General features: G+C 67.1%; 60 protein-coding genes and 1 pseudogene (1 of these 61 cut by a window edge). 32 read left to right on the top strand and 29 right to left on the bottom strand.

All coding sequences use genetic code 11. The features are described from left to right. Nucleotides 1–707, top strand: partial view of an SDR family oxidoreductase gene (locus A5709_RS05990; protein ID WP_068118762.1) — the 3' portion only. The gene continues 64 nt to the left of window position 1, outside the view; only the last 707 of its 771 coding nucleotides appear in the window; its start codon lies off the left edge, out of view; it ends in the stop codon at nucleotides 705–707. Between the two features lies 1 nt (nucleotide 708). Here the strand turns inward: A5709_RS05990 and A5709_RS05985 are convergent, their stop codons facing one another. From A5709_RS05985 to A5709_RS05960, 6 genes are all read right to left on the bottom strand, one after another. Further along, entirely contained in the window at nucleotides 709–1,482 is a 774-nt protein-coding gene (locus A5709_RS05985) for a YqjF family protein (RefSeq protein WP_082973796.1), read from the bottom strand. After that, a complete protein-coding gene (locus tag A5709_RS05980; protein ID WP_067944515.1) occupies nucleotides 1,479–2,135 on the bottom strand; it encodes a hypothetical protein in 657 nt (218 codons plus the stop codon). Before A5709_RS05980 ends, A5709_RS05985 begins: the two co-directional genes overlap by 4 nt. Nucleotides 2,136–2,162: 27 nt before the next feature. Then, the gene (locus A5709_RS05975) at nucleotides 2,163–2,834 is read right to left on the bottom strand and encodes a GAP family protein (RefSeq protein WP_067944529.1); all 672 of its coding nucleotides are present in this window, start codon (nucleotides 2,832–2,834) and stop codon (nucleotides 2,163–2,165) included. Between the two features lie 8 nt (nucleotides 2,835–2,842). Continuing rightward, nucleotides 2,843–5,170 carry an arylsulfatase gene (locus A5709_RS05970; RefSeq protein ID WP_068118759.1) on the bottom strand — a complete coding sequence of 776 codons (2,328 nt, stop codon included), beginning with the start codon at nucleotides 5,168–5,170 and terminating at the stop codon, nucleotides 2,843–2,845. 92 nt (nucleotides 5,171–5,262) lie between these two features. Next, complete coding sequence (locus A5709_RS05965; protein ID WP_068118795.1) at nucleotides 5,263–6,495, bottom strand: serine hydrolase domain-containing protein; 1,233 nt, start codon at nucleotides 6,493–6,495, stop codon at nucleotides 5,263–5,265. Nucleotides 6,496–6,570: 75 nt separating this feature from the next. Then, nucleotides 6,571–8,406 carry a fatty acyl-AMP ligase gene (locus A5709_RS05960; RefSeq protein ID WP_068118756.1) on the bottom strand — a complete coding sequence of 612 codons (1,836 nt, stop codon included), beginning with the start codon at nucleotides 8,404–8,406 and terminating at the stop codon, nucleotides 6,571–6,573. A gap of 182 nt (nucleotides 8,407–8,588) precedes the next feature. On the opposite strand from A5709_RS05960, the gene A5709_RS05955 reads away from it, so the two are divergent. Beyond that, complete coding sequence (locus tag A5709_RS05955) at nucleotides 8,589–9,056, top strand: SRPBCC family protein (RefSeq protein ID WP_068118755.1); 468 nt, start codon at nucleotides 8,589–8,591, stop codon at nucleotides 9,054–9,056. A 59-nt stretch (nucleotides 9,057–9,115) separates the two neighbouring features. On the opposite strand, the gene A5709_RS05950 is transcribed toward A5709_RS05955, so the two are convergent. The 6 genes from A5709_RS05950 to A5709_RS05930 all read right to left on the bottom strand — a co-directional run bounded on the left by A5709_RS05950 (nucleotide 9,116) and on the right by A5709_RS05930 (nucleotide 15,234). Continuing rightward, on the bottom strand, nucleotides 9,116–9,451 hold the full coding sequence (locus A5709_RS05950) for a hypothetical protein (protein ID WP_156673237.1): 336 nt from the start codon (nucleotides 9,449–9,451) through the stop codon (nucleotides 9,116–9,118). 71 nt (nucleotides 9,452–9,522) lie between these two features. Then, the gene (locus A5709_RS05945) at nucleotides 9,523–10,686 is read right to left on the bottom strand and encodes an LLM class flavin-dependent oxidoreductase (RefSeq protein WP_067944510.1); all 1,164 of its coding nucleotides are present in this window, start codon (nucleotides 10,684–10,686) and stop codon (nucleotides 9,523–9,525) included. A 186-nt stretch (nucleotides 10,687–10,872) separates the two neighbouring features. Continuing rightward, nucleotides 10,873–11,271: a hypothetical protein gene (locus A5709_RS28360; protein WP_068010242.1), complete on the bottom strand. Its 399-nt coding sequence runs from the start codon at nucleotides 11,269–11,271 to the stop codon at nucleotides 10,873–10,875. A 153-nt stretch (nucleotides 11,272–11,424) separates the two neighbouring features. Then, nucleotides 11,425–11,643, bottom strand: coding sequence for a hypothetical protein (locus A5709_RS27915; RefSeq protein ID WP_156767980.1), 219 nt, complete (start codon nucleotides 11,641–11,643; stop codon nucleotides 11,425–11,427). 374 nt (nucleotides 11,644–12,017) lie between these two features. After that, nucleotides 12,018–14,306 carry an isocitrate lyase ICL2 gene (gene aceA, locus A5709_RS05935; protein ID WP_068010241.1) on the bottom strand — a complete coding sequence of 763 codons (2,289 nt, stop codon included), beginning with the start codon at nucleotides 14,304–14,306 and terminating at the stop codon, nucleotides 12,018–12,020. A 211-nt stretch (nucleotides 14,307–14,517) separates the two neighbouring features. After that, nucleotides 14,518–15,234: an MBL fold metallo-hydrolase gene (locus A5709_RS05930; protein ID WP_068118753.1), complete on the bottom strand. Its 717-nt coding sequence runs from the start codon at nucleotides 15,232–15,234 to the stop codon at nucleotides 14,518–14,520. Between the two features lie 83 nt (nucleotides 15,235–15,317). Between A5709_RS05930 and A5709_RS05925 the strand changes: the two genes are divergently transcribed. The 3 genes from A5709_RS05925 (at nucleotide 15,318) to A5709_RS05915 (ending at nucleotide 17,471) form a co-directional block, all read left to right on the top strand. Continuing rightward, on the top strand, nucleotides 15,318–16,322 hold the full coding sequence (locus tag A5709_RS05925) for a zinc-binding dehydrogenase (protein ID WP_068118792.1): 1,005 nt from the start codon (nucleotides 15,318–15,320) through the stop codon (nucleotides 16,320–16,322). 35 nt (nucleotides 16,323–16,357) lie between these two features. Then, complete coding sequence (locus A5709_RS05920) at nucleotides 16,358–16,801, top strand: SRPBCC family protein (protein WP_067944506.1); 444 nt, start codon at nucleotides 16,358–16,360, stop codon at nucleotides 16,799–16,801. Between the two features lie 61 nt (nucleotides 16,802–16,862). Beyond that, nucleotides 16,863–17,471 carry a YbhB/YbcL family Raf kinase inhibitor-like protein gene (locus A5709_RS05915; protein WP_068118750.1) on the top strand — a complete coding sequence of 203 codons (609 nt, stop codon included), beginning with the start codon at nucleotides 16,863–16,865 and terminating at the stop codon, nucleotides 17,469–17,471. Nucleotides 17,472–17,474: 3 nt separating this feature from the next. Here the strand turns inward: A5709_RS05915 and A5709_RS05910 are convergent, their stop codons facing one another. Then, complete coding sequence (locus A5709_RS05910; protein WP_068118748.1) at nucleotides 17,475–19,037, bottom strand: NAD(P)/FAD-dependent oxidoreductase; 1,563 nt, start codon at nucleotides 19,035–19,037, stop codon at nucleotides 17,475–17,477. A gap of 106 nt (nucleotides 19,038–19,143) precedes the next feature. On the opposite strand from A5709_RS05910, the gene A5709_RS05905 reads away from it, so the two are divergent. Beyond that, the gene (locus A5709_RS05905; protein WP_068010232.1) at nucleotides 19,144–19,743 is read left to right on the top strand and encodes a TetR/AcrR family transcriptional regulator; all 600 of its coding nucleotides are present in this window, start codon (nucleotides 19,144–19,146) and stop codon (nucleotides 19,741–19,743) included. 79 nt (nucleotides 19,744–19,822) lie between these two features. Here A5709_RS05905 and A5709_RS05900 read toward each other — a convergent pair whose 3' ends face one another. Beyond that, complete coding sequence (locus A5709_RS05900; RefSeq protein ID WP_068118746.1) at nucleotides 19,823–20,692, bottom strand: LysR family transcriptional regulator; 870 nt, start codon at nucleotides 20,690–20,692, stop codon at nucleotides 19,823–19,825. A 94-nt stretch (nucleotides 20,693–20,786) separates the two neighbouring features. On the opposite strand from A5709_RS05900, the gene A5709_RS05895 reads away from it, so the two are divergent. Next, a complete protein-coding gene (locus A5709_RS05895) occupies nucleotides 20,787–21,179 on the top strand; it encodes a tautomerase family protein (RefSeq protein WP_068118742.1) in 393 nt (130 codons plus the stop codon). After that, the gene (locus A5709_RS05890) at nucleotides 21,176–22,162 is read left to right on the top strand and encodes a nitronate monooxygenase family protein (protein WP_068118739.1); all 987 of its coding nucleotides are present in this window, start codon (nucleotides 21,176–21,178) and stop codon (nucleotides 22,160–22,162) included. The genes A5709_RS05895 and A5709_RS05890 overlap by 4 nt, the downstream gene beginning before the upstream one ends. Here A5709_RS05890 and A5709_RS05885 read toward each other — a convergent pair. From A5709_RS05885 to A5709_RS05875, 3 genes are read right to left on the bottom strand one after another with little or no spacing between them, the layout of a single operon-like run. Beyond that, a complete protein-coding gene (locus A5709_RS05885) occupies nucleotides 22,148–22,861 on the bottom strand; it encodes a hypothetical protein (protein ID WP_068118736.1) in 714 nt (237 codons plus the stop codon). The two genes, A5709_RS05890 and A5709_RS05885, sit on opposite strands and share 15 nt — an antisense overlap. A 15-nt stretch (nucleotides 22,862–22,876) precedes the next feature. Next, nucleotides 22,877–24,313 carry a class I adenylate-forming enzyme family protein gene (locus tag A5709_RS05880; protein ID WP_068118734.1) on the bottom strand — a complete coding sequence of 479 codons (1,437 nt, stop codon included), beginning with the start codon at nucleotides 24,311–24,313 and terminating at the stop codon, nucleotides 22,877–22,879. 10 nt (nucleotides 24,314–24,323) lie between these two features. Beyond that, nucleotides 24,324–25,013, bottom strand: coding sequence for a hypothetical protein (locus A5709_RS05875; RefSeq protein ID WP_231986931.1), 690 nt, complete (start codon nucleotides 25,011–25,013; stop codon nucleotides 24,324–24,326). A 129-nt stretch (nucleotides 25,014–25,142) separates the two neighbouring features. Between A5709_RS05875 and A5709_RS05870 the strand changes: the two genes are divergently transcribed. The 6 genes from A5709_RS05870 to A5709_RS05845 all read left to right on the top strand — a co-directional run bounded on the left by A5709_RS05870 (nucleotide 25,143) and on the right by A5709_RS05845 (nucleotide 29,183). After that, nucleotides 25,143–25,625 (top strand): carboxymuconolactone decarboxylase family protein, encoded by a 483-nt coding sequence (locus A5709_RS05870; RefSeq protein ID WP_067944496.1) that lies wholly within the window; start codon nucleotides 25,143–25,145, stop codon nucleotides 25,623–25,625. Between the two features lie 11 nt (nucleotides 25,626–25,636). Beyond that, the gene (locus tag A5709_RS05865; RefSeq protein ID WP_068118729.1) at nucleotides 25,637–26,266 is read left to right on the top strand and encodes a nitroreductase family protein; all 630 of its coding nucleotides are present in this window, start codon (nucleotides 25,637–25,639) and stop codon (nucleotides 26,264–26,266) included. Then, nucleotides 26,266–26,760 (top strand): SRPBCC family protein, encoded by a 495-nt coding sequence (locus tag A5709_RS05860; RefSeq protein ID WP_068118727.1) that lies wholly within the window; start codon nucleotides 26,266–26,268, stop codon nucleotides 26,758–26,760. Before A5709_RS05865 ends, A5709_RS05860 begins: the two co-directional genes overlap by 1 nt. A 104-nt stretch (nucleotides 26,761–26,864) precedes the next feature. After that, nucleotides 26,865–27,416, top strand: a complete 552-nt coding sequence (locus tag A5709_RS05855; RefSeq protein WP_068118725.1) for a hypothetical protein — start codon at nucleotides 26,865–26,867, stop codon at nucleotides 27,414–27,416. 16 nt (nucleotides 27,417–27,432) lie between these two features. Beyond that, nucleotides 27,433–28,404 (top strand): FAD-dependent oxidoreductase, encoded by a 972-nt coding sequence (locus A5709_RS05850; RefSeq protein WP_068118723.1) that lies wholly within the window; start codon nucleotides 27,433–27,435, stop codon nucleotides 28,402–28,404. Next, on the top strand, nucleotides 28,401–29,183 hold the full coding sequence (locus A5709_RS05845) for an enoyl-CoA hydratase/isomerase family protein (protein ID WP_068118722.1): 783 nt from the start codon (nucleotides 28,401–28,403) through the stop codon (nucleotides 29,181–29,183). Before A5709_RS05850 ends, A5709_RS05845 begins: the two co-directional genes overlap by 4 nt. On the opposite strand, the gene A5709_RS05840 is transcribed toward A5709_RS05845, so the two are convergent. The 3 genes from A5709_RS05840 to A5709_RS05830 form a co-directional block, all read right to left on the bottom strand. After that, nucleotides 29,180–29,572 carry a phage holin family protein gene (locus tag A5709_RS05840; RefSeq protein ID WP_068118718.1) on the bottom strand — a complete coding sequence of 131 codons (393 nt, stop codon included), beginning with the start codon at nucleotides 29,570–29,572 and terminating at the stop codon, nucleotides 29,180–29,182. The two genes, A5709_RS05845 and A5709_RS05840, sit on opposite strands and share 4 nt — an antisense overlap. Nucleotides 29,573–29,638: 66 nt before the next feature. Beyond that, entirely contained in the window at nucleotides 29,639–29,875 is a 237-nt protein-coding gene (locus A5709_RS05835) for a hypothetical protein (protein ID WP_068118715.1), read from the bottom strand. A 78-nt stretch (nucleotides 29,876–29,953) separates the two neighbouring features. Then, on the bottom strand, nucleotides 29,954–31,018 hold the full coding sequence (locus A5709_RS05830; protein ID WP_068118712.1) for an amidohydrolase family protein: 1,065 nt from the start codon (nucleotides 31,016–31,018) through the stop codon (nucleotides 29,954–29,956). Between the two features lie 52 nt (nucleotides 31,019–31,070). On the opposite strand from A5709_RS05830, the gene A5709_RS05825 reads away from it, so the two are divergent. Beyond that, nucleotides 31,071–32,333, top strand: coding sequence for a sialate:H+ symport family MFS transporter (locus A5709_RS05825; protein ID WP_197520085.1), 1,263 nt, complete (start codon nucleotides 31,071–31,073; stop codon nucleotides 32,331–32,333). Nucleotides 32,334–32,406: 73 nt separating this feature from the next. On the opposite strand, the gene A5709_RS05820 is transcribed toward A5709_RS05825, so the two are convergent. Continuing rightward, entirely contained in the window at nucleotides 32,407–33,693 is a 1,287-nt protein-coding gene (locus A5709_RS05820; RefSeq protein ID WP_068118710.1) for a competence/damage-inducible protein A, read from the bottom strand. A gap of 85 nt (nucleotides 33,694–33,778) precedes the next feature. Further along, nucleotides 33,779–34,084, bottom strand: coding sequence for an MTH1187 family thiamine-binding protein (locus tag A5709_RS05815; RefSeq protein ID WP_068118707.1), 306 nt, complete (start codon nucleotides 34,082–34,084; stop codon nucleotides 33,779–33,781). Nucleotides 34,085–34,124: 40 nt separating this feature from the next. Here A5709_RS05815 and dtd point away from each other — a divergent pair, with 40 nt between their 5' ends. After that, nucleotides 34,125–34,556: a D-aminoacyl-tRNA deacylase gene (gene dtd, locus A5709_RS05810; RefSeq protein ID WP_068118704.1), complete on the top strand. Its 432-nt coding sequence runs from the start codon at nucleotides 34,125–34,127 to the stop codon at nucleotides 34,554–34,556. Nucleotides 34,557–34,611: 55 nt separating this feature from the next. Then, the gene (locus tag A5709_RS05805) at nucleotides 34,612–35,523 is read left to right on the top strand and encodes a class I SAM-dependent methyltransferase (RefSeq protein ID WP_068118701.1); all 912 of its coding nucleotides are present in this window, start codon (nucleotides 34,612–34,614) and stop codon (nucleotides 35,521–35,523) included. 6 nt (nucleotides 35,524–35,529) lie between these two features. On the opposite strand, the gene A5709_RS05800 is transcribed toward A5709_RS05805, so the two are convergent. Next, a complete protein-coding gene (locus A5709_RS05800) occupies nucleotides 35,530–36,555 on the bottom strand; it encodes an alcohol dehydrogenase catalytic domain-containing protein (RefSeq protein ID WP_068118700.1) in 1,026 nt (341 codons plus the stop codon). A 10-nt stretch (nucleotides 36,556–36,565) separates the two neighbouring features. After that, nucleotides 36,566–38,497, bottom strand: a complete 1,932-nt coding sequence (locus A5709_RS05795; RefSeq protein WP_068118698.1) for an NAD(P)/FAD-dependent oxidoreductase — start codon at nucleotides 38,495–38,497, stop codon at nucleotides 36,566–36,568. Between the two features lie 330 nt (nucleotides 38,498–38,827). Here A5709_RS05795 and A5709_RS05790 point away from each other — a divergent pair, with 330 nt between their 5' ends. Then, nucleotides 38,828–39,292, top strand: a complete 465-nt coding sequence (locus A5709_RS05790) for a hypothetical protein (protein ID WP_068118696.1) — start codon at nucleotides 38,828–38,830, stop codon at nucleotides 39,290–39,292. 124 nt (nucleotides 39,293–39,416) lie between these two features. Continuing rightward, entirely contained in the window at nucleotides 39,417–40,550 is a 1,134-nt protein-coding gene (locus A5709_RS05785) for a nitronate monooxygenase (protein ID WP_067944477.1), read from the top strand. Between the two features lie 8 nt (nucleotides 40,551–40,558). On the opposite strand, the gene A5709_RS05780 is transcribed toward A5709_RS05785, so the two are convergent. From A5709_RS05780 to A5709_RS05770, 3 genes are read right to left on the bottom strand one after another with little or no spacing between them, the layout of a single operon-like run. Continuing rightward, the gene (locus A5709_RS05780) at nucleotides 40,559–40,783 is read right to left on the bottom strand and encodes a hypothetical protein (RefSeq protein WP_067944478.1); all 225 of its coding nucleotides are present in this window, start codon (nucleotides 40,781–40,783) and stop codon (nucleotides 40,559–40,561) included. 57 nt (nucleotides 40,784–40,840) lie between these two features. Further along, complete coding sequence (locus A5709_RS05775; RefSeq protein WP_068118693.1) at nucleotides 40,841–41,131, bottom strand: hypothetical protein; 291 nt, start codon at nucleotides 41,129–41,131, stop codon at nucleotides 40,841–40,843. A gap of 11 nt (nucleotides 41,132–41,142) precedes the next feature. Further along, entirely contained in the window at nucleotides 41,143–41,541 is a 399-nt protein-coding gene (locus A5709_RS05770) for a hypothetical protein (protein ID WP_067944480.1), read from the bottom strand. 211 nt (nucleotides 41,542–41,752) lie between these two features. Here A5709_RS05770 and A5709_RS05765 point away from each other — a divergent pair, with 211 nt between their 5' ends. Genes A5709_RS05765 through A5709_RS05755 form a run of 3 tightly spaced genes read left to right on the top strand, consistent with a single transcriptional unit; the run spans nucleotide 41,753 to nucleotide 44,622 of the window. After that, entirely contained in the window at nucleotides 41,753–43,036 is a 1,284-nt protein-coding gene (locus tag A5709_RS05765) for a cytochrome P450 (protein ID WP_067944481.1), read from the top strand. Nucleotides 43,037–43,046: 10 nt separating this feature from the next. After that, on the top strand, nucleotides 43,047–44,060 hold the full coding sequence (locus A5709_RS05760; protein WP_068118687.1) for an alcohol dehydrogenase catalytic domain-containing protein: 1,014 nt from the start codon (nucleotides 43,047–43,049) through the stop codon (nucleotides 44,058–44,060). Nucleotides 44,061–44,073: 13 nt separating this feature from the next. Next, nucleotides 44,074–44,622 (top strand): YceI family protein, encoded by a 549-nt coding sequence (locus A5709_RS05755; RefSeq protein ID WP_068118685.1) that lies wholly within the window; start codon nucleotides 44,074–44,076, stop codon nucleotides 44,620–44,622. Between the two features lie 21 nt (nucleotides 44,623–44,643). Here A5709_RS05755 and A5709_RS05750 read toward each other — a convergent pair whose 3' ends face one another. Beyond that, entirely contained in the window at nucleotides 44,644–45,756 is a 1,113-nt protein-coding gene (locus tag A5709_RS05750) for a hypothetical protein (protein WP_068010287.1), read from the bottom strand. A gap of 613 nt (nucleotides 45,757–46,369) precedes the next feature. On the opposite strand from A5709_RS05750, the gene ag85B reads away from it, so the two are divergent. Further along, on the top strand, nucleotides 46,370–47,362 hold the full coding sequence (ag85B, locus tag A5709_RS05745) for a diacylglycerol acyltransferase/mycolyltransferase Ag85B (RefSeq protein ID WP_067944484.1): 993 nt from the start codon (nucleotides 46,370–46,372) through the stop codon (nucleotides 47,360–47,362). 87 nt (nucleotides 47,363–47,449) lie between these two features. On the opposite strand, the gene A5709_RS05740 is transcribed toward ag85B, so the two are convergent. Next, nucleotides 47,450–48,055, bottom strand: a complete 606-nt coding sequence (locus A5709_RS05740) for a hypothetical protein (RefSeq protein ID WP_082953325.1) — start codon at nucleotides 48,053–48,055, stop codon at nucleotides 47,450–47,452. 71 nt (nucleotides 48,056–48,126) lie between these two features. Between A5709_RS05740 and A5709_RS05735 the strand changes: the two genes are divergently transcribed. The 9 genes and pseudogenes from A5709_RS05735 to A5709_RS05695 form a co-directional block, all read left to right on the top strand. After that, nucleotides 48,127–48,702, top strand: a complete 576-nt coding sequence (locus A5709_RS05735) for a chorismate mutase (protein ID WP_082973797.1) — start codon at nucleotides 48,127–48,129, stop codon at nucleotides 48,700–48,702. 93 nt (nucleotides 48,703–48,795) lie between these two features. Next, entirely contained in the window at nucleotides 48,796–49,245 is a 450-nt protein-coding gene (gene rpfC / locus A5709_RS05730; RefSeq protein ID WP_231972034.1) for a resuscitation-promoting factor RpfC, read from the top strand. A 35-nt stretch (nucleotides 49,246–49,280) separates the two neighbouring features. Beyond that, on the top strand, nucleotides 49,281–49,754 hold the full coding sequence (locus tag A5709_RS05725) for an SRPBCC family protein (RefSeq protein ID WP_197520086.1): 474 nt from the start codon (nucleotides 49,281–49,283) through the stop codon (nucleotides 49,752–49,754). Between the two features lie 6 nt (nucleotides 49,755–49,760). After that, nucleotides 49,761–50,594 (top strand): SDR family oxidoreductase, encoded by an 834-nt coding sequence (locus A5709_RS05720; protein ID WP_067946464.1) that lies wholly within the window; start codon nucleotides 49,761–49,763, stop codon nucleotides 50,592–50,594. A 13-nt stretch (nucleotides 50,595–50,607) separates the two neighbouring features. Further along, nucleotides 50,608–51,027 carry a lipoprotein LpqH gene (locus A5709_RS05715; protein WP_068118682.1) on the top strand — a complete coding sequence of 140 codons (420 nt, stop codon included), beginning with the start codon at nucleotides 50,608–50,610 and terminating at the stop codon, nucleotides 51,025–51,027. Nucleotides 51,028–51,080: 53 nt separating this feature from the next. Next, on the top strand, nucleotides 51,081–52,412 hold the full coding sequence (locus A5709_RS05710; protein ID WP_068118785.1) for a cytochrome P450: 1,332 nt from the start codon (nucleotides 51,081–51,083) through the stop codon (nucleotides 52,410–52,412). Between the two features lie 77 nt (nucleotides 52,413–52,489). Beyond that, the gene (locus A5709_RS05705; RefSeq protein ID WP_068010195.1) at nucleotides 52,490–52,933 is read left to right on the top strand and encodes a limonene-1,2-epoxide hydrolase family protein; all 444 of its coding nucleotides are present in this window, start codon (nucleotides 52,490–52,492) and stop codon (nucleotides 52,931–52,933) included. A 269-nt stretch (nucleotides 52,934–53,202) separates the two neighbouring features. Next, a complete protein-coding gene (locus tag A5709_RS05700; RefSeq protein ID WP_068010194.1) occupies nucleotides 53,203–53,394 on the top strand; it encodes a hypothetical protein in 192 nt (63 codons plus the stop codon). A 32-nt stretch (nucleotides 53,395–53,426) separates the two neighbouring features. Further along, nucleotides 53,427–54,275 (top strand): annotated as a pseudogene (locus tag A5709_RS05695) (DMT family transporter); the annotation flags it as partial. Nucleotides 54,276–54,607 lie beyond the last annotated feature (332 nt).

The raw sequence follows: 54,607 nt of genomic DNA, 5'->3' as shown, positions 1-54,607 counted from the left end.
GCATCGGCCAAAAGGTGGCGCAGGCATATCTGCAAGCGGGCGCCGACGTCGCCATCGCGGCGCGGCGAGCCGAGGGTCTGGAACGGGTGGCCCGGGAGATCGCGGCTGACGGCGACGGCAAGGTTGTGCCCGTTCGCTGCGACGTGACCCAACCCGATCAGGTGACCGAGATGCTGGAGCTGGTGAACGCGGAGTTGGGTGGCGTCGACATCGCGGTCTGCAACGCCGGCATCATCACCGTGAACTCGATGCTGGACATGTCGCCCGAAGAATTCGAGCGGATCCAAAGCACCAATGTCACAGGCGTTTTCCTTACTGCGCAAGCGGCGGCCAGGGCGATGGTCCGGCAGGGCCATGGCGGCGCGATCATCACCACGGCCTCCATGTCGGGCCACATCATCAACGTGCCGCAACAAGTGGGCCACTACTGCACGTCCAAAGCGGCGGTAATTCACCTGACCAAGGCCATGGCCGTGGAGTTGGCTCCGCACAACATCCGGGTCAACAGCGTTAGCCCGGGCTACATCCTGACCGAACTCGTGGAGCCGTTGACGGAATATCACCGGCTGTGGGAGCCGAAGATCCCGCTCGGGCGGATCGGCCGCCCCGAAGAACTGATCGGCCTGTACCTCTACCTGGCGAGCGAGGCTTCCAGCTACATGACCGGTTCGGACGTCGTGATCGACGGCGGCTACACCTGTCCGTAGGTCATGCGACGACGACGCGGCGGCCGAAACGGGCTCGCACGCCGGGCGAGAACAGCGCCCGCAACGGTTCTCCCGCCGGGCGAACCATGCTGGCCGCCACCAGCTCGTCGTGCATGTCGACGACGTCGGCCGCGTGCAGTGGCCAGGTTTCGTGTTCGTTGGGTATCCACCAGGTGTGGCCGGCGGTGCGGGTGTGCGCGCCCCATCGGGCGGTGAGCCAGATTTCCAGCGGTGTCGGTTTCACCGGGGCGCCGATGGCGACCTCGATTCGGCTGCGCAGGCCGCGGCGGGGCCACCGGCGCACGCTGTCATAGGTGATGCGGTCGCCGTGCCGTTGCGTCCGCATCTTCGCCCAGGTGTAGGGGACGCCGAGGCCGACCCGGGTGACCGGCACGACCGCGAGACGCGCCGTCTCCAGCGACCGGAACAGCACGCCATGCCTGCCGGCGTCGTCGACCGAATACAGCCGGACATTCGTCTCCGGGAAGCTGCCGAAGTACGGAAGTCGCAGCACCGAGCCAACTTTGGTGCTGTCCATGACGAATGGGACCAACCCGACGTAGGTCATCCCGTCGGCGAAGACGTCGGGCCGGGTACCTGGCGGGTACATCGTCTCGACGGCGTCGGGCCGCACCGGCCAATGGATGAAAGTCAGGTCCCGCCAGCACTGGTCGAAGGCGATGGGACCGCGAAGCGGCGGCGGGATCACCGGGTATCCCTCGAGGCCCTGGCCGTCGCCGGGTTCGGGCGCCGGCGCCCCGGGAGCCGTCGTCATCCCTCCAACTCCCCAAATACCTTTCGTTCGATGCCGGCTTGCGTGGTGGCCGGCAAGACGACGAGGCCCTCGAGTTCCTGACGCGCCAACTCATAGGCCTGCCGTCGTTCCTGCGCTGTCGCGGCGGCATCCGACGCCACGCGTAACAGATTCTGAGCGCGCGCGATCCGCTGCTGGTCCGCCCTGGAGAAGTCGGTGCGGCGTCTGCGTATCGCTTCCGTCTCGGCGGCGTGGAAGGCGGTCACGTAATCCTCGACGGCGGCCCGGTACTGAGCGGCGGTGTCGCGGTCGTCGAGGAGGTCTTCGGCCTTGGTCGGGCGCAGGAAGTCGGCGCGGAGCTTGGCTTTGTGGAAGGCGACGGTGAGCGGATCGCGCATGTCCGTCATGAGCGGAAAGTCGAGCAGTTTGGCCACGTCGAGTTCATACTCGAGCCAGCGGGCGTCGGTACGGCTGTGCTCCTCGAGGACGCGGCGCAGCGACCGCCACTGCGCGACGTGATTGTCGCCGGTGTCCGGTGTTTCCGTCCGCTCGATCCGCGGCGGTTGTTCGGCCGGCCGACGGTTGGCGCTGAACGCTCGCACCGCGGCGATTGTCGCCCCGGCCAGGGGCAGGATCACGATCAACAGCTCCGCCAACCGGATGAGTAAACCCACACGGCCAGGATGCCACTCGCGCAGCGGCTACAGAATCCCGAAGCCGCGCAGGGCTTTTATCCCGAACCAGATCCCGAAAACCACCCCGGCGACGATCAGGATGGGCCGGTCGTGCGCCTGCAGCCAGCGCAACGCCCGGTCCAGGAGGGAGCGTGACCGCTGCGGAGAAAATGCCGCCGCACCCACGATGCTCAGATTCACGCTCGCCGCAAGCGCCACGAAGAGAACGTATGAACCGATATTGGCGGGCCTGCTGAGGTTCGCATCGCCGATGACGCTGATCGCCGCCAGCGTGAATACCCAGGCTTTCACCGACACGGTGATGACACCGGCGCCGATGAGGAAGGCCTTGCCGGGCGTGGCCGACGTCAGCGCGGTCATCCACTTCGGTGGCGGGGCGTTGGGATCATCGTCGCTGAACAGCTCTCGCGCCGCGGTAACCAGAAACAGCAGGGCCACCACCAACAGCACGGTCGACACGATCCAGTGGTGTGGGTGATTCGAGTCGGCTTCGCGCTTTCCCCAATGCAGAATCGTGCCGAAGATGAGTCCTTGCAGCAGGCGTGTGCTGACGTGCCCGGCCACCCAGGCGCCGGCCGCTCGCACACGCGACGGGGTGCCCAACAACATGATCGTGATGACGATCTCGATCGGTTCGAGTGCGCAGCCAAGGATCAATGGGACGAGGCTGCCCCACATGGCGAGCACTATTGCGCTCCCAGCGCCGCGCGCATCTCCGCCTCGGCGATCGCCGCGGCCAGATCAGCGGGCTGTGGGCGCACGGTGGCGTCGATTCGGTCGATACGCCCCGTGAAGCGGAAGTCGTGCCCGTACGGCGCAACCGGGGAGCTGGTGTCGGTGCCGACGTCCAAGGTCTCGCCGCTCATCGAGAACCGGAACGGCACCGTCCGCTCGACGCGGCTGCCGGCGACCACGGCGTCATCGACGCGCAGTGACACCGAGGCGCCCTTGCCCAGTCCACCGCCGTCGTAGTCGAACGAAAGCCCCAGTGCGACTGGGCCTTCCGGTAGTGGTTCGGGGGCTTTCACGGTGGTTAGCTCGTGACCGACGTAGTTGTAGGAAAAATGCGGAATCCCGTCCTGCAGGTACAAACTCCACCCGGCCATCGCCCCGCCCATGCTGATTACCACGCCCCGACCGCCGCCCTTAGGTATGGTCAGCTGCGCCCGCAGCTCGAACGAGGTGCTGGTGTAGCTCAGCGTCACGGGTTCGGGGATCCGCACTTGCCCGGCGTAGTAGGTGACCGAGGTGCGCTCGCCCAGCAGGCTTGGCCGGTTGGCGGGCAGCGCGCGGGCCAGTGTCGCGTCGCTGAGCGGGTAGACGTCGTATTTGCGCGCTTCGGTATCGAAGACGGCCTGCAGTTCCGCGAGCTTGTCGGGGCATTGTGCGGCAAGGTCGACGCCTTGGCTGAAGTCACCCGCCAGGTGGTAGAGCTCCCAGCGTTCAGCATCCCCGAATGGGGTTGCCCGTTGGGTGCGGACCCAGGGCAGTCGACCGTGAAAGCATGAGGCGATCCAGCCGTCGTGGTACACGGCGCGATTGCCGAAGATTTCGAAGTACTGCGTGGTTCGCCGACTGGCCGCGGTCGCGTCGTCGAACGAGTACCGCATGCTGACACCTTGGATCGGCTTCTGTTCGACGCCGTTGACGCGCGCCGGCATCTCGATGCCAGCGGCTTCGAGGATCGTGGGGACGATGTCGATGACGTGGTGGAACTGGCTGCGCTGCTCGCCAGCCGCCGTGATGCCCTGCGGCCAGGAGATCGCCAGCCCGTTACGGGTTCCGCCGAAATGCGACGCCACTTGTTTCATCCACTGAAACGGTGCGTCGAGCGCCCACGCCCAGCCGACGTTGTAATGGTTTTCGCACCGGGGGGTGCCGAAGTCGGCGATGTGAGTCAGCAGCCATTCGGGGTCTTCCGGCAGGCCATTTTGAAATGCCGGTGAGCTCCACGCACCGTGTATCGTTCCTTCGGCGGACGCGCCGTTGTCGCCGCACAGGTAAATGAATAGCGTGTTGTCCCATTGCCTCAACTCGTCTATGGCGTCGATGACCCGCCCGATCTGGGCGTCGGTGTGGGCCAAAAATCCTGCGTAGACCTCCATCAGGCGGCGGGCCACCGGCTTGTAGCGATCGTCGTAGTCCGCCCATGCGGGTATTTGCTCGGGTCGTGGCGTCAGGCGGGCACCGGATGGAATGATGCCCATTTCAAGCTGGCGGGCATATGTTCGCTCCCGCAAGGCATCCCAGCCGTCGTCGAACTGGCCGGCGAAGCTATCCGACCATTCCGGCCATACCTGGTGGGGACTGTGGGTCGCGCCGGGCGCGAGGTACAGAAAGAACGGCTTGTCCGGTGCCGAGGTCTTCTGCAGCCGGATCCAGTCGATCGCCTTGTCGGCGAGGTCTTCGGTCAAGTGGTAGCGGTCGCGGCCGAGGTACGGCTCCACCGGTGTGGTTTGGTCGTAAAGCGCGGGTTCGTACTGGGAGGTGTCCCCGCCCAGGAATCCGTAGAAGCGCTCGAAGCCGAGTCCAGTTGGCCAGCGGTCGAACGGTCCCGCGGGGCCGATCTCCCATGTCGGCGTGAAATGTGCCTTACCGAACAAAGCCGTGCTGTAGCCGCTCATCCGCAGCACCTCGGCGACGGTAGCTGTGCTCTGCGGTATCACGCTGTCGTAACCCGGTAATCCGTAGGCGATCTCGCAGATGGTGCCCATGTGCGCGCTGTGATGGTTGCGCCCGGTCAGCAGGGCGGCGCGCGTCGGAGAGCACAATGCGGTGGTGTGGAATTGGTTGTAGCGCAACCCGGCACCGGCGACACGGTCGAGGGCCGGTGTCGCAACGGGGCCGCCGAACGTCGTTGCGGCGCCGAATCCGACGTCGTCCAGCAATACGACCACGACGTTGGGCGCCCCGGCCGGCGGGTGGACGATCGAGGGTTTGATCGGTGTGGAATCGCCTGCAGAGGGGCGGATGACCCCGCTGAAACGTTCATTGCCGCGGGGTAGGTCGGCCATCGCGCCTCCTGATGCTGGTTAAGCTGGTTCCCGGCCGTCCCCCATGCAACTTCGGCGCTTTCACCGTAGCGGGCGGCGAATTCTCGTCGGCATCACGTCTGCGGTCGCACTCCGAGGACGTCGCGAAACAGCGCCTGCCGCAACGCGAGTTCGCGCGGGTCACTCCAGAGGTGAAAACCCAGCCGGTTCATGACGTACGCGAAGCCGATGCCGGTGTCAGGGTCGGCGCAGCCGAAAGAGCCGCCGAAGCCGGGAGTCCCGAAGGCGCGTCCCGAAGAACCGAATGCGAAGTGCGGCAACGGTTTACAGAAGCCCAGCGAATACGCCACGTCGACGTTCATCACCTTGTCGCGGATGCCCTGGCTCGGCGAGAGCGCCGGCGCCGTAAGGGCCGCGACGGTGTCGGCGCCGAGGCCGAGCTCGGCTCCCCCGGTTGCCGCGCTGCCGTACATGCGCGCCACCGACCGGGGGGTGCCGATGCCGTTGGCCGACGGAATCTCGACCGCCCGAACGTCCTCGCGGTTGTAGTCACCGTTGAACGGGTTGACGCCGCGCGGGACCGCGATCGCGCGGGCGGTCAGGCCGACCGGGTTGAGCGAGGCGCCCACGAATCCCGGTGGCATGACGTTCAGGTGTAGCAGCGTTTCGGCGCGCACCCAGTTGTGCACGTGCGCGACCCGCTCGCGGTTGACCGAATCCGGCAGGCCGATGTGCAGGTCGAGCCCCAGCGGCCGGACGATTTCGTCGGCCATGAAGCGGCCCAGCGTGCGGCCGGCCGGGTCCGTCCGGCGGATCAGCTCGGATTCGTACCAGCCCAGCGTGATCGCGTGGTAACCGTGCCGCGAACCCGGTCGCCACGCCGGCGCCTGCGCCGCCAGGATGGGTGAGAGCCTGGCCGGGTCGGCGACGTCGGCCAGCGCCGGCTTCGGTTTGAGCGCGCACAGGCCGGCCTGATGCCCCAGGAGTTGGCGGACCGTCACGTCGCCCTTGCCCGCCCGCGCGAATTCCGGCCAGTAATCGGCCACCTTGGCGTCATAGGAGATGAGTCCTCGGGACACCGCGACGGCCACGACCAGGGCGGCGACCCCTTTGGTCGTCGAGAACATGTTGACCATGGTGTCGGCCTGCCAGGGTTGTTTGGCCAACCCGTTCCGGTAGCCGCCCCACAGGTCCACGACCTTGACCCCATCGCGGTAGACGGCGACGGCCGCGCCGACTTCAGCACTGTCGCGGAAACTCGCGCGAAAGGCGTCGGCGACCTTTCCATAGCCGGCATCCACGTCGCCGCCGATCAGGTCCGCCGACACCGCAACCTTGAGCACCATCGTCACGCCTCCGAAAGGAGACTAAGCCAGCGGCGGACGCGAGCAGCGCTTTTCGGGCCGTCTCATCCCAGCGGGTCAGTGGGCGCCCAGACTGCCGCTCAGGTACTGGGCGCGGCAGGCCCGGCGCGCCAGCTTGCCGCTGGTGGTGCGGGGAATCGCGCCCGCCGGCAGGAAACACACCTCGGTGACCGGCAGCCCGTGGCGGCGCATGACCGCGGCCCCGATGGCCTCGATGGCCGGCCGCGGGTCGGCGCGGCTGGTGCCCGTCGCCCGCTCGGCGATGATCACGAGTCGCTGATCGGCCTCCTCGCCCGGCACGGCGAAGGCGGTCACGTATCCGCGCCGCACCAGCGGGGACGCTTCGGCGACGGTCGCCTCGATGTCCTGCGGGTAGTGGTTGCGGCCGCCGATGGTGACCATGTCGGCGGTCCGACCGGTGACGTAAAGCTCGCCGTCGACATAGGTGCCCAAGTCCCCGGTCCGCAACCACGGGCGATCGAGGAGCGAGCCTTCGGCGTGGCTGGCGTCGGCGAGCCGCGATCGCAACCGGGCGCCGAACGCTCGCCCGGTTTCGTCGGGCAGTCCCCAGTAGCCCCGGCCGACATTGTTGCCCTGCACCCAGATCTCGCCGACCCGGCCGTCGGGCAGTTCGGTCCCGGTGGCCGGGTCGACGATTACGGCCCATTCGCTGCGGCCCACCTGGCCGCAGGAGACCTGTGCCACGGCTTCGGGGTCGTCCGGCGCGACCCGCACCGCGCGACCGGCGCCCAGTTCCTCGCGGTGGAAGTAGGCGGGGGTCGCCTCGGCGGTGGGCGCGATGGTCGCGACGAACAGGGTGGCCTCGGCAATGCCGTATGAGGGCTTGAACGCCGTCGGTGGCAATCCGTACGGGGAGAACGCCTTGTTGAAGGCGGTGATCGCCTCGATGCGGACGGGCTCGGACCCGATGATCAGCACCACCTTGCTCAGGTCGACATCATCGCCCGGCGCGGGCACTCCCCGCTGGGCGGTCCATTCGTAGGCGAAGTTCGGCGCCGCGGTGACGGCCCGGCCTGTCTCGGCCGACAGGGCTTTGATCCAGCGTTGCGGCCTGCGGACGAACGCGGCCGGCGACATCAGCGTGGAGTGTCCGCCGTATACCGCCGGGAAGCCGATCATCGATAACCCCATGTCGTGGTAGAGCGGCAACCAGCTCACGCCGTGGGTGTTGCGGTCCAACAGGTCAATCGAAAGGATCATCTGCACGAGGTTGGTGCCGACCGCGCGGTGCGTGATCTCGACGCCGACCGGGGGCCGCGTCGAGCCCGATGTGTACTGCAGGTGAGAGACGTCGTCGTGGCGTAACTCGGTGCGGGCGAACGAATCCCGATCCGAGTCGGGGATCTCGTCGATGACGATGACCCGGGGCCGGTGCGGTTGCGGGAGGGTGCTCAAGAACTCCTCGACCGCGTTCCGCGCCGCCGATGTGGTCAACACGGCCGTCGGCCGCGAATCGCGCAGGGCGGTGTTCAGGCGTTGCGCGTGGCCGGGCAACTCGGGCGCGAACAATGGCACCGCAATGGTTCCCGCCTTGATCGCCGCATAGAACCCCATCACGTAGTCGAGGCTCTGCGGCGCCAAGACGGCGACCCGCTCACCATGGCCGGCGACCTGTTGGACGCGCGCGCCGATGGCTTCCAGCCGGACACCGAACTGGTTCCACGTCACCTCTTCGACGAGTCCGTCGGCCGAACGGTTGAAGTCCAAGAAGCGGTACGCCACGGTGTCACCGACGTTCGCGATGTTGCGGTCGATGAGCGAGATCAGCGTGACGTCCGGCGGCACCACGATGTTGCCCTGGGCATCCAGGCAGTCCTCGATTTCGAGCAGGCCGGGGACGGCTTTGGCGCGCTGCCGGGAACCGAACTCCATGGCCCCACTGTAGGCACCGCCGCCGTGCCGCGGACGTGTTCGTCGGCACGCCAATCGAATTCGCGAGTCGGCGCCAGCCCGTCGGCGACCTTCGTGCGCCCTCGTCGCGGCGCCCACGACGTGAGCGGTAGCCTACGCGCGGGCGGCATGTGGGTCGTTGATGATTGCACCGGGAGTTGGCCATGTCAGGCAGGACGTTTTCATTCGAGATCAACCGCACCAGCACCGCGCCCGCCGCGACGCTGTTCCGGCTCGTGACCGACGGCGCCAACTGGTCGAAGTGGGCGAAGCCCATCGTCGTCCACTCGAGCTGGGCCCGGCAGGGCGATCCCGCGCCCGGTGGGATCGGGGCCGTCCGCAAGGTGGGCATGTGGCCCGTGCTGGTACAGGAAGAGACCGTCGAGTACGAGCAGGACCGCCGGCACGCCTACAAGCTCGTCGGTCCCCCGACTCCGGCCAAGGATTACTCGGGCGAGGTGGTCTTCACGCCGAACCCGGCGGGCGGGACCGACATCCGCTGGACCGGCTCGTTCACCGAGGGGGTGCGCGGGACGGGTCCGGTGATGCGGGCCGCCATGGGCGGAGCGGTCCGGTACTTCGCCGGCCGGCTGGTGAAGGCCGCCGAGCGGGAATCGAGCGGCGGGCGCTAGCGCCAGGCGCATGGCGCGTGACGGCCGCGGGAAGCGGCCGCCACGCTTCGATTCACGAGCTACGGGTTGTTGAACTGGTTCTCGTACGTCTGCTGCTGCTGCATGTCCTGATTGAACTGCTGCTGGGCCTGCTCGTTCTGTTGTTCCGCCTGCTGCATGGACTGTTGCAGCTGCTGCTGGTCGAGCTGCTGCTGCAGTTGGGCCTGGTCGTCGTCGTCATCGGCGGCAAAGCCGCCGGAGAAGTTGGGCGGCGTCTGGGGCGATACGGCCACGTCGGTCAGGCGCATCGGTGCCTGCGCCGAGCCGAAGAGGGTGAGCAGGGCGGCGGACGCGGCTCCCGCGATAAGGAGGCGCCCCATTCGTCGCCGGCGGTGGTCAGCGGTGCGGGCGGTCATCCTTCGGTTATGCGTCGAGACTTTAGCTGCCGCCTGGGTGGCGGCTGTTCCCCGAATATGAAGTCCGCCCGCTACTTCGCGTCGACCTCGTCCTGATACTTCTTCGTCATGTGCGCGACCGCGTCCAACTGCGACTGCGCCAAGCCCTCCCTGGCCTGTCCGGCGCGCGCGGCGGCGTCCAGCGTCGGCTGCGCCTGGCCCTGGAAATGCGGCATGACTTCGGCGGCAAACAATTCGGCGGACCGTTTGGTGGCGGCCGGGTTGGCCCACTCGTGGCCCATCTGCAGCATGCAGCCGAACCCGCCGGACTGATCCCACAGCCGCTGAACCTGCTCGCGTGCCCGCTCGGGTGTGCCGATCACGCCCGCCCCGTTTTCGTTGATGACGTCGATCATCTCGTCCAGCTGGTCGCCGGGCATCGTCATCTGCGGGAAGGCGGCCACCTTCTGGAAGTACCGGAACCACGGCTCGATGCCGAACTTGACCTCTTCCCGGGCCTGCTTTTCCGTTTCGGCGAGGTGGAACAGGCCGACCAGGCTCCAGTTCCTGCGGTCGACCTGCGTGCCGAAGGCCGCCGCGCGCTCCTCGACGATGCCCCAGTGATACGAGAGCGCGTTGAAGCCCTCGACGGTCAACGTCGCCCCGATGGAGAGCAGGCCGATGCCATGCTTGCCGGCCAGCCGCGCACCCGTCGGCGACGCGACGGCGGCGACCGACAGCGGAATTCCGCCGTCCGAGTACGGGGCAAGCTGCAGCTTGGCGTCGAACAGCTGGTGTGTGGCCGTCTTGGCGCTCACGGTCTCCCCCGCCAGCAGCCGGACGACGATGTCGAGGTTCGTTTCGAGCAGCTCGCGGGTGTCCGTGGGGGTGAGCCCTATCATCGACGAGTCGCTGGGCAGTGAGCCCGGGCCCACGCCGCCGATGATCCGGCCGTGGGTCAGGTGATCCAGCAGCATCAGCCGGTCGGCGACCCAGAGCGGGTTGTGGTACGAGAGCGAAATGACCCCGGTGCCAAAGCGAATGCGTTTGGCGCGCTCGGCCGCGGCCGCGATGAAAACCTCGGGCGAGCTGATGATCTCGCTACCGGCCGAGTGGTGTTCGCCCATCCACACTTCGTCGAAGCCGAGGGCATCGAGGTGCTCGATGAATTGCAGGTCGCGTTGCAATGCGAGCGTGGGGTTCGTACCGGCCCGATGGAACGGGGCGATGAAATATCCAAACCTGAGCTTCGCCATTGAAGTCCCCTTGCAGCCGAGTTGCGCAGAACCATAACCCGAATGCGATGCCCGGCCTAGGGCGTTGGCGCCGCCGAGTTCGGCGAGACCGAGTTTTCAGCCGGCGGGGCCAGGTAATCCCGGCCCCGCCGACTACGGGAACAAGTCTCTGTCGCGGTGTGTTGCGGCGGGCTCAGCGTGCGGACGTCAGTAGCCGCCGCAGACGTTGCCGACGCACCCGCCGCCGCCACCCGGGCCGCCGCCGCCACCGCCGACACCGGGGATGCTGCCGCCTCCGCCGCCGGGGCCGCCGCCACCCGTGGGACCGCCGGGAACGCCGCCGCCACCGCCGCCCGGACCACCGCCACCGGTCGGTCCGCCGGGAACGCCGCCGCCACCGCCGCCGGGGCCGCCACCGCCCGTCGGGCCGCCCGGAGCGCCGCCGCCACCACCGGGCGTGGACGGAGCCACGCTGGACGACGGCGTGGTCGTCGGGGTGGTGCTGCTGCTACTCGGCCCCTTATTGCCGCCGCCGCACCCGACCGCAAGCACGAGCATCGCCGCACCACCGAAGAGCGCGACCGAAGTCCTGGCTGCTGATGTCATCGAAGTCCCCAATCCCCACTTGCGCCACGGCAACTGGTTCTTTCTCCTTACCCCGGCGCGCACCCGGGCAAACGGGATTCGATGCGGGACTTCTGCCCGGAAACGCCGATGGCCCATCCCGCCGGGGATGGGCCATCGATACACGCGGTTCGGCTAGCAGTCGAGACCGGACACGCAGCCGGCAAGCGTAGCCGAGTGGACGCCGGCTCCGGCTGCATCAGGCGGGGCCGGCGCGACGCGGGACGACGAGTGCGCGGCCGGCGCCCCCGCGCCGCCCGTCGGGCCGGCACTTACTCCGCCGAATACCACCGCCAACATCACCGCGGTCATCCCGCCGAACACGGCAGCCGCCCTGTGGTTTTGCACCTTCATCAGCCGCTCCTTCCGGTCCCAGCGCGTCTACGAGGATGGCGCGCAGCCATACCACAAATCTACACCTGTGCAATTATTGCAACAAGACAGATTGCGTCGGTTACGGCTTGGGTCACCCGCGGGCGCACCGCGGGGGCTGTGATCGTGCCGCCGGAAGAGGAAAGCGCGACAGAGTGGCCGCGTTAGGAGCCGATGGCCCATCTCGGGCTAATGGGCCATCGGCGAGCCAAATCGTATCCTCGGACAACAGTTGCAGTGCGGGAATTTGCTGCATCGGGAATAAGAAATTTTCTTATTCGTAAATTGGATACCGCGTTCGGCGCATCAGCAACTGCACTCAGCCCTGCGCCACGTGGGCGAACGGCATCCGCTCTCTAGGCTTCCTTGGTGATCAACTTGCGCAGCGCCACGCGGTCGGGTGTCAGCAGCTCGGCGATGCGCGGCTTGTTCACCTCGGCGACGATGATCTCGCCGACCTCCTGATAGACCTCGCTGAAGATCCCGTGGGACTTCATCTTCTCGGTCTGGTAGAGGTTGTCCTCGGTCGGCGTGACGTAGTAAACCGCGTCGGCCTTGAACCGGTGCACCAGCCAGAGGTGAATCAGCGTCATCAGGCGCTTCTGGCGCAGCTTCTCGGCGAAGGTGTTCTGGTCACGCACCTGCAGGATGCTGCGGCCGTGCCGGTCCTTGATGGGATCGACGACGACGTTGGCCAGCTGCTCGTCCCCGTTGCCGTAGATGCCGAGCTCGAGAACGTCCGAACCGGCGCGGCGGGGCCGCAGGGTCACCCGCAGCTTTTCGCCCAGCTGGTAGTTCTCGCTCCACAGCGCCAGCCACTCCTCCAGCAGCTTCTTGGGCACCTCAGTCTGGGCGAGGTGCTGATGCTGGGTAGAGCCCTTGCCCATCGCCTTGGTGGTCGCCGTACGCCCGGACGACGCCTGCAGCGCGGCGTCGCTGCGTGGCCCGCCGACCAGCGTCTGCGGGGTCCGGTAGGGCGACTCGACCAGGCGCATCTTGCGCTGCAGCCGAGCCAGCGCCAGCATGCCGTCCTGCTGCAGCGACGTGGCGAACTCCTCGGCGGCAACACCGTCGATCTGGTGGCCGCCGTAGGTGATGAAGTTGAAGACGAAGCCCATCTTGCCGAGCTCCTCGGGGAAGCGCTTCATCTCATCGTCGGTCATCCCGGTGGTGTCCCAGTTGAAGGACGGAGAGAGGTTGTAGGCCAGCATCTGCTCCGGGAATTCGGCGTGGATCGCGTCGGCGAACTGGCGTGCGTCGGCGAGATCGGCGGTCTTCGTCTCCATCCAGAGGATGTCGGCGAACGGTGCGGCCGCGAGCGACTTGGCGATGGCGTACGGAATGCCGCCGCGGATCTGGTAGTAGCCCTCCGGCGTCTTCGACAACTCCGGGTCCCACGGCGGGTCGACGCCCAGTTCCTTCGCCTTCTCCCGTGCGGTGTAAAGCGATGCGCGCGCCGCGAACTGGCGCCACTCGTCGGGGGTCATGCTCGGCGACTCGTCTTCGGTCTCGCCGAACGAGAGCACCTCCGCGACGGCCTCGCCGTAGGTCATCAACCCCGCGTCGTCCTCCCAGGCGGCCACAAAGCGCGACTCGACCTGGTCGAAGAGGTCGTCGATCGAACCTTGCCCGTCCTCGCGCCGGGCGTTCACCGCGTCGGAGATCAAACTCTGGATGCCCTGACGCTCCAGCCAGGCGGTGGCGGCGCCGTACTCGGAATCGGGCAGAGCGTAGAGCAGGTGGCCGTTGAGTTCCTTGACCCCCAGCTCGTAGAAGCGCCGGACCATCGCCAGGAAACACGCCTTGTACGACGGGATGTCGAGGTTGGTGGCGCCGAGCAGGAACGGCTGATCGCGCTCGTCGGCGCGGCTGTCGATCAGGTTGGCCGCCTCGGCATCGGTGCGGGCGACGATGATGCCGGGCACCTTCATGACGTCGAGCTGGAACCGGGCCGCGTTGAGCCGCTTGATCTGTTCGTCCGACGGCACCAGCACCTTGCCGCCCTGGTGGCCGCATTTCTTGGTGCCCGGGCGCTGGTCCTCGATGTGGTAGCCGGCCACGCCGACCTCGACGAAGCGGCGGATTAGGTTGCGCACGTGCGGGTCACCGCCGTGGCCGGTGTCCGCGTCGGCGATGATGAACGGCCGGTAGTCGTACGCGGGCGTGGTGGCGCGCTGCCGTTCGGTCATGTTCAGTCGCTGGTATTGCTGGTTGCGGTCGGCGGTGAGCAGGGCGCGCACCAGCACCGCCGCGTCGTCGGGCACCTGGCTGAGGGGATAGCTGGCGAGGTCGGGACCCGGGTCCTCGGTGGTGGAGCCCTTGGCCGAGGTCGCCCAGCCGCCGAGGTAGATGCCCTCGATGCCCATCCGCTTCATGGCCACCGCCTGGCCCGGCGAGTAGGGGCCGAACGTCGTGATGCTCTTCTTCGCGGCGAACAGCTCGCGCAGCCGGTCGTAGAAGGCGGCGGCCGCGTTGCGCGCCACCGGGTAGTCGGTCGGGATGGTGCCGCGCTGCTCGACTACCTGGCGGGCCGTGTAGAGACGCGTTATGCCGGCGAAGCGCGGGTCGTCCATGTAGCGCTGCGTGGCGGCGATGTCGTCTTCGAACGATGTCCGGACTTCGGTGTCCGAGTCAATGATGGCCATGGCCCTACGCTCCTCTTCGGCACGATTTCCCTGGACGGAGTCTATCCCCGGAGATGGCCTTTCAATCAGGGGCCGAAAGACCCATGCCAAAACTGTTGCCGGACGCCTGTATCCGCAAGCCGGCGACGGCGTGGCACGGCCGCGGGCCGCCGCCCGGGCGGTCTCGGTGCGCACCGCTTGCGGCGCAACACCTTTCGTACGCAGCCCCGGCTCAGCCGGGGCCGCCGGCCGCGCGCCGGGTCAACCACTCGCGCTGGCGACGGACGAACTCCGCGTCGACCACCCTTCCGTGGCCCGGCACGTACACCGCGTCCGGCCCGCCGACCGCGAGCAGCCGCTCGAGGGTGGCCGGCCACGCCGCCAGATCCGAGTCGGCGTCGATCGCGGGATCGGCGGACTCTTCGACCAGGTCGCCGGTGAACACGACGACCGGGTCGTCGGCTCCCCCGGGAGCCACCACCACCAGATCGGAGGCGGTGTGGCCACGGCCCAGGTGGGCGATCGTCACGGCGCGATCACCGAGGTCGATGGTGGCGTTGAAGACCCCGCGCCGCGGGGGTCGCAACGCCGCGATCGCTCGATCTATCTCCGCGGCGTCGGCGCCGTGGTCCAACGCGTCCTCGCGCATCCGCCCGGTTCCCGACGACAGACATTCGACCACCTCGGGCGCGCAGTAGATGTTCGCGTCGGCAAACACCGAAGAACCCAGCACGTGGTCAAAGTGCTTGTGGGTCAAGACGATATCGCTGGCCGGGCGGCCGGCGAGCCGTCGCACGCCGGCGTCTATTGCGCTCGCCTCGGGCAGCGTCGTCCCGGTGTCGACAAGCAGTACTCCGGTGCTGCCCCACACGAGTCCGACCGTGACATCGCAGAACGGCAGCCGGCAGCGACGCACGCCGGCCGTCAACCGTTCCCAGGCGAGATGCACACCCAGCAAGCTAGCTGAGCATGTCGTAGATAGTTGACGTGTTGGCAGAAGCCGGAGACAAGGCCGGAGAGAAGGTATTCACGATGCGCGCAGTCGTCATCACCAAGCGCGGCGGTCCGTCGGTGCTGCGGGTCGAGCAGCGGCCCGATCCCCCGCCCCCCGGCCCGGGGCAGCTGCGGGTCGCGGTGCGCGCGGCGGGGGTCAACTTCGCCGACCACCTCGCCCGCGTGGGCCTGTACCCCGATGCGCCGAAACTGCCGGCGGTGGTGGGCTACGAAGTCGCCGGGACCGTCGAGGCCGTCGGCGACGGTGTCGATCCGGGCCGCGTCGGCGACCGGGTGCTGGCGGGTACCCGCTTCGGCGGCTATGCCGAGATCGTCAACGTGGCCGCGAGCGACTCGGTGCCGCTGCCGGCCGCGATGAGCTTCGAACAGGGCGCCGCCGTCCCCGTCAACTACGCGACCGCCTGGGCCGCGCTGCACGGATACGGGTCGCTGCGCGCCGGGGAAAGGGTGCTGGTGCACGCCGCGGCCGGCGGCGTCGGCATCGCGGCCATCCAGTTCGCGAAGGCCGCCGGGGCCGAGGTGCACGGCACCGCGTCACCGGCGAAACACGAGAAGCTGGCCGAACTGGGGGTGGACCGGGCGATCGATTACCCCCGTGACGGCTGGTGGCGCGGCCTGGATTTGTACGACGTGGTGCTCGACGCGCTGGGTGGCACCTCGCTGCGCCGGTCCTACGCGCTGTTGCGGCCGGGCGGACGGCTGGTCGGGTACGGGGTGTCGAACCTGCAGCATGGTGAGAAGCGCTCGCTGCGGGCGGCCGCCCCGCATGCGCTGGCGATGCTGCGCGGGTTCAACCTGATCGACCAACTCTCGGAGTCCAAGGCGGTGATCGGCCTCAACATGCTGCGGCTGTGGGACGACCGCGGCACGCTCGAGCCGTGGATCACTCCGCTGGCCAGGGCGCTCGCGGAGGGGACGGTCGCTCCCGTCGTCCATGCGGCGGTGCCCTTCGCCGAGGCGCCGGAGGCGCACCGCATCCTGGCGGCCCGGGAGAACGTCGGCAAGGTCGTCCTGTTGCCGTGAGTTTTTAGCGGCGCCGCAGTGGTTATCTATCTGCCATGGCTGTCACCGAATCCCGCGAAGTCGTCATCGAAGCGACACCGGATCAGATAATGGATGTGCTGTTCGACATTGAAGCGCTGCCCGAGTGGTCCTCGGTTCATCAGAAGGTGGAGGTTCTCGAGCGGGACGATCAGGGCCACCCCCTCAGGTCGAAGCAAGTGGTCAAACTCGTCGGCGTCAGCGACGAGCAGGAGTTGGCGTACACCGTCCACGACGACGGCGTCAGCTGGACTCTGGTCAGTGCCAAACAGCAACGCGCGCAAGACGGTCGCTACACCCTGAAGCCCGACGGAGACTCCACCCGGGTGAGCTTCGACCTCACCGTGGACCTGTTGATGCCGGTGCCCGGGTTCTTGATCAAGCGAGGCTCCAAGAGCCTCATGGACACGGCCACCAAGGGATTGCGTAAACGCGTGCTGGAGCGCAAGGGCGGCAAGTAGGGGCACCCGGCCGTCAAATCCGGCGCTTCCGGATGGTGGCCGCGCGAGCGACACTGTCCGTATGAAACCGACACCCGTGAGCAGCTTTCGGCGGGTCGCATCGATCGCCGGTGCGTTGACGATCCTCGGAGCGGTGGCCGGCTGCGGCGGCCACGGTGACACCCGCATGACGGCGCCGTCGACGCCGAAGGTCACGACGCTTGGGCGGACCGCCCGGGCCGCCCCCGCCGAGGGGCCGTTGAGCATCACCAGCCCAGCGTTCAACGACGGTGCGCCGATCCCGGTGCAGTACACGTGCAAGGGCGCAAACATGGCGCCGCCGCTGACATGGTCGGCGCCGTTGGGGGCGGCACTCGTGGTCGACGACCCGGACGCCGTCAACGGTCTCTACGTGCACTGGGTGGTGGTCGGAATCGGCCCCGGTAGCGGCAGCACCGTCGACGGCCAGACGCCGGCCGGCGCGACCACCCTGCCGAACACCGCCGGAGAGGCCGCATACAAAGGCCCCTGTCCGCCGGCCGGAACCGGCACGCACCACTACCGGTTCACCCTCTACCAGCTGCCCAACGACTACCGGCTGCCCGACGGGCTCGCCGGCGTGCAGGCGGCGCAGACGATCGGCGGCGCGGCAACCGCCCAGGCCCGGCTGACCGGGACGTTCGCGGGCTGAGCGTTAGGCCATCTCGTCGAGCGCCTGATAGCCGGCGTTATAGCCAGGCGTGAAGGTGATGCCGGGACCACCGTGGCATCCCGCACCGCCGAGGTAGAGTCCTTCGATGGGAATCGGAAAGTCGAGGAACCCCTTGGGGCCGGGCCTGTTCGGGCCCATCAAGTCCGGATGCAGCAGCCCGTGGCAGAAGTCGCCCGCGGGCGCACCGAACATCGTGTTCATGTGGTAGGGCGCAAAGGTGATGTGCCGGATCACGATGTCCTTGAAATTTGGGGCCAACCGGGTGATCTTGTCGATAACACGCTGTGCCATAACATTTTTGAGGTGCCCATGGTCGTGGCGGTCGACTTCGACCGGGAAAGCGTAAGCGTAGGCGCTCGCGGCGTGCTTACCGGGCGGCGCCATCCCCGGATCATGCACGGACGGTATCTGCATTCCCATCGACGGGTTGTCCGGGACGATGCCCCGACGACAGTTCTCCCAATGCAGCTGTTGTTCTTCGGGATCGCCGAAGATCCCGACCGACTGCTGCATGCCGTCCTCGTTCAAAAACTCGTAGGGCGGCGCGAATTCGGGCAGCCCGTCGAGGGCGAAGTGGATCTGCACGAAGGAGGCGCGGTGGTCTCGCCCGGAAAGACGTGAAATGAGCTCCCCCGGCACATGTTCGGGGGCGATCAGCTCGGTGAGGGTGACGTCCGGCGCGAGGTTGGAGACCACGATCGGCGCGGTGATCGTCGAGCCGTCACGCAACCGCACCCCGGTCACGGAGCCGCGGTCGACGAGGATCTGCTCCACCTTGCTTCGGAACCGGATCTCACCGCCGTGGGAGACGAAGAGCTCACGCAGGTGTTCGGTGAGCGCGCCGATGCCGCCCTTGAGTTTGGTCATCATCGCCGTGCTGTCGTCCGGTACCGCCAGAGCGAATGCCAGGCAGGTGGCACTGCCCGGAGTGTAGGGGCCGCGGTAGGTGGAGTTGACGGCAAGGAACGCGAGCATCCCCCGCATGACGGCGTGCTTGTCCTTGTCGGGCAGGTAGCGGTCGATGACGTCCATCGCCGAACCGAACAGCATTTCGTGAATGGCGCGGCGTTCGGCGTCGTTCGCCGCGCAGGCGTACATCTCGTCGAGGGTCTTGGGCGGTGTGCGAACGTCGAAGCGGCCCAGCGCCTTTGCGGGTCCCTGGCTCCACCCGATCAGTTCGGCCATGCCCGTGACGGCCTCCATGCCGTGCTTCTCGGCCAGGTGCGTCATCAGCCGCATCGGGTCGCGGTAGAAGATCATCGCCTCCTCGCCGTGGTCGCCGATGTTGGTCGACATCACGTCCGGCTCCACCGTGGGCAGCGTGTCCAGCCCGAGATCCTTGGTGATCTGGCTCGCCGTCGGGAATTGGACGGAGCCGGCGATCTCGTACCGGAAGCCGTCGATCAGTTCGACGGTCGCCGCCATGCCCCCGGCATAGGTGTTGCTTTCCAGGCACAGCGTTCGCACGCCCGCGCGTTGCAGTACCGCGGCCGCGGTCAGCCCGTTGTGGCCCGCTCCCACGACGATCGCGTCGTAGTCCGACATGGCGTCCTCCCTCGATTGGCGCGTGACAAGAATATGTCAGTACTGACACAATCGGAAGATGTCAGTTCTGACAAGTTTCGGCCGGCTGGGATACCATTCCTGGGGGATGAACGCGCCGACGAACCGTCATGAGCTACGCCGACGATCGACGCATGAGGCGCTGCGCCAAGCGGCGTTGAAAAGCTTTGCGCGCAAAGGGTTTACCAATGTCACCGTGACCGAGCTGGCCCGCGAGGCCGGGGTCACCGAACGGACTTTCTTTCGCCACTTCCCCACCAAGGAGGCGGTGCTCTTTCAGGATTACGAGACGCAGCTGGCGTGGCTGGCCGAGGCGCTCGCCGACCGTCCCGCCTCCGAGTCGCTCTTCGATGCGGTGCTGGCGAGCGTCGCGGCCTTTCCGCATGACCTCGAGGTGGTCCGCCAGGCCGCGACGGCCCGCGCGGAGTTGATCAGCGCGGAGCGCATCGCGAGCCATCTGCGCGTCGTGCAGTCGTCGTTCGCCGAGGTGCTGACCGATTTCGTCAGGGATCGCAACCCGGGCGTGGCGAACATCGATCTGCTCGCCGAGGTCACCGGCTCCGCCGTGGCCGCCGCTCTGGTTGTGGCAGTGGAGAATTGGGGCCGCAACGGCTGCATGGGCGACCTCGGCGAACTCGTCGCGTCCAGCCTGGAGCTGCTTCGCTCGGGTTTTGCGCCGCTCGCCTGATCCGTTGAATGTGCGCCCACGGTGGCGACACGCCGAGCAACGCCGCCGTCAGCGCACACTCAAAGCCGTGAGCGCACACTCAAACGCTTGCCGCGCTCTCGACGGCCGCCTCGACGAAGCGGCGCAGCACGGCGTTGCGGGCGCGCGGCAGAAACGCTAGCGAGACGGTGCTCGTGGGGGCTCCGCGCAGTGCGACGAACCGCACGCCGGGGTGGATGTTGCGCCGGACCGCGACGTCCGGGATCACGCCGATGCCGCGATCGGCCGCGACGGATTCGAGCCACTCGTCGAAATTGGTTGTCTCAACGATCGTTTTCGGTCCCTCCCCCGCCGGCCATGACCATGGCCCGGTGGTTCCGCTGGCGGTGTTGACGACCAGCGGCCACTGCGGGACCTCGGCCCAGTCCAACTCCGATCTGATGGCCAGCGGCGAGTGCACCGAACACACGGCCACGCGGGACTCGTCGAAGAGGTGCACCACCCGCACCTGGGTCACCGTCACCTGGCCGCGGACCACGGCGACGTCCACCCTGCCCTGCTGGACGGCGCTCAGCGCATCGTCGGTGCGGACCAGTCTGACCGTCGTCCCGGTGGCCCGCTCGAAACGGGCGACGGTGTCCTGGGCCCACGGGTCGGGCAGCAACCAGCTGAATCCGAGGCCGATGCTCGCCTGCCGGCGTACGGCCCCGAAAGCCCGCTCCAGCTCGGCGAGGACCCGCTCGACGTGGTCGAGGAACGCCTGCCCGGCCTGGGTGGTCTCGACGTGCCGCGAAGTGCGGTCCACCAGCGCCACGCCGAGCGCGTCCTCCAGTTGGCGGATGGTGCGGCTAAGCGCCGGTTGGGTGATGCGGAGTTCGTCGGCCGCCTGCGTGAACGATCGCAGCCGCGCCACCGCCTCGAACGCCCGCAGGTGGCGCAACTCGACCCGACCGCTCGCCAACGCGCCCATGCCTGGCAAGCATAGATCGATTACAGCAGGCATTTCACAGGCCCTCTCGACGGACCTACCGTCGTAGCCAGGACATAGATCTTAAGGAGACGAAATGCCGCTGCTTTACATCGACCTCATCGAGGGCCGCACGCCGTCGGAGGTCAGGGCCTTGCTCGACGCGGTACACGAGTCCGTCGTCGAAGCGTTCGGGGTGCCGCCGCGCGACCGCTATCAGGTGGTGCGCACCCATCCCGCCCACGAAATCGTCGCTTTGGATACCGGTCTCGGCATCAGCCGCTCGTCGAACCAGGTGATCATCAACGTGGTGAGCCGGCGGCGCACGCGGGCGATGAAGGAGAAATTCTACGAGCTGCTGGCGACCAATCTGGCAGAGCGGTGCGGCCTCGACCCGGCCGACCTGATCGTCGCTATCACCGAAAACGGCGACGAGAATTGGTCTTTCGGACACGGCCGCGCGCAATTTCTCACCGGGGAGCTGACATGAGCCTCGACACCCGGCTCACGGAATTCTTCGGCATCCAACACCCCATCGTGCTCGCCCCGATGGCGATGATCTCCGGCGGCCGGTTGGCCGCGGCGGTGACCTCGGCCGGCGGCCTGGGCCTCATCGGCGGTGGCTACGGCGACGCGGAATGGTTGCGGCGCGAATTCGACCGGGCCGACGGGGCAAACGTCGGATGCGGGTTCATCACCTGGAGCCTGGCCCGACAGCCCGAGCTGCTCGACGAGGCCCTTGCCCGGCGACCCGCCGCGATCATGCTCTCCTTCGGTGACCTGCAGCCGTTCGCCGACCGCATTCGCGCCGCCGGCGTCCCACTCATCGCGCAGGCGCAGAAGCTCGACCACGCGCGCCGGGCCCTGGACGCCGGCGCCGACGTGGTGGTGGCGCAGGGCGGCGAGGCAGGCGGCCACGGCATGACCGTCCGGTCCACCTTCACGCTGGTGCCCGACGGCGTCGACCTCGTCGCCGACCGCGCGCCGGACACGCTCGTGCTGGCCGCGGGCGGGGTGACCGACGGGCGCGGGCTGGCCGCCGCGCTGGTGCTCGGCGCCGATGGCGTACTCGTGGGCACCAGGTTCTGGGCGTCCCCGGAGGCGTTGGTGTCCCCCCGCGCCCACGAGCGGGCGCTGGCCGCCGGCGGGGACGACACCGTCCGCACGCGCGCCTACGACCTTGTGCGGCGGCTGGATTGGCCGGCCGGATACAACGCGCGGGCGCTCGGCAACGCCTTCCTCGACACCTGGCATGGCAACGAGGATCGGCTGGCGGCATCGCTGCCCGAGGCGGTCGAGGATTACGAAAAGGCTGTCGCGGCAGAGGATTTCGACAGCGCCGCCATACTCGTCGGCGAGGGGGTGGGGCTCGTCCGGCGAGTCCGGCCCGCGGCCGACATCGTGGCCGACATGGTCGAGCGGGCCGGCCGCATCCTGAATCGCACGACCGGGCCGGGCTCAGTACAGCGGTGACCAGTCCGACGTCCGCAGCAGGCGGCTCTGCCACTGGTCGCGGTACTTGAGGGCGTCGAACATGTAGCTTCCCGGTGCCCGGTGCTCCGGCGGGATCTCCTTGGTCAGCAGGTGGACCAGTGCGGCGTAGTTGTTGGAGTCGTCGATCTTCTGCCACAGCATGGCCTCTCGGCGCCGGCTGCTCCCATGCGCCACCTGGAAGCATGCCTGGATGTCGAGGATGCGCATGCGGGCCGGCGCCTGGGACAGCGGCCGATAGTAGATCTCGTCCCAGGACCGGATGTAATCGTCGAGCGGCGCGTACGGCCAGCCCGTGTCTTCCATGAACATCGTCAACGGGTGCGTCTCACCCGTGGTCGGCACGCTGGCCAGGTCCACCGTCTGCAGGGGTGACCAGGTAACTGGCAGCAGCAGCTTGCCCGTCACCTCGTGACGCAAATTGTCCAATTCACGCATCCACGGCTGGAGGTCACCGCGCTGAGCTCGGCGAGCCAGCCTTTCCCACGCCGCGCCGTCGACGATGCCGGTGATGGTGACCACGTTGTAGGACAGCCCCGAGCCGTGGGCGTGATTGGTGTACCAGAGCAGCCTGGCGTCGTCACCGGCGGCGAGCGTCGGCATCCAGCCCTCGCGATACGCGGCCTCGAATTCGTCCTGCCGCGCGCCGACCACTTTGTGGGTCTCATGCAAAAACAGCATCGGAACTCCTTGCCGTCAAGCGTGTTTGGCGATGAGCGCGGCGAGCTCGCGGCGGTTCACCTTGCCGGTCGAGCTGTAGGGGATGTGCTCGACGATCGCCAGCCGCTCGGGCAGTTTGAAGTAGGCGATCAACTCGCGACAGTGCGCTCGCAGCTGTTCGAGGGTCACCGGCGCGCATGCCGTCACTGCCACCCCCACTCGCTGGCCGAGCTCGTCGTCGGGGATTCCGGCGACCGCGACGTCGCGCACCGCCGGATGGGAACGAAGCGCTTCCTCGACCTCGATCGGCCCGAACTTCTCGCCGCCACGGTTGATGGTGTCGCTGAGCCGTCCGCTCGGGAACAGGTAGCCGTCGGGGTCTTGGCGGGCGAGGTCGCCGGTGCGCAGCCAACCTTCGGTGACGTTCTGGGCGGTGTTCACCCACAACTCGCCGACCGTTCCCGGCTCGACGTCCTCACCAGTCTCGGGGTCCACCACTCGCACGTCGACACCGGGCAGCGGCCGGCCGACCGATCCCGCGCGGGCCGGATCGCGGTGATCGGCGGGCATCAGCGTCGTGTAGGCGCCGAGGGTCTCGGTCTGCCCGAATACGTTGGCGAACGCCACATGTGGGAGGGCATCCATCGCCCGGCGCACCAAACTTATCGGCGCGGCGGCGGCGCCGTAGGCGACGGCGACCAGAGACGACAAGTCGGCGCCGGCGAAGTCGGGATGGTCGAGGATGCGCTGCATCATCGCGGGAACCAGGAATGTGGTGGTCACCCGATGCTCGGACACCAGGCGCAGCCACTCGCCCGCGTCAAATCGCCGCTGTACCACCGACGTATTGCCCGAGTACAAACTGCCGAGCGTGCCCAGTGCGCCCCCGACGTGGAAGAACGGGACGCACATCAGCCCCACCGAGGGTGCGGCGTCGGCGCGGAACGGTGCCGCCATCCCCTTGATCCGCCTTATCAGCTGCCGGCCGCCGATCCCGACCGCCTTGGGCAAGCCCGTTGTCCCGCTGGTGAACAACACAAGGGCGTCGCCGCCGGCGTCGTCGCGCGGGGGCGGCGGCACAGCGGCGCCCTCCAGCAGCTCTGCGCCCGATACCGTCGGCGCACCGGCCTCGCGGAGCCGCTCGGCGTACGGCTCCCCCGCGACGGCCACCTCGGCGCAGCGCGCGCTCGTCATGAGGCTGTGGAGTTCGGGCGGGGTCAGCGCGGGGTTCATCAGCGCCGCGGCGGCACCGATGCGGGCCGCCCCCAACACGGTCGCGATCGAGAGCACACTTCCGCCGTCGACGACTGCGACGCGTTGGCCGGCCCCCACGCCCCGCTCGGCCAGGCCGGCGGCACAGCGGTTCACGGTGCTCGCCAGCTCGCCATAACCGATCGAGCGTCCATCGACGATGAGCGCGACGCGGCCGGGATCGCCATTCGCGGCGGCCTCGAGCATCGTTCCGATAGTCATCGTGTGCGGCTCAGTAGAAGGGTGACCATGCGGAGGTGCGCAGCAGCCGACTGGTCCACTGGTCGCGCAGGTCGAGAGCGTCGTGCATCCACGTGCCCGGTGCGCGGTATTCGGCGGGAATCCGCGTCTGGAGCAGCCCGAGCAGCTGATCGGGCCGCTGGACGCGCTGCATCAGGACGACCTCCCGGCGTAGGTGGCTGCCCAGCGCGGGCTGAAAAGCCGCCTGTATCGCCAGCATTGAAGACGGTCGCCGGAGGCTCTGCGCATACACGCCGCCGCTGCGGGCGATGTATTCCTCGAACTTGTCCGGATAGGGCCACATGGTGTCTTCCATGTAGAGGGTGAGTTCGTGCTCCCGGCCGTCGACCGGCACCTCCCCCAGCGGCTCGTCCTGCAGCGGCGACCACGGCAGAGGCGCCAGCAGTTTGGCCTCGACGTCGTAGCGCAGCTCATCCAGCTCGCGCATCCACGCCTGCAAATCACCCTGCTGCACCCGGAGCGCAAGGCGCTCCCACGCCGCCCCGTCCCGAACGGCGGTGACGGTCACGACGGTGTAGGACGGTCCGCTGCCCTGGGCGTGGTCGGCGTACCAGAGCAACCGGGCGTCGTCACCGTCGGCGAGCATGGGCATCCAGCCCTGTCGGAACGCGGCCTCGAAATCGTCTTCGCAGCGGCCGCGCACCTTATGCACCTCGTGCATGAACAGCACGCCGAGACGGTAACTCCGAACGCGTTGTCGGGTCTACAACCGCGCGATTACGCCCTGGACAGTCGAGTTGCGAACTGGTTTGCTCGACTCAGTAATTAACTCACCGGGCAGGAGTCGCCGATGGCCCGTCTCAACGTGCCGGATGGCCCCGGCGGCGAAGCCGCCATGATCTGGACGCTGCGGCCGCAACTCGGCGACATGGTGGAGCGGATGATCCGCGGCGCCTACCAGCAGAGCGTTCTGCCGGCCGACGAGCGCGAACTGGCCAGGATGCGCATCGCCCAGATCAACGACTGCGTCGCCTGTTCGGACTTTCGGGCCCAGTCGGTGCTGGACGCCGGGGTCACGCCGGAGCTTTACGACAACGTCGCGGCGTACGCCAGCTACCCCGGCTACACGCCCCGCCAACGGCTTGCCATCGAGTACGCCGAGCGCTTCGCCACCGATCATGGCTCGCTGGACGACGCCTTCTTCGCGCGTCTGCGCGAGTCGTTCTCCGACCCCGAGATCCTGGATCTCACCCTGTGCGTTGCGGTATTTCTGGGCCTGGGCCGCTCGTTGACCGTGCTCGGCGTCGACCAGTCTTGCGCAATCGATCTGTAGTAAGGAGCCGAATGGACCTGGCGACCGTCGACGAATTGCTGACGACGACGCGGTCGGTGCGTAAGCGCCTCGACTTGGACCGGCCGGTCGGCCGCGAGGTGATCCTCGAGTGCATCCGGCTGGCGATGCAGGCGCCCACGGCGAGCAATGCGCAGGACTGGCGCTGGCTGGTGATCACCGACGCCGACAAGCGCGCCGCGATCGGCGAGATCTATCGCGGCATCGGCGCCGAGTACCTTGCGTACGCGACCAAACAGGCGTCCGACCCGCAGACCCGGCGCGTGTACGCCGGCGCGCTGGCCCTGACCGACACGCTGGGCAGGGTCCCCGTGCACGTGATCCCGTGCCTGGCGAACCGCATCGACAACTCCACTCTGCTGACCGCCGCGTCGGCGTGGGCGTCGATCATCCCGGCCGGCTGGAGTTTCCTGCTCGCCCTGCGGTCGCGGGGGCTGGGATCGGTATGGACGACGATGCATCTGGCCAAGGAACGGGAAGTGGCCGAATTGCTCGGTATCCCGGACACGGTGACGCAGGCCGCCCTTTTCCCGGTGGCCTACACGATCGGTACCGACTTCCGGCCGGCCACGCGCCCGCCCGCGGAAACCGTGACGTTCTGGGATAGCTGGGGAGACGGCTGATGCAGTCCTACACCGTGCGATTTCACGTCGACGCACCGCCGGCGAAGGTGTGGCGGGTGCTGCATCCGCCCGCACCGCCCGACGCGCCGCGGCCCCGAGTCCTCACATGGCCCACCGGCAGCATGGAAATCCTCAACGAGGGCAACGAGGCCGGCGAGGGTCTGGTCCGCACCTGCGTCTACCCGGTGCCCAAGTACCTGCTGTCTGGAGGCCGGGCGCGGTCGTGGGAGACCGTCACAGAGGCGGAAACCAACAAACTGTCACGGTACGTGGCCGTGGGCGCGCCGCTGTGGTCCCGGGCCGAGGGTTATCACCGGCTCGAGGAGCAGCCCGACGGCACGACGGTGCTGACCTTCCACGAGACCTACCACGCCTACAACCCGCTGCTGCGGTTCTTCCTCGAACGCCCGGTGCACGCGAAGATTTCTCGGGACAACCTGGATACGTACGAGCACGCGCTCGGCTACGCCGGCCGCGTGCGGCGGCTCCCCTAAGAGGTTCGTAGGGCGCCGTGACCATGGGTTACGCGTCCGGGGGTGCCGGCCGGCGGATGCCGCTTTGCGTGAATTCGGCTGCTCACCCGGTACGCTGACGTGCTATGGGGATTGAGGCTGGTGTACCGAGCGCGGGGCGGTTGGCGCTCGCGGCACTGATGGTTGCGGGCTGGGCGGTGTCGGTGGGCGTCGCGGCGGCCGACCCGGACCCGAGGGGACCCGCTCCTGGACCGCCGCCGTCGTCGGCCTCACCGGCACCCTCTCCCGCCGCCTCGCCGGCCGCCTCACCGGCACCGGGACCGAAGTCGAGCATCGATAAGGACGGCATCTACAACGTCGGGTCCGACATCGTGCCGGGCATTTACAGCTCCGGGGGCCCCGCCGACAACGGCACCTGCTACTGGAAGCGGATGGGCAATCCGGACGGCAACATCATCGACAATTCGATGAGCAAAAAGCCTCAGGTGGTGCAGATCGACCCGACCGACAAGGCGTTCAAGACCTCGGGTTGCCAACCGTGGCAGCTGACTCCGGACGCAACGCCGCCGCCGACTACACCGCCGGCCGGTGTGCAGAGCACGCTCGGCCTCCTCAACGGCCTGCTCGGTGGCGGCCAGGGCGGACAACAGCCTCCGCCGCCCGCCCCGCACAACTGACGGTTCCTGACGGGCCGTGGCCAGTGCGCAACAAGTTGTCGTCGTCGGCGCCGGTGTCAGCGGTCTGACGTCGGCCGTGTGCCTGGCCGAGGCCGGCTGGTCGGTGCGGGTCTGGACGGCCGCCACGCCACAGCACACGACCTCTAAGGTGGCGGGCGCGGTATGGCTGCCGCCGCGGCCGGCGGAGCGCGCAAGCGGAACGTTGGATTGGACCGAGCACTCCCTGCGGGTCTTCCGCGAACTCGCGGACGACGCCGACTCCGGCGTTCAACTGTCGCCGGCGATGGCGGTCGGTGAACTGACTGCGGCCGAGGCGATGTCGTCCGCCGCGGCGTTGATCCCCGACCTGCGCCCCGCCGACCCCGCCGACCTTCCGGGCGGCTTCGGCAACGGCTTTCGCGCCACGTTGCCGATGATCGATATGCCGCACTATCTCGACTACCTCACCCGGCGGCTTGCCGCGGCCGGCTGCGCCATCGAGGAGCGACCGGTGCGATCACTGGCCGAGGTTGCCGATGCCGCGCCGATCGTGGTCAACTGCGCCGGTCTGGCCGCGGGATCCCTGACCGGCGACGACGCACTGCGCCCGCTGTTCGGCCAGCACGTCGTGCTCACCAACCCCGGTCTGCGGCAACTGTTTCTGGAAATCAACGGCGGGCCGGAATGGACCTGCTACTTCCCCCACCCACAGCGCGTCGTGTGTGGCGGCATCAGCATCCCCGGCCGCTGGGACACCACCCCGGATCCCGACGTGACCGACCGAATCCTGCACCGCTGCCGCCAGATCGAGCCACGGCTCGCCGAAGCCGAGGTGATAGAGGTCATCACCGGGCTGCGTCCCGACCGCCCCTCGGTGCGGGTACAGGCCGAGCCGCTGGGACGGGGCCGGTGCATCCACAACTACGGCCACGGCGGCAACGGCGTGACCCTGTCGTGGGGTTGCGCGCGCGACGTGGTCCGTCTGGCCGCTCAGCGGGAGGCGCGGTGAGCATTGACTACACGCTGGACGCCCACATCGCCACCATCACGATCAACCGTCCCGAGACCCGCAACTCCCTGGACATGGAACACTTCCGCGACCTGGCCCACGCGTGGGCGGCGTTCCGCGATGACGGCGGCGCCTGGGTGGCGGTGATCACCGGTGTCGCACAAGACTTTTGCACCGGCGCCGACCTGAAGAAGTTCATTCCCGAGCTCACCGGCGATCTGCCGCAGCCCGAGGGGTGGAACAAGGACGACGCCATCCACGCCGTACTGCACCGCTTCCCCGTCTACAAGCCGATCATCGCCGCGGTCAACGGCACCTGCGTCGCGGGCGGCTTCGAGATGTTGAGCTCAACCGACATCCGGGTCGCCGTGCCCGCCGCGCGATTCGCGGTGATGGAACCCAAGCGCGGCCTTTTCGCCGGTGGCGGCAGCACCGTGCGGCTGCCGCGTCAGATGCCCTATCCGCTGGCGATGGAGTTGCTGCTGACCGCCGACATGGTAGACGCGGAGCGGGCGCTGGCGATGGGGCTGATCAACCGCGTCGTCCCGCCCGGACGCCTGATGGATACCGCGTACGACTACGCCGAACGCATCGCGGCGAACGCGCCGCTCGCGGTGTCCGCGACGAAGCAGTCGGCCGTCGAGGGTCTGGCGCTCGACCTCGCGTCGGCGTACGACAACGAAACCCGGCACAGCGACCGCATTTTCGAGACACAGGACGCCAAGGAAGGCCCGCGGGCATTCGCCGAGAAGCGTCCGCCGCGATGGCAGGGCCGCTAGCGCCGGCTGACGTCCCGAATGATCAGCGACAGCACCCAGCTCACGATGGACAACACGATCGCGGCCCAGATCGCCGTCCACCAGAAATGATCGATCTGCAAACCCCAGTGTGTGGTGTGCTCGGTGATCCACGCGGTGATCCACAACATCAGCGCGTTGACCACGACATGGAACAAGCCCAGGGTCAGGATGTACAGCGGGATCGACAACAGCTGGACGACCGGTTTGATGAACGCGTTGACCAGACCGAAAATGATGGCGACGACGAAGATGATGCCGACCCGCTCCAGCTTCGTGTCGCCGCCGACGAACGTGATCCCGTGGACGAACTTCGTGACCAGCCATAGCGCGAAACCGGTCAGTGCGGCGCGAATCAGGAAAGGGCCCATGCCCAAGATCCTCTCACCAGACGTGCGCGAAGCGCAGCCTGTCGAGTTGACTGCTGATACTGCTCGCTAAGCGTCGTCGCGCTGCGACAGGTACTTCACCATCTGGCACAGGTTGACGACGGCAGCGCTCAGTTTGTAGATGGTGGCGTCGCGATCTGCCACGCACGCCTGCCAGTCGGCGAACTCCTGCGGGGGTTTCTGGTTGTCCGCGTTGAGGTGGATCTTCTGCTCGATCTGGTCGCACAGGTCCGCGAGGGTCAGCTGCCCCGGCGCGCTGATATCGGAGAACCATTTATCAGTCATGTCGGATGGCCGCCTCCCCAAAATTTCAGGTTGCTCACGAGAATATCGGGTCGTCTGTCACGAGGATTGCGCAGCCGCTCAATTCAAGTTGTAGAAGCGCTGCGCGTTCAACCCGCCGATCTTTTCGCGGGCCTCTTCGCTGATATCCGGGCGGGTCCGCAGGTGCTTGGTGCTTTCCGGCCATTCACCGTCCCAGTGCGGGTAGTCGCTGGCGAACATGATGAAGTCGGACCCGAGCACGTCGATCACTCCGGGCAGGATCGGTTCCTCCGGCTCGCACGTCACCCAGATGTTGCCCGCGGACAGGTACTCGTGCGGATCGCGCTGCCAGCCGCGTTCGACCCAGTCGCCCCGCTTCTCGTAGTGCTCATGCAGGCGATCTATGAAGAACGGGACCCAGCCCGCGCCCGCCTCGAGGAAGGCGACCCGCAACCGCGGGTGGCGCTCGAAGACGCCACCGGAGACGAGCGCCGTCATGGCCGTCATCTGGTCGAACGGGAAACTGATGCAGTGCACCTGAATGTAATTGGTGAAGCGGTCCACACCGATCTTCGGCAGGTGGATGCCCGGGGCGCCATGAATGCCCAGCGGCATGTCCAGGTCGACCGCGGCGGCGTAAAAGGCGTCCAGGTCGGGGTGGTCGAGATTACGCGTCTTGAGTGCCGGCGGAACCAGAGTCGCCACCAGCCCAAGCTCTTTCGCTTCGGTCATGACGTCGATCGCCGCCTGGCCGTGCTCGATGGGGGTTACCGCGACGCCGCGTAGCCGTCCACCCGACGGGGCGCAATAATCCGCGATCCACTGGTTGTAGAGCCGCGAGAACCCCGCCCCGAACTCGGGGTCCTCGAGCGTCGGGGCGCACAGGCCCAGGCTGGGGTACAACACCATGGTGTCGATGTGGTCGCGATCCGCATCCCCCAGCACGCCTTCGGTCGATCGGCAATGGATGTCGGGCGCCTTGCTGATGCCGTGTTGGGGCGGACAGCCGGCACCCGGTCCTTCGTCCACCGGATAGCTGCGGCCTTCGAACATCAGCCGGCTGCCATCGGCGGCGGGCTTGATGTACTGCGGCCAACGTTTGATCGCTTCGGTCGCCAACGATGGGTTCTCGGCGACATGTCCATCGGCGTCGATGATGCGCATGTATTCGCAACTTACTCTCGCGCCATCGCGCTCGGTACTGCACGATGCTGACGTGACAACTCAACGGTTGACCGCCGATCAGCGGAACTCATTCATCGCGGCGTTGTTGGGCTGGACGATGGACGCGTTCGACTACTTCATCGTCGTGCTGGTCTACGCCGACATCGCAAAGACCTTCCACCACAGCAAGGCGGAGGTCGCGTTCGTCACCACGGCCACCCTGATCATGCGACCCGTCGGCGCGCTGCTGTTCGGGCTGTGGGCTGACCGCGTCGGTCGCCGGCTGCCGCTGATGGTCGACGTGATGTTCTACTCCGTGGTCGGCTTTCTGTGCGCGTTCGCCCCTAACTTCACCGTGCTGGTCATCCTGCGCCTGCTGTACGGCATCGGGATGGGCGGCGAGTGGGGCCTGGGCGCCGCGCTCGCGATGGAGAAGGTTCCCGTGGAGCGACGCGGATTTTTCTCGGGGCTGCTGCAGGAGGGCTACGCGTTCGGCTACCTGTTGGCGAGCGTCGCCTCGCTGGTGGTGATGAATTGGCTCGGGTTGTCGTGGCGGTGGCTCTTCGCCTTGAGCATCGTCCCCGCACTGGTCAGCCTGATCATTCGCTATCGGGTGGAGGAGTCCGAGGTATGGGAAGCCGCGCAGGATCAGATGAAGCTCACCAGCACCAGGATCCGCGACGTGCTGCGCGACGCAGCCATCATCCGCCGCTTCATTTACCTGGTGCTGCTGATGACGGCCTTCAACTGGATGAGCCACGGCACTCAGGACGTCTACCCGACTTTCTTGACGTCGACCGCCAACCACGGCGCCGCCCTGTCCAGCACGACGGTCAAGTCGATCGTCATCGTCTACAACCTCGGCGCCATCATCGGCGGATTGTTCTTCGGCACGCTGTCGCAGCGATTCAGCCGCCGGTACACGATCATCTTCTGCGCGCTGTTGGCGCTGCCCATCGTTCCGCTGTTCGCCTACTCTCGCGCGGCGGCGATGCTATGCCTCGGCTCGTTCCTCATGCAGTTGTTCGTGCAGGGCGCATGGGGTGTGATTCCCGCCCATCTGACCGAGATGTCACCCGACGCCATCCGCGGCCTCTACCCCGGCGTCACCTATCAGCTCGGAAACCTGCTGGCCGCGTTCAACCTCCCCATCCAGGAACGGCTGGCCGAGTCGCACGGCTATCCGTTTGCCTTGGCGGCGACCATCGTGCCGGTGTTGATCGCCGTGGCGTTCCTGACGCTGATCGGCAAGGACGCCACGGGAATTCGTTTCGGCACCGCCGAAAGCGCCTTCCTGCCGACCGAAGTGACGTGAGTTTGCCACGTCGAGATTGCCGCTATGGCCGTGTCCCGGACGCCGGCCACGACCGTGGCGGCAATCTCGGTAATTAGGAGCCGACCGACCCGGGACTGCCGAGCAGGCGCAGCAGCAGGTGCATAGCCACCGTCGTCGAGCGCTCCCGGATGTCCGAGCGGTTGCCGGGCAGCCGCAACGTGCGGGTGTCCCTCCGGCCGTCCGACAGCTTCACCGTGAAACAGACTGTGCCAACCGGCTTTTCGGGAGAGCCGCCGCCAGGACCGGCGATCCCGGTGATCGCGACGGCGGTGTCGGCGCCGAAACGGCGTAGCGCCCCCGCCGCCATCGCCTCGGCCACCGGCTCGGACACCGCGCCGTGGGCCGCGATCAGCGCCGGATCAACGCCCAGCAGATCTGCTTTCGCGTCGTTCGAATAGGCCACCACCCCGCCGGCCACATACTCCGACGACCCGGGCCGGTCGGTCAGTCGCGCCGCCACCAGGCCCGCGGTGCAGGATTCGGCCGTCGCGATCCGACGACCGGCCAGCGCCCGGCCGACCAGATCGTCCACGGTGGAACCATCTTCGGAGAACAGCTGCTGTGCGTGGCGGTCACGCACCAGTTGGATCAGCTTCGCGTAACTGGCGGCGGCGTCCGGCTCGTAGCGCGTGACCATCTCGACTTCACCCCGCCGCAAGCAGGTGGTGATCTCGAGTGACTCGAAGCCGGGCACCGAAGCCTCGGCGTCGCGCAGCGTCTCGGCCAGGCCCGACTCGGGCAGCCCGAACATTCGCACGGTCTCCTGCCGATAGAGCGTTCGGCCGGCGATCGCCTGCTGGGCGGCGGGCGTCTCGATGGCCCGGTGCCACATCGGCTGCAGCTCGCGCGGCGGACCTGGAAGCACGACGACCGTCGGCGTGCCGGGCACCACCACACCGGGAGCGGTGCCGACCGGGTCGAGCACCTGCGATCCCGCCGGAATCATCGCCTGCTTGCGGTTGGCGGCGCGCACCGCCTCGAAGTCCACGCCCTCGAAGCGCGCCATCAGCTTCTTGAGGATGTTCGCGATCTTGTTCTCGGTCTCGTCGTCCAACACCAGCTCGCGATTGCAGAACCGCGCCACCACCTCCACGGTCATGTCGTCGGCCGTGGGTCCAAGTCCACCGCTGGTGACGATCAGATCCATGCCCTGGTCCGCCATGAAGCGCAGCTGCGCCTCGATGTCTTCCGGGCGGTCGCCGCAGATCGTGATGTGCGCCAGCTCGACGCCCAGCTCCAGCAGGCGGTCGGCGATCCAGGGTCCGTTCGCGTCCTGGACGCGCCCGGTGAGAACTTCGGTTCCGGTGACGACGATTCCTGCGCGTGCGCTCACCGCCATGAGCCTACTGGCAGGGCTGAGAGGCCGACGTGACCAAGCTCGAACTTGACGCGGCCGGCAGCGCGTTCCGAGACGCCGTGGGCGGCTAGTCCTCTTCGAGGTAACGCTCGACGGAGGCGACCTTCTGCGTCATCGCGTCGCTGACACCGGCCCGCCAGTCCGCCTTGATCACGGTGCTGACCCGCGGCGCGCGGGCGGCCACCGCCTCGACCGCTCGCTGCACGACCGCCATGACTTCGTCCCAGCTTTCGCCCTCGATCACGGTGAACATCGAGTCCGTCTTGTTGGGCAGGCCGGAATCGCGCACCACCCGAACCGCTTCGGCGACGATCTCGCCGACCGCCTCCCCCACTCCCATGGGCGTGACGGAGAACGCGACGAGCACAGACACCCCACAAGCGTATCGAGCAGGCCTGGCAGCATCGAGGCCCATGCGGGTTTTGGTGCAGCGGGTCGCGTCGGCGACGGTGTCGGTCGGCGGCGAAGTGGTGGGCGCCATCCGGCCCGCCGGTCAGGGCCTGCTGGCCTTCGTCGGCGTCACGCACGACGACGATCCCGACAAGGCGCGGCGGCTCGCCGAAAAGCTTTGGTATTTACGCATTCTCACCGACGAACGCTCGGCTGCCGACGTGAACGCGCCGATCTTGGTCGTCAGTCAGTTCACCCTGTACGCCGACACCGCCAAGGGCCGACGACCGTCCTGGAATGCGGCCGCCCCGGGCACGGTCGCCGAACCGCTGGTCGCTTCGTTCGCCGAGGCCTTGCGGCGGCTGGGTGCCGAGGTGCAGACCGGGGTGTTCGGCGCCGACATGGAGGTCGAATTGGTCAATGACGGCCCGGTCACGGTGTTGCTGGAGCTCTGAAGGTACGTTGGACACGTCGATTTCTCGTGACCGATTGTTGACGGGAGGGGCGACTATGAGCGCGACGCCCGAGTTTGGCTCGCTCCGTTCCGACGATGACCATTGGGACATCGTCAGCAGCGTGGGCTACACCGCCTTGCTGGTGGCCGGATGGCGTGCGCTGCATGCCGTGAGCCCGGAGCCGCTGGTCCGGGACGACTACGCCAAGGTCTTCATCGAGGCGTCGCGAGACCCGTATCTGGCGGGGGTGCTCGCCAACCCGGGGACCTCCGAGGACGAGATGGCCTTCCCCCGGCTCTACGGCGTGCAGACCCGGTTCTTCGATGACTTCTTCGTCGCTGCCGGTGCCGCGGGCATCCGGCAGGCCGTGATCGTGGCCGCCGGCCTGGACTCCCGCGCATATCGACTCGAATGGACACAGGGCACAAAGGTTTTCGAGATCGACTTGCCAAAGGTGCTTGAGTTCAAGGCGCATGTGCTCGCCCAGCACGGTGCCAAACCCAAGGCCCCCAGGGTGGAGGTTGCCGCCGATCTGCGCGCCGACTGGTCGAGGGCTTTGGAGGCCGCCGGCTTCGACGTGGAACGACCCAGCGCCTGGTCGGTGGAAGGAGTGCTGCCCTATCTGACCGACGAGGCCCAGAACACACTCTTCACCCGGATCAGCGGACTCAGTGCGCCCGGCAGCCGAATTGCCGTCGGCGCGTTGGGGTCTCGTTTGGACCACGACCAGCTGGAGGCCTTGGAGGCAGCGCATCCCGGCGTCAACATGTCCGGGGACGTCGATTTCTCCGCCCTGACCTACGAGCCCCAGACGGACCCCGCGGAACGGCTGGCCGCGCATGGGTGGGTGGTCGAGCCCGTCCGCAACACGCTCGATCTGCAGGCCGGTTACGGGATGACCCCGCCCGACGTCGACGTCAAAATCGACAGTTTCATGCGTTCCCAATACATCACGGCAACGCGATAGAAGGGTCTAGGGCCTCAATAGGATTTTCACGTCGTCGCCCGACCGCGACGCCGCGGTCGCGTAGCCCTTGGGGGCTTCCTCCAACGGCAGCGTGGTGGTGAAGATTCCGTCGACGTCGAGCCGCCCGGACTGTAGCAGCGGGATCAATTCCGGCCAGGTGCGCTGCACCGGCGCCGTCGTCATCCGTAGCGTGATGCTGCGGATCAGGCAACCCAGGGCGTTGAGCGGGAACGGATTCATGTCGTGGACACCGACAACCGAGACCGTGCCGCCTGGTCGCACCGCATTGAGTGCATCCGTCAGGGACGCGTCCGTGGCGACGGCATCGATCACCGCGTCGGCGCCGCGGCCCTCGGTGCCGGCGAGGATGGCCTCGACCGCCGGCGCCTTGAGTGGCGTCGCGCCCCACTTGGCGGCCCGATCCAACCGACCCTGCACCTGGTCGACCGCGAAAACGGTTGCGGCGCCTTGAAACAGCGCGCTGCGCAGCGAGCACAGCCCCACGGCGCCCAGGCCGATGACCGCTACGGTGCCGCCGAACGGAATGTCGGCGCGCTGCGCCGCCGCCCAGCCCGTGGCGAGGTTGTCGGTGAGCAGCAGCGCCTGTTCGGTGCTGATGCCTTCCGGCACTTTGAGCAGTTGAAAGTCGGCCGCCGGAACGGCAAGTAGGTCGGCCTGCGCCCCACCGAGCAAACCGCCGCCGAAGATCTGAAAACCCCTGTGGCACATGACGGGATCGCGGGTGGCGCAGCCGGAGCAGGCTCCGCACCCGGTCACCGAGGACACCATGACGAGGTCGCCCACCTTGACGGTGCGTACCTCCGGCCCCGCGTCCACGACGGTGCCGATCGCTTCGTGGCCGAGCGCAATCGGGTCGGACATCGGGAAATCGGCCTCGTAGAAGTGCAGGTCCGATCCGCAGATGCCGGCGGCGGCGACCTCGACGATAGCCCCGTCGGGTCCGGGAAGGACGGGATCCGGTCGGGTGTCGACCCGGATGCTGTGGGGCCCGTCGACGACTACCGTTCGCATAGTGGCGTGCTCACTTCCTTTGCCGCACAACAAATTGTGACCAGTCGGGCTCACGCACGGCGGCCCAGTACTCGTTGAGACGCCACGGACTGACGGTGTGGATCTCCCCGTCGGCGTTCTTGAAGTAGGAGTGTTTGACCGCGGGGTGCGCCCACACCATCTTCTTGATCTGGGTCTGCGTCCGGTCATGCCATTCGGTGGCGGCGTCGGGTTTCGGCTCCAGCGAATGCACCTCTGGGTCGGCCAGCCGCGCCAGGCACTGGTCGATGTAGCGCATCTGCAGCTCGGACTGAAAGATCAGGCTGCCGCCGTGGGCGAGGTGCGTTCCGGGCCCGTAGATGATGAACAGGTTGGGGAACTTCGGAACAGTGATGCCCAGGTAGGCGTACGGTCGGCTCCCCCACATCTCGCGCAGGTCGACCCCGTCGCGCCCGGTGATCTTCAGCGGCCACAGCACGTCGGTGTGCCGGAAACCGGTGGCGTACACGATGACGTCGACGTCATGCGCCACACCGTCTCCGGTGACGATGCCGCGTGGGGTGATCCGCCGAATCGGCGTGCGCACCAGTTCGACGTTGTCCCGCTGCAGTGTTTGCAGCCAGCTGCCGTTGTCCTGCAGTGTCCGTTTGCCGCAGGCGGGATAGTCGGGCATCACCTTGGCCAGCAGGTCGTGTCCTTCGCCGATCTGGCTGGTGATCCACTGGGAGAACATCATTTGGGCGGCGGCGTTGATGTCGCTGACGGCATGCTCCTGGTCGGCGTAGTCCGGGTCGCCTTCCGCGGCGTCGAGCCCCTTGTCGGATCCCGGCCAGAGGACGAGAAAGCGGTACCAGCGCCCGTAGAACGGCAGGTGGCGCATGGCCCACCGCATGCCGTCGCCGACCTCGTCGTGATACATCGGGTTGGGGAACATCCACTGCGCGGTCCGCTGAAAGACGGTGAGGTGCTCGACATCCGGGGCGATGGCGGGTGCGATCTGGAAACCGCTGGCCCCGGCGCCGACGAGCGCGACGCGCTTCCCTCGGATGTCGACGGAGTGGTCCCAGGCCGCCGAATGGAACGACGGGCCCGCGAAGCTCTCGGCGCCGTCGAAGTCGGGAATGTTGGGCCGGTTCAACTGACCGACCGCCGTGATCAGGGCACGGGCGCGCACCGTGCGCGTCTGGCCTTCGGCGCCACACAGCCGGATGCTCCAGGTGGCGTCTTCGTCGACCCATTCGGCGGCCACAACCTCGGTATTCCACAGCACGTGCTCGGCCAGGTCGTGCTTCGCCATGACCTGCGTGAAGTAGTCCTGCAGCTCGTGCTGTTCGGCGAAGAAATGGGTCCAGTCGTTGTTGGGTTCGAAACTGTAGCAATAGAAGTGGTTGGCCACGTCGACGCGGGCACCGGGATAGCTGTTCTCCCACCAGGTTCCGCCCGGGCCGGGGTTTTTCTCCACGATGGTGAAGGGAATGTTGGCCTGCTTGAGCCGGATTCCGGCCAGGATGCCCGATTCACCGCACCCGACGACGAGGACCGGGATGTCGGCCGCGCTCTCGGTCGGCAGGGCATGCGGGCGGCGGGGATCGACCCCGTCGAGGTCCATCTCTTCCAGCACCAGGGGCAGGTAGTCGTCGGTCACGTGCTCGCAGGCCGCCCAGTCCATCATTTCGCGAATGAGATCGAGGCTCAGCGGCTCCGGTTCGGGGCAACCGCGGTCCCGATACTCGGTGATCACCGGCAGGGCGACCGCGCGGGCCCGCGCCTTGTCCTCCTCGGACATGAAGCCCTGGATTTCGTTGAGAAAGACGCCCATCTGCTTGAAGTCGCGGATGAAGCGCGGGTCGCCGGTGATGTGCACGAGCGAGAGCAACAGGGTCGGGATGCTGACATTCGCGAGGGCGGCCTCGATCTCCGCCGTGGAGGTGGTGAAGGGATCGCCGGCATAGGCGCTGCGCATCGAGTGTGGGTCCTCTCGGTGAACGGCTGTCAATTACGCTACGAGCCGTGTCGTAATTGGCAGCACCACGCTACCCGCTGGCGACGCGGTGGATCAATAGCCCGCTACGGGGCGTCACCAGCTTGGGGATGCCGAAGGATGTGCGAGACGATCTCGCGTAGCGCGGCGTCGTCCGCCGCAATGCCGACGTAAATCACTCGAAATTCGAATCTCGCGTCAGGCCCGCTGACAACTTTTGGGCACCATTTCCTGACGCCGCTCTTGTGCCGCTGCGAAACAATGGGTTCACGTCGACGAGTGCTCCCGGTGAGCCGGAGATGGAGGAGCGTCATGGCCTCGTTGCTCACGGCCTGCGGCGGATTCCTGTTGGCCGTCTTGTGGATGGATCTCATCTTCGACGTACAGGTCCTTCGATTTCGTTCCGCGCCAACCGATCTGCCCGAGGCCGTACTCGCCTCCATCGCGGCTTACTACCATCGCGCGACCACCACGTCGCGCCCGATGAGCCGGCTGATCGCCGCGGTCATGGTGATCCTGCTGGGCGCGTTGACCTACCAGTCCGCGCGCGGGCATGACCCCTGGTGGCTCTTGGTGCTGTCGGCCATCCTTGCGGGGAGTCCGACGATGCTGGCGTTGACGCAAACGGTTCCCGACGCGGTGCGGCTCGGCCGGCGAACGGACGGTCCACCCGAGCAGACCCGCCTGGCGCGGTCCGTCTGTCGGGATCACCTCGTGTGCGCCGGCTGCATGTTCGCGTTTGTGGTGCTGTGGATCGCGCGCAGCGCGGCACTTTGAGCGGCCGACGGGCCGTAGTGGCAAAACGCAGGTCAGGACCCGCTGGCCACGTCAATGCGGTCCGTACTAAACTAGAACACGTTTCAATTTGTTTGCGTCGGTTCCGCGCCCCACAGGAGTAGGCATGCACACCGCCATCTGCGATGAGCTTGGTATCGAGTTTCCGATCTTCGCGTTCACCCACTGTCGTGATGTCGTGGTCGCGGTCAGCAAGGCCGGCGGTTTCGGCGTGCTCGGCGCGGTCGGCTTCACCCCCGAGCAGCTCGAGATCGAGCTCAACTGGATCGACGAGAACATCGGCGACCACCCGTACGGAGTCGACATCGTCATCCCGAACAAGTACGAGGGCATGGATTCGCACCTGTCCGCCGAGGAGCTTGCCGACACGCTGCGCAAGATGGTGCCCCAGGAGCACCTCGACTTCGGCAAGAAGATCCTGGCCGACCATGGCGTGCCGATCGAGGACAGCGACGGCGACAGCCTGCAGCTGCTCGGCTGGACCGAGGCGACCGCCACGCCCCAGGTCGAGGTGGCGCTCAAGCACCCGAAGGTGAAGATGATCGCCAACGCCCTGGGCACTCCCCCGGCCGACATGATCAAGCACATCCACGAGGCGGGACTCAAGGTGGCCGCGCTGTGCGGGTCGCCGTCGCAGGCGCGCAAGCACGCGGACGCGGGCGTCGACATCATCATCGCCCAGGGCGGCGAGGCCGGTGGGCACTGCGGCGAGGTGGGCTCGATCGTCTTGTGGCCGCAGGTGGTCAAGGAGGTCGCCCCGGTGCCGGTGCTCGCGGCCGGTGGCATCGGCAGCGGCCAGCAGATCGCGGCGGCCCTGGCGCTGGGTGCCCAAGGAGCGTGGACGGGCTCGCAGTGGCTGATGGTCGAGGAATCCTCGAACACACCGGTTCAGCAACAGGCGTACGTCAAGGCGGGTAGCCGGGACACCGTCCGCAGCCGGTCGTTCACCGGCAAGCCGGCCCGCATGTTGCGCAACGACTGGACCGAGGCGTGGGAGGCGCCGGAGAACCCGAAGCCGCTCGGAATGCCGCTGCAGTACATGGTTTCCGGGATGGCGGTGCGGGCCACGAACCGGTACCCGAACGAGAGCGTGGACGTCGCGTTCAACCCGGTCGGTCAGGTTGTCGGCCAGTTCACCAAGGTGGAGAAGACGGCGACGGTCATCGAGCGCTGGGTGCAGGAGTACCTGGAAGCGACGAACAGGCTGGACGAGCTGAACGAGGCTGCTTCCTCCGTCTGACGGCGGAGTTAGACCTCGTCGTCGAGCTCGTCGCGGCCGCTGAACATCTCCCTCGTCCGGTCCACCGCGTACGTGCCGATCTCGATCGAGTTCTGGACGATGCCGCTGACACCGCCGGAGATGTCTCCCCGGATGATGTCGCTACCGTGTTCGACGATGTCGGAGGCCTTCTCGACCGCGTTGGTCGCGATGTCCTTGGCCGCGTCGACCGCATCTTTCGGGCTGAAGCCCATCTCGAGTCTCCTCTCGTCGCGGGACAGTTGGCTATGACTCTAGACCGGGCGCAGTAACTAGTAGTTGACCAAGGTGCGCCAATAGGATTCGGGGATCTCGGCCCCGGAGCGCAATATCCGGGCCAGCCCGACGGCCATCGCGATGCCCAGCAGGCCGAGCCAGAGTCCGGCCAGGCCGATGATCGCCCACAGCACGGCGGTGACGACGGGCCACGGCGAGAGCACCGCGAGGACAGGTGCGAAAAAGAAGCCCGTCCCGATGTACCACGCCGAGCCGGCACGATCCGACGCGAGGACGAACCGCAGCCAACGCGGGATCGGAGGTGCGCCGGCCCGACCGTCGTCCATGGCTCAGCCGCTCACTCGGACGGAGGGAAGAATCCCGCCCCGGTGAACCATCCCTCTTGCCAACCCCGCTCGCCCAGGCACAGCATCGGCAGCCCGCGATCCGACTGCGCCGCGGCTTGCGGCCCAGGGCACTTCGCGCCCGCCTGCTGCACCCCGTACAGCGGATAGGAGATGACCCAGTATCCGGTGGTGGCCGCCGGGAACTGGTTGGGCGGAGGGAAGTGGCACGCCTCCGCCTGGCCGCTCGGGCCGCGGCCGAAGATGAAGCGCTCATAGTTGTCGCACGGCGCGCCCAACGACGCCTGATAGTTCATCCCCGGCACATCGCCGTCATATCCGGCTGCCGCGCACGGCGCCACGCCAATCGCAATGCCCGCTATAGAAGCGGCGCTGAGCAGTTCCCGAATCATGTTCCACCCCGCCTGTCGTCGCCGGTGACCTGCACCAAAGCATATCCATCGGGCCGTCGCTCACAAGACCGTATCGCCGGTCCGAATGCGAAACGAGGAACACGTTCCAATTTGCCCCCGGCGATCTTGCGTCAATGCTTCCCAACCGTGGTGCGGCAATGGTTTATTTGCACAAAGACGACTAGACCACTTCGTCACCGAGGAGCGGGCCATGCCAACCGTCGAGCCAACCGCCAAGCCGGTCCCCAATCTCCCTCCCGGATTCGACTTCACCGATCCGGACATCCACGCCGAGCGACTGCCGGTGGAGGAACTGGCCGAACTGCGACGGACCGCGCCAATCTGGTGGAACGAGCAGCCCCTCGGGGCAGGCGGGTTCGACGACGGCGGCTTCTGGGTGGTGTCCAAGCACAAGGACGTCAAAGAGGTGTCGCTGCGCAGCGACGTCTTCTCCAGCCTGCAGAAGACGGCGCTGCCGCGCTACAAGGACGGCACGGTCGGCGAGCAGGTCGAACGCGGCAAGTTCGTCCTGCTGAACATGGATGCGCCGCAACACACCCGACTGCGCAAGATCATCTCCCGTGCCTTCACTCCCCGGGCCATCGAGCGCCTGCGCGGCGACCTCGCCGAGCGCGCGCGGCGCATCGTCGAAGAGGCGGCCGCCCAGGGTCGCGGTGACTTCGTCGAGCAGGTGTCGTGTGAGCTGCCGTTGCAGGCCATCGCCGGGTTGATGGGTGTGCCACAGGAAGAACGCAAGAAGCTCTTCCACTGGTCCAATGAGATGGTCGGCGACCAGGACCCCGAGTTCGCCAACAACGACGCCATCACCGCTTCCGTCGAACTCATCATGTACGGCATGCAGATGGCTGCGGACCGGGCGAAAAACCCGGGGGAAGACCTCGTCACCAAGCTGGTCCAGGCCGACATCGACGGGCACAAGCTCTCCGACGACGAGTTCGGATTCTTCGTCATCCTGCTGGCCGTGGCCGGCAACGAGACCACCCGCAACTCCATCACGCAGGGAATGATGGCCTTCACCGACTTCCCCGATCAGTGGGAGCTGTACAAGAGGGAGCGCCCCGCCACCGCTGCCGACGAAATCGTCCGCTGGGCAACCCCGGTGACGTCCTTCCAGCGCACCGCGCTGGAGGACTACGAACTCTCCGGCGTGCAGATCAAGAAGGGCCAGCGGGTGGTGATGGTCTACCGCTCGGCCAATTTCGACGAGGACGTCTTCGATGACCCGTTCACCTTCAACATCCTGCGCGACCCCAACCCGCACGTGGGGTTTGGCGGCACCGGCGCGCATTACTGCATCGGGGCGAACCTGGCGCGGATGACCATAGACCTGATGTTCAACGCGATCGCCGACGGCATCCCGAACCTGGAATCGATCGGGAAGCCCGAACGGCTACGGTCGGGCTGGCTCAACGGGATCAAGCACTGGCAGGTCGACTACCACACCGACGGCGCGAAATCCCCTGCCGCGCAGTAGCCTCAACCGCATGGCAACCCATCGAGCAGTTCATGTGAAGTCGGCCGGGGCACCGTTAGAACTGGTCGATGTCGAAACCAAGCCACCGGGACGTGACGAGGCGCGGATAACCGTCACCGCATGTGGAATCTGCGGCACGGACGCACACTTTGTCGCAGGCGGCTTCCCGGGCATGACGTGGCCGTTGACTCCCGGGCACGAAATCGCCGGAACGATCGCGGAACTCGGGCCGGGTGTCGAGGGTTTCGCCGTCGGCGATCGTGTCGCGGTCGGGTGGTTCGGCGGGTGCTGCTACCACTGCGATGAATGCCGAAAAGGCCACTTCATTCATTGCGAGAACGGGAAGGTGCCGAGTTACCAGTATCCGGGCGGGTACGCGGAATCGGTGACCGTCCCGGGGAGTGCGCTCGCCCGCGTACCGGAAGGGCTCTCCGACGCGGAAGCCGCGCCGATGGGTTGCGCCGGCGTTACCACCTACAACGCCTTGCGCCATACCAAGGCGGTGCCCGGTGACCGGGTCGCCATCCTCGGTGTCGGCGGCCTCGGCCACCTCGGGGTGCAGTTCGCCCGGGCGATGGGGTTCGAGACCATCGCCATCGCTCGGGGCAGCGGCAAAGAGGAGGATGCCCGGAAGTTGGGCGCCCACCACTACATCGACTCCACCGCCGCCGACCCCGCGGAGGCGCTGAAGGCCCTGGGCGGAGCGGCGGTCGTGTTGGCGACCGCCGGCAACTCGCCGGCGATGGCCGCAACGGTCGGCGGGATATCGCCGCAAGGCGAGCTCGTCACCATCGGCGTCACGCCCGAACCGTTGCCGATCAGCCCCATCCAACTGATCACGCCGGGGATCAGCATCGTCGGTCATCCTTCCGGCACGGCGAAAGATGTTGAAGACACGATGCATTTCGCCGTGCTGTCCGGGGTGCGGGCGTGGGTCGAGGAGCTACCGCTGTCCCAAGCCGCGGACGGATACGCGGCGTTGGAGCAAGGGCGCGCGCACTACCGCACAGTGCTGACGATGTGATTACAGTCGGCCTATGACCGACGTGTGGAGCTTGGACGCAGCCGACGGCGAGTTACTTCTTGGCACCGGCGTTCGCGGGCGAGCCGCGCGAATGGGCCACCGTCTCACCATCGCCATGACCCGCTGGCATGCCACCGTGGGCTGGGCCGGCTCGGAGCCCGCCACCGTGGAGCTTGTGGTCGAAACGGATTCCTTCGAGGTGTTACGCGGCGAGGGCGGCGTGAAGGGATTGTCAGGACCCGAGAAGGTTTTGGTGCGGTCCAACGCTTTGAAGTCGTTGGACGCCGGCCGTTTTCCCGAGATCCGTTTCCTCGCACGGGACATCGGCAAGACCGACGACGGGTACCGCCTCACCGGTCAACTCGACATTCGGGGAAAGTCGCGGGGTCACGTAATCGACTTGCACACAGAGGATCTCGGGGACGCTTGGCGTATGTCCACCGAGTCAACGGTCCGACAGACCGACTACGGCATCAAGCCGTACTCATTGCTGATGGGTTCGGTCCAGGTCGCCGACGACGTTTCGGTGTCCTTCTCCGCGGTTCACGCGAAAAACGCCTGAGCGCCTTGTCCCGCGCCGACGTCAGGGCTGCGGCTGGGAGGGCGCCTGCGAGGCCGAGGCGCCCGTCGCGTCGCCGGTGTCGCCCGGGATGTGTTCGAGCATTCGCGTCAGGTAGGGCTGCCTGCTGTTGGGCTCCGGTTCCGGCCGCTGCTCGTCGGGTGCGGTGGCCTCCGTGATCGGTTCGCCGGCCGGGACTTTCGCCTGCGGGGTCAGCGGTGCGACGACCGGGGGCGGTGCTACGGCCTCGGCGACTTGGGGCGGCGGCGCGTGCTCCGTGTGCCGCGGGACGGGCTCGCTGGCCGGGGCCAGTTGAAGGCCCACCGCTAGCGATATCGAGGAGACAAAGGTGACCACACCGGCGGCCAGAGTGGTCACGGCCCCGGCGTACGACAGCTTTCGCGGCGCCGGCGGCGCGGCGACGGGTGCACTGGGGTGCACCACCAGCTGGTCGTCGGTGAACTCGGTGCTTCGGGCTGCGGTCAGCGCAGCGCCTCGCGCGATCGTCACCTGCGCCATCGCTTGCACGAATACCGGCACCGGCAGGGTCTTTTCGAGCTGCCAGGACAGGCCGTCGATGTCGCTGTGCGCGCCGATGACCACCACCCCGGCGGGCTGCCAGCCATTGCGGTCGAACATGCCGGTCAACCAGCGAGTCAGGCCGTCGAAACCGCCGCGCACCTGCTTGGTCGCCGTCTGCGTTTCCCCGTCGCGGGTATCGACCATGACGACGGTCGTCGAGTCGTGTTCGAGGAGACAGACCGCGGTCTGTTCATAGCCGATGACCGGCGCGAGGGCCCGCGCCAGTGTCTCGACGGCGTCGAGTTGCCGGACCGGCACGACGTTGTCGAAGCCACCGTCGGTGAGCGCTTCCAGCAGCAACGCGGCGTGGGCCGCCGCGTCGTCGTTCCACGTCACCCCGATGACCCGCAGTCGATGGTCGCTGGCGGCCGCCTGCGCTTCGACCCGTGCGATCTCGTCCGCTACTTGCTCCGCGGTACTCACGGCGCGGCCGCCGCGACCGGCGTCCAGCACCAGCTCCTGATGATCCAGGATGGTGCCGTCCGCGCCGTGCCCTTCAGCGAGGACCCACCCAACGGCGGTCGGCGTCACTGATAGCCCAAGTACCGTGTCCAAACTCATGCCCCAATCGGTCCCGGGCCTCCGACCCCCTCAGCGGCACCCGCGCACGCCAGGAAACCCCTGGTCAGTTGGGTCGTAAGGGCCGGAACGGACCGAGATAACGTGGTCTCCATCGGCTTGCTCCGTGAGAGCCTACGCGGTCGACACAAGTCCGGCTGCCCCGGTTCGATCTCGCCGGACAATCAGCCCGTCGGTAACCAATCGATGCGCCCACAGGACGCGCAGGTGGGAGAAGGGCCGCCGGCGCCGGGAATCCATGGCTTCCTCGGGCGGCGATAAACGTCTTGCGGGTACCGAATCGACCTTTTCGGCGGCGGTTCGGCGTCGCCGCGCCGCTCGACGTCATGGCGGGACCGAAAATGGCGGCTTTGCGCATTACGGCCTACCCCGCCCCGGACCTCTCTGCCAGGCGTTTTGCTGGGACGAGTCGCGAAAACCCGGTCCGGGCCAACCGAGGCCAACGTTGCGGCGGTCTTATCCCGGGACCGCAATTCGGCGGGAAATTCCGATACCAAACTGAGACATCCCCGCGTCCCGATCGACATTCGGGCTATACGCACGGTAAATTCCTGCCTGAGACGACGGTCACATACGACAAGGGGCAGGTATGACAGATCTGAGCGAGATGGTCCGGGCCTGGGGGCGCCGGCTTTTAGTCGGTGCGGCAGCGGCCGTTACCCTCCCGGGGCTGATCGGTCTTGCCGGCGGCGCACCGACCGCGGGAGCGTTCTCGCGCCCGGGCCTGCCGGTTGAATACCTGCAGGTGCCGTCGGCGGGGATGGGCCGCAACATCAAGGTTCAGTTCCAAAGCGGCGGCAACAACTCCCCCGCGGTCTATCTGCTCGACGGGTTGCGCGCCCAGGACGACTACAACGGCTGGGACATCAACACGCCGGCGTTCGAGTGGTACTACCAGTCGGGCCTGTCGATCGTCATGCCCGTCGGTGGCCAGTCCAGCTTCTACAGCGACTGGTACAGCCCGGCCTGCGGCAAGGCCGGCTGCTCCACCTATAAATGGGAAACGTTCCTGACCAGTGAGCTTCCCCAGTACCTGGCCTCCAACAAGAGCGTCAAGTCCACGGGCAGCGCCGCGGTCGGCATCTCGATGGCCGGCTCGTCGGCACTGATCCTGGCCGCCTACCACCCCAACCAGTTCATCTACGCCGGTTCGCTGTCGGCCCTGATGGATCCGTCGCAGGGCATGGGCCCGTCCCTGATCGGCCTCGCGATGGGTGACGCCGGCGGTTACAAGGCGAGCGACATGTGGGGCCCGTCGAGCGACCCCGCGTGGCAGCGCAACGACCCCACGCTGCAGATCCCCAAGCTGGTCGGCAACAACACCCGCCTGTGGATCTACTGCGGTAACGGCACGCCGTCGGAGTTGGGCGGGGCGAACATGCCCGCCGAGTTCCTGGAGAACTTCGTGCGCAGCAGCAACCTGAAGTTCCAGGACCAGTACAACGCGGCCGGTGGGCACAACGCGGTGTTCAACTTCAACGCCAATGGCACACACAGCTGGGAGTACTGGGGAGCCCAGCTCAACGCCATGAAGCCGGACCTGCAGGGCACCCTTGGTGCCACCGCCGGCGGCGGCGGGTAGCCTCACCTGCCCCGAGGTCGCTACTGCGCCCGACGACGACGCCGTCGGGCGCAGTAGTGCGTCATGGCCCCGTTTGGCGTCGGCCGATCAACGCGGCGCGGCGAATTGGTTGGTGATATCCGTCCAAGCCGTCGCGTCCCTGCGGTGATCGTTCATGTTGCGGCACTGGCCGTAGACGCGTAGGACGCCCAGGTGCGGTTCGTCGTCGTGGCGGTAGACGATCACCGTGACGCCATCCTTGGTGAGTGTCTTCGCGAACGCGTGATTGTTGGGTGGTAGGCCCTCGGCCCAGCCGTCGCCGGCCAGCGTGGTGGCAATCCGGGTGATATACGTGTCGGCCGGTGCCGTGGCGGGCACCGAGAATGTCAGATAGATCGAGCCCTGGTACGGCGGGTCGTCCCGGTCTTTGCAGGACATCAGCGCGTAGCCGGCCGAGGAGGCCTGCAGGCCCGCCGCGGTGACGATGTTCTGGGCCGAATTGACGACCTGAGCCTTCGACTGCTCGTCGTTCACCGGGCTGGCGGGATGGTCGATGGCGTCGGCGGGCGTGGAATGCAGCCGATCCACCATGATGAGCGCCGCCCCGAGCAGCAACGGAATCGCCAGCGCGACGGCGATCAGCGCGCGAATCTGCTTCGAGCGCAACGATTTCCCGCGCTTCCCGCCAACGCGGCGCGGGCCGCGACTATCCATGGTCGACGACATCAGCACCTCAGGCTAACTCCGAAATGCGCTCGCATCCGGCGCTGCCGCAGAATCATGTCATGCAGAGCCGGCGCGTCACCCTGGTTACCCGCTGCGCCGGCACGATCGTCGGGCTGGCGATCCTGGTCGCGTCGCCCGCGAGCGCCGACGACGCGAGCCCGCTCACCGAGTTGGTCGACGTCGCCGCGCAGCGGTTACAAATCGCCGAGCCGGTGGCCGCCTACAAGTGGACCACTCACGGGGCCATCGAAGACCAGGACCGCGTCCGGCAAGAACTCGCGAAAATGGCCGCCCAGGCCTCGGCCCGGCGGATCGACCCCGACTACGTCACCCGGCTGTTCGGCGACCAGATCCGCGCCACGGAGGGCATCGAATACAGCCGGTTCGCGGATTGGAAGCTGAATCCTGATGCCGCCCCGGGCCAGTCGGTCGACCTGTCGGCGTCGCGGTCGGCGATCGACGACCTCAACCAAACGATGCTCAACCAAGTCGTGGGCAACTGGGACCTGCTGCATTCGCCGGCCTGCCCCGCACAGCTCGACCTCGCCGCAAGCGGCGTTGTCCGCGCGCGCAGCCTCGACCCCCTCTATCAACGGGCGCTGGCGTTAGCAACTCAGTCATATTGCCAGCAATAATTTAATTTTTCCTCATCGGTTTCTAACACTTTCTTTTTGTTCCGCGATATTGCCGTTTCCGCAGATAGAGGGCATATCTCGCGGCATTTTCGAATGGGTAACGCTTTGGCCACAGCGGCCGAATTCCATGACATGAAAATTCTCTGCAAGCCTCTCGTCAAGTCCCTGGCGGTCGGCGGGTTCGTTGCAGCGTCGATAGCTTCGTCCACCGGTATAGCCACCTCCGCGCCCACCCCGAACTGGGACGCGATCGCGCAGTGCGAGTCCGGTGGCAACTGGCACGCCAACACCGGAAACGGCAATTACGGTGGACTCCAATTCAAACCGGGTACCTGGGAACGGTACGGCGGTGTCGGCAACCCGGCGGCCGCGTCCCGAGAGCAGCAAATCGCCGTAGCCAACCGGGTTTTCGCCGACCAAGGGGTGGAGGCGTGGCCCAAGTGCGGCGCCCAGTCGGGCCTGCCGATCGGTTGGTACTCGCACCCCGCGCAGGGCATCAAGGAGATCATCAACGGGTTGATCCAGGCGGCGGCGCCGCACTGACGATATGTCCTCGCGGTCTATGACCGAACGGCAAGCTGTGTTTGGATCAGGCCATGGAAGGTTCGGCGACTGTTCATATGGCGGCGTCTGCGGACAAGATCTGGGATCTCATCGCAAACGTTCGCAACATCGGCCGGTTCTCCCCCGAAGTGTTCGAGGCCGAGTGGCTGGGCGACGCGAATGGCCCGGCCCTCGGCGCGAAATTCCGTGGCCATGTGCGGCGTAACGAGATTGGGCCGGTGTATTGGACGACGTGTGAGGTGACCGCGTGTGAGCCGGGCCGCGAATTCGGGTTCGCGGTGCTGCTCGGTGATCGGGCGGTCAACAACTGGCATTACCGATTGGCACCCAGCGGCGGCGGCACGGACGTGACCGAGTCTTTCCGCCTCAACCCGGCGCCCTGGCTCGCCGTCTACTGGCTGTTCGGGGGTTTCCTGCGTAAGCGACGCAACGTGCGCGACATGACCAAAACCCTCAATCGCATCAAAGATGTGGTCGAGGCTGGCTGACGCGCCGTGAAATCGATCTTCATCACCGGTGCGGGCAGCGGCATGGGCCGGGAGGGGGCAAAGCTGTTCCACGCCAAGGGGTGGCGGGTCGGCGCCGTGGACCGCAACGGTGACGGTTTGGCGACGCTGCGGGAAGAACTCGGCGGCGACCGGTTGTGGACCCGCCAAGTCGACGTGACGGACAAGGCGGCCCTGGAGGGTGCCCTCGCCGACTTCTGCGCCGGCAACAGCGACGGCGGGCTCGACATGATGTGGAACAACGCGGGCATCGGCGAAAGCGGATGGTTCGAGGACGTGCCCTACGAGGCCGCCATGCGCGTCGTCGACATTAACTACAAGGCGGTGCTGACCGGGGCCTACGCCTCGTTGCCGTACCTGAAGAAAACGCCTGGCAGCCTGATGTTTTCGACGTCGTCGTCGTCGGGCACCTACGGCATGCCGCGCCTGGCCGTCTATTCGTCGACCAAGCACGCCGTCAAGGGATTGACCGAGGCGCTCAGCGTCGAGTGGCACCGGCACGGGGTTCGCGTCGCCGACGTGCTGCCCGGCCTGATCGACACGGCCATCCTGACCACGACGACGAATCACTCCAACGACGGCGGTGCCCCGAGGACGGCCGATGAGCTTCGGGCCACCGCGCCCAAGAAGGGGTTGTTCCGGCTGATGCCGGCGAGCAGCGTGGCGGAGGCCGCGTGGCAGGCTTACCACAACCCGAAGCGGTTGCATTGGTACGTGCCCAAGAGCATTCGCTTGATCGACTTCTTCAAGGGCTTGAGTCCGGAACTCGTGCGACGCAGCATCGTCAAATCCCTACCCGCGCTGATGCCGAAGCGGCAGTGAAGGAGGTGAACCGGTGCGAAACCGGTTAATCGCGGTGGTTTTCGTGGTGATCGCCGGCGTCGGCGTCGCGGGGTGCGGGCAGGCCCAGACCACGCCCCGCAAAGCGGCCCGCCTGACCATCGACGGAGCCACTCACACCACCCGCCCTCCGGCGTGCAGCCAAAACCAGCAGTACCGCACCATCGACATCAAGGACCGCGACGGCGGTGTCGAGGCCGTGGTGCTCACCAGTGGTTACCGGGTAATGCCCCAGTGGGTGAAGATCCGCAACGTCGACGGATTCACCGGCAGCTTCTGGGAAGGCGGCGTGGGCGACGCGCACGCCGACGTCACCAACGACGCATACACGATCAGCGGTAGCGCCTACGGCATCAACAGCAGCAACCCCGACAAAGTGGTGACGACTGAGTTCAAGATCATCGCCGAGTGCTGACGGTGTCCGGGGTCCGGGCATAGGCTCGGTGGCATCGATCGATGGAGGGGCCGGTGAAGGAACGTTTGCACTGGTTGGCGATGCACGGCTTCATCCGGGGCGTCGCGACGCTCGGCGTCCGGCGCGGTGACCTGCACGCCAGGCTGATCGCGGATCCCCGGGTGGCCGCCGACCCGGTGCCGTTCTACGACGAACTCCGGGCGGCGGGACCGCTGCTCAAGGGTCGCGTGAGTTATCTGACGGCCGACCACGCGCTGGCCCACGAGCTGCTGCGCTCCGAAGACTTCCGCGTGCTGGTGTTCGGGGCGAATCTGCCCAAGCCGCTGCGGAGGCTGGAGGGCCGCACCCGCGACGGTCTGCTGCATCCGCTTCGCGCACCGTCGCTGCTCGCCGTCGAGCCGCCGGACCACACCCGCTACCGCAAGACGGTGTCCGCGGTCTTCACTCCCCGCGCGGTTGCCGCGTTGCGCGCTCGCGTGGAGCAGACCGCCGCCGACCTGTTGGATCAGCTTGCCGCCGAGTCCGGCGCCTCGCAGGTCGTCGACATTGTGGGTCGGTACTGCTCGCAGCTGCCGGTCGCGATCATCAGCGACATCCTCGGCGTCCCAGAGCGCGACCGGCCGCGCGTCCTGGAATTCGGTGAGCTCGCCGCGCCGAGCCTGGACATCGGATTGACGTGGCGGCAATACCGCAGTGTGCAGCGAGGGCTCGAGGGCTTCAGCTCCTGGCTCGACGAGCATCTCGGCCGTTTGCGGCGCACCCCGAGCGACAACCTGATGAGCCAGCTCATCCAGATAGCCGAAAGCGGTTCCGCCGAAACATATCTGGACGAGAATGAGCTGCAAGCCATCGCCGGGCTGGTATTGGCGGCCGGGTTCGAGACCACGGTCAACCTGCTTGGCAACGGGATCCGCATGCTTCTGGATGCGCCCGACCGCCTGATCACCTTGGGCGAACGGCCCGAGCTGTGGCCCAACGCCGTTGAGGAGATTCTGCGGCTGGAATCGCCGGTACAGCTGACCGCGCGGATCGCGCGGGGCGACGTTGAGCTGGCCGGCAGGCGGCTCCAGCGTGGCGACTTGGTGCTCGTCTATCTGGCCGCCGCCAACCGCGACCCGTCCGTCTTCGACGAGCCGCACCGCTTCGACATCGAACGGCCAAACGCCGGAAGGCATCTCGCGTTCTCCGGGGGCCGGCACTTCTGCCTGGGCGCCGCGCTGGCGCGTGCCGAGGGCGAAGTCGGGCTGCGTACGTTTTTCGACCGCTTCCCCGCGGTCCGCGCGGCGGGCATGGGAAGCCGACGTGACACGCGCGTGCTGCGCGGCTGGTCGTCACTGCCGGTCGCGCTGGGACCGGCACGGTCGATGGCTCGCATCGACGGCTAGCGGGGCGCGCCGGGAGAACACCGGCTGTTGACACCCGTTCGGCAACCGAGTTTATTTGCGCTATGACAGACGTTTCTATGATCTCGGTCGAGGATGTCGTCCTCGGGCTATGGCAGGCGCTCTCGCGGCGGGACTGGGAGGCGGTCAAGACGTTTTTGTCCGATGACTGCCTCTACGTCGACATGCCCGTTCCGGCGCTGTCGGCGCGCGGGCCGGAAGACATCGTCAAGCGGCTCAAGATGGGTCTCGAGCCGCTGGCGGGCTATGAGAACCACGACGGCGTGCTGGTGTCCAACGGTGCCGACGTGATGTACGAGCACTCGGAGACATGGACGTTCACCACGGGCGAGCGAGGCGTGCTGAGATTCGTGACGGTCCACAAGGTCGAGGGCGGCAAGATCACCGTCTGGAAGGACTACTGGGACATGAACAGCCTGGTCAGCTTCGCTCCCCCGAACCACTTCGAGAACCTGGCGACGGCCGACACCAGCTGGGTCTTCGACGCGACAAGCTTGGTCTAGCAGACTCGTCCGTAACTGCGGCGCCGAAAATCGAAGATTCGGGTGCGGTCGTCTGACGCGTTCAGGGCGGGCGCCTCAACCGACGCTGGTTGGACTCGATCACCCGATGCTTGCTAAATGGATAGGAAACTCTATCCCTAGAGGCAACCCAATCTGGCTTCCCGGTCATTCCGGAGAAGTGCTTTGTCTACCACCATTTCCTTCATGAGTTCGTCATGGATTAGGCAACGACAATCACATGACCGAAACGAAGTCAACGAGGAAATGCCATGAGCGCCAGTAACATCCACCCGTCGACTGCTGTCGACCAGCAGAACCCCCTCCGGTCGGTGCTCTCGAAGAGCTTCCGGGTCGCCTTTGTCGTGACTGTGACTCTGGGCACCTTGGCTGGGACCGGGGTGGTCCTGTGGCTGTTGAAAGCGCTCGCGACGAGCAGGTACGGCGTCTACTTCGGGGTCTAGCCCGAAGTGATCTCGGCATCTTGAGAGGTCCCATGTTGAAATCGGAAATCGCGGTTGTGCTCGCCCTGTGCGCCGCGCTGGCATCCGCGATCGGCGCGGTGAGCCGTCAACAATCCGCGCGTCAGGTCACCGACGAACCAGTCGGCCACTGGGAGTTGTTCCGCATGTCGTTGCGCGACGCCCGGTGGTGGCTTGGCGGCGGGGGAGCCGTTGCCAACTACAGCCTGCAAGCCGCCGCGCTGGGGCTCGGGTCGGTCATGTTGGTGACGGCGCTGCAGGTGACGGCGCTGCTATTTGCCCTGCCGGTCAATGCGCGGCTGAACCATCACCGGGTGACCCGCCCGCAGTGGATGTGGGCGACGGTGCTCGCCGTCGCTTTGGCGGTGGTCGTGGCCGTTGGCGACCCGAAGGCCGGGCAGTCGCAGGGGTCGCTGACAGCCTGGACTGTGGTGGCCCTGGTGTTGGGTCCCCTACTGGTGTGCTGTGTCCTGGGGGCGCGCATTTGGCCCGGTCCGCGTGCGGCGGTACTCCTTGCGGTGGTGGCCGGTTCGTCGCTGGCCCTGTTCGCGGTGCTAACCAAGGCCGTCGTCGCGGCGGCCGGACATGGTTTCGGGGCGCTGCTGTGCGCGCCGGAGTTCTATGTCTGGATTCTTGCGGCGTTGGCAGGGATGATCTTCCAGCAGTCATCGTTTCGCGCTGGTGCGCTGACCGCCTCAATGCCGTCGGTGACCGTGGCCAAGCCTGCGGTGGCATCGGTTCTGGGCATCGTGGTGCTCGGCGAGACCCTCAACGCCGATGGCGTGGGCATGATCGTCTTGGCGTCGGCGGCGATAGTGGTGATTGTCGCGATAGTTGCTCTGGCCCGGGGTGAGGCCCCTGCCGCGGCGCTCAGTAGCGAGCAGAACGCGGAAACCTCTGATCATCCTGAGGTGCCGGAGACGCTCAGGCGTCCGCGCGTAACGTTGGATCCGCGGTGCCATCGACACCTATTTCTTGGCGAGTGCAGGTCGACGGACTACGGACGGGCACACGTCGAAGTACAGAGCGAATCGCATGCTGGGTGTTCGACGCGACGGCCTTGGTCTGAGCGGTCTTCGCCCGCAGCACCGGATCATCGGATCGCTATGAGCTGCAACGGATTCGGCGACATCGGCGCTGCGCAGGGCGCTGTGATGGTCGACATACGAGGGGTGACCATCCAAGCGACTCGAGC

The organism is Mycobacterium sp. E1386 (assembly GCF_001672745.1).
Lineage (GTDB): Bacteria > Actinomycetota > Actinomycetes > Mycobacteriales > Mycobacteriaceae > Mycobacterium.
Note: the sequence above shows the minus strand (reverse complement) of the source record. Positions and strands in the feature narration are given on the sequence as shown.

Bases quoted from the DNA above. Each gene is read 5' to 3' on its own strand.
- A5709_RS05740 (WP_082953325.1), bottom strand. From the start codon at position 48,055: ATGGATAGTCGCGGCCCGCGCCGCGTTGGCGGGAAGCGCGGGAAATCG.
- A5709_RS05875 (WP_231986931.1), bottom strand. From the start codon at position 25,013: ATGCACGAGGTGCATAAGGTGCGCGGCCGCTGCGAAGACGATTTCGAG.
- A5709_RS05760 (WP_068118687.1), top strand. From the start codon at position 43,047: ATGGCAACCCATCGAGCAGTTCATGTGAAGTCGGCCGGGGCACCGTTA.
- A5709_RS05785 (WP_067944477.1), top strand. From the start codon at position 39,417: ATGCACACCGCCATCTGCGATGAGCTTGGTATCGAGTTTCCGATCTTC.
- A5709_RS05790 (WP_068118696.1), top strand. From the start codon at position 38,828: ATGGCCTCGTTGCTCACGGCCTGCGGCGGATTCCTGTTGGCCGTCTTG.
- ag85B (WP_067944484.1), top strand. From the start codon at position 46,370: ATGACAGATCTGAGCGAGATGGTCCGGGCCTGGGGGCGCCGGCTTTTA.
- A5709_RS05765 (WP_067944481.1), top strand. From the start codon at position 41,753: ATGCCAACCGTCGAGCCAACCGCCAAGCCGGTCCCCAATCTCCCTCCC.
- A5709_RS05925 (WP_068118792.1), top strand. From the start codon at position 15,318: ATGCGCGCAGTCGTCATCACCAAGCGCGGCGGTCCGTCGGTGCTGCGG.
- A5709_RS05915 (WP_068118750.1), top strand. From the start codon at position 16,863: ATGAAACCGACACCCGTGAGCAGCTTTCGGCGGGTCGCATCGATCGCC.
- dtd (WP_068118704.1), top strand. From the start codon at position 34,125: ATGCGGGTTTTGGTGCAGCGGGTCGCGTCGGCGACGGTGTCGGTCGGC.
- A5709_RS05855 (WP_068118725.1), top strand. From the start codon at position 26,865: ATGGGGATTGAGGCTGGTGTACCGAGCGCGGGGCGGTTGGCGCTCGCG.
- A5709_RS05795 (WP_068118698.1), bottom strand. From the start codon at position 38,497: ATGCGCAGCGCCTATGCCGGCGATCCCTTCACCACCTCCACGGCGGAG.
- A5709_RS27915 (WP_156767980.1), bottom strand. From the start codon at position 11,643: ATGAAGGTGCAAAACCACAGGGCGGCTGCCGTGTTCGGCGGGATGACC.
- rpfC (WP_231972034.1), top strand. From the start codon at position 48,796: ATGGGTAACGCTTTGGCCACAGCGGCCGAATTCCATGACATGAAAATT.
- A5709_RS05920 (WP_067944506.1), top strand. From the start codon at position 16,358: ATGGCTGTCACCGAATCCCGCGAAGTCGTCATCGAAGCGACACCGGAT.
- A5709_RS05975 (WP_067944529.1), bottom strand. From the start codon at position 2,834: ATGTGGGGCAGCCTCGTCCCATTGATCCTTGGCTGCGCACTCGAACCG.
- A5709_RS05860 (WP_068118727.1), top strand. From the start codon at position 26,266: ATGCAGTCCTACACCGTGCGATTTCACGTCGACGCACCGCCGGCGAAG.
- A5709_RS05770 (WP_067944480.1), bottom strand. From the start codon at position 41,541: ATGATTCGGGAACTGCTCAGCGCCGCTTCTATAGCGGGCATTGCGATT.
- A5709_RS05870 (WP_067944496.1), top strand. From the start codon at position 25,143: ATGGCCCGTCTCAACGTGCCGGATGGCCCCGGCGGCGAAGCCGCCATG.
- A5709_RS05775 (WP_068118693.1), bottom strand. From the start codon at position 41,131: ATGGACGACGGTCGGGCCGGCGCACCTCCGATCCCGCGTTGGCTGCGG.
- A5709_RS05910 (WP_068118748.1), bottom strand. From the start codon at position 19,037: ATGTCGGACTACGACGCGATCGTCGTGGGAGCGGGCCACAACGGGCTG.
- A5709_RS05700 (WP_068010194.1), top strand. From the start codon at position 53,203: ATGAGCGCCAGTAACATCCACCCGTCGACTGCTGTCGACCAGCAGAAC.
- A5709_RS05945 (WP_067944510.1), bottom strand. From the start codon at position 10,686: ATGGCGAAGCTCAGGTTTGGATATTTCATCGCCCCGTTCCATCGGGCC.
- A5709_RS05960 (WP_068118756.1), bottom strand. From the start codon at position 8,406: ATGGAGTTCGGTTCCCGGCAGCGCGCCAAAGCCGTCCCCGGCCTGCTC.
- A5709_RS05735 (WP_082973797.1), top strand. From the start codon at position 48,127: ATGCAGAGCCGGCGCGTCACCCTGGTTACCCGCTGCGCCGGCACGATC.
- A5709_RS05885 (WP_068118736.1), bottom strand. From the start codon at position 22,861: ATGCTGTTTTTGCATGAGACCCACAAAGTGGTCGGCGCGCGGCAGGAC.
- A5709_RS05780 (WP_067944478.1), bottom strand. From the start codon at position 40,783: ATGGGCTTCAGCCCGAAAGATGCGGTCGACGCGGCCAAGGACATCGCG.
- A5709_RS05865 (WP_068118729.1), top strand. From the start codon at position 25,637: ATGGACCTGGCGACCGTCGACGAATTGCTGACGACGACGCGGTCGGTG.
- A5709_RS05830 (WP_068118712.1), bottom strand. From the start codon at position 31,018: ATGCGCATCATCGACGCCGATGGACATGTCGCCGAGAACCCATCGTTG.
- A5709_RS05895 (WP_068118742.1), top strand. From the start codon at position 20,787: ATGCCGCTGCTTTACATCGACCTCATCGAGGGCCGCACGCCGTCGGAG.
- A5709_RS05985 (WP_082973796.1), bottom strand. From the start codon at position 1,482: ATGACGACGGCTCCCGGGGCGCCGGCGCCCGAACCCGGCGACGGCCAG.
- A5709_RS05755 (WP_068118685.1), top strand. From the start codon at position 44,074: ATGACCGACGTGTGGAGCTTGGACGCAGCCGACGGCGAGTTACTTCTT.
- A5709_RS05890 (WP_068118739.1), top strand. From the start codon at position 21,176: ATGAGCCTCGACACCCGGCTCACGGAATTCTTCGGCATCCAACACCCC.
- A5709_RS05805 (WP_068118701.1), top strand. From the start codon at position 34,612: ATGAGCGCGACGCCCGAGTTTGGCTCGCTCCGTTCCGACGATGACCAT.
- A5709_RS05950 (WP_156673237.1), bottom strand. From the start codon at position 9,451: ATGACCGCCCGCACCGCTGACCACCGCCGGCGACGAATGGGGCGCCTC.
- A5709_RS05965 (WP_068118795.1), bottom strand. From the start codon at position 6,495: ATGGTGCTCAAGGTTGCGGTGTCGGCGGACCTGATCGGCGGCGACGTG.
- A5709_RS05905 (WP_068010232.1), top strand. From the start codon at position 19,144: ATGAACGCGCCGACGAACCGTCATGAGCTACGCCGACGATCGACGCAT.
- aceA (WP_068010241.1), bottom strand. From the start codon at position 14,306: ATGGCCATCATTGACTCGGACACCGAAGTCCGGACATCGTTCGAAGAC.
- A5709_RS05955 (WP_068118755.1), top strand. From the start codon at position 8,589: ATGTCAGGCAGGACGTTTTCATTCGAGATCAACCGCACCAGCACCGCG.
- A5709_RS05820 (WP_068118710.1), bottom strand. From the start codon at position 33,693: ATGGCGGTGAGCGCACGCGCAGGAATCGTCGTCACCGGAACCGAAGTT.
- A5709_RS05800 (WP_068118700.1), bottom strand. From the start codon at position 36,555: ATGCGAACGGTAGTCGTCGACGGGCCCCACAGCATCCGGGTCGACACC.
- A5709_RS05835 (WP_068118715.1), bottom strand. From the start codon at position 29,875: ATGACTGATAAATGGTTCTCCGATATCAGCGCGCCGGGGCAGCTGACC.
- A5709_RS05705 (WP_068010195.1), top strand. From the start codon at position 52,490: ATGATCTCGGTCGAGGATGTCGTCCTCGGGCTATGGCAGGCGCTCTCG.
- A5709_RS05840 (WP_068118718.1), bottom strand. From the start codon at position 29,572: ATGGGCCCTTTCCTGATTCGCGCCGCACTGACCGGTTTCGCGCTATGG.
- A5709_RS05970 (WP_068118759.1), bottom strand. From the start codon at position 5,170: ATGGCCGACCTACCCCGCGGCAATGAACGTTTCAGCGGGGTCATCCGC.
- A5709_RS28360 (WP_068010242.1), bottom strand. From the start codon at position 11,271: ATGACATCAGCAGCCAGGACTTCGGTCGCGCTCTTCGGTGGTGCGGCG.
- A5709_RS05900 (WP_068118746.1), bottom strand. From the start codon at position 20,692: ATGGGCGCGTTGGCGAGCGGTCGGGTCGAGTTGCGCCACCTGCGGGCG.
- A5709_RS05880 (WP_068118734.1), bottom strand. From the start codon at position 24,313: ATGACTATCGGAACGATGCTCGAGGCCGCCGCGAATGGCGATCCCGGC.